56 protein-coding genes, 3 tRNA genes, 2 pseudogenes and 1 riboswitch (1 of these 62 cut by a window edge) are annotated in these 54460 nt (G+C 71.6%); of the genes and pseudogenes, 21 read left to right on the top strand and 40 right to left on the bottom strand.

The window, feature by feature from the left end; translation table 11 throughout:
- From AEQ27_RS09150 to AEQ27_RS09140, 3 genes are all read right to left on the bottom strand, one after another.
- A protein-coding gene (locus AEQ27_RS09150) for a type III polyketide synthase (RefSeq protein WP_054146362.1) crosses the window boundary here: on the bottom strand, nucleotides 1–950 show its 5' portion. 169 nt of this gene lie to the left of the window's left edge; only the first 950 of its 1119 coding nucleotides appear in the window; its start codon is at nucleotides 948–950; the stop codon falls past the left edge of the window.
- Nucleotides 951–1110: 160 nt separating this feature from the next.
- Nucleotides 1111–1184: transfer RNA gene (locus AEQ27_RS09145), tRNA-Met, on the bottom strand.
- 52 nt (nucleotides 1185–1236) lie between these two features.
- A tRNA-Thr gene (locus tag AEQ27_RS09140) sits at nucleotides 1237–1308 on the bottom strand.
- 126 nt (nucleotides 1309–1434) lie between these two features.
- On the opposite strand from AEQ27_RS09140, the gene AEQ27_RS09135 reads away from it, so the two are divergent.
- Nucleotides 1435–2001, top strand: coding sequence for a 2'-5' RNA ligase family protein (locus AEQ27_RS09135; RefSeq protein ID WP_054146361.1), 567 nt, complete (start codon nucleotides 1435–1437; stop codon nucleotides 1999–2001).
- A 36-nt stretch (nucleotides 2002–2037) separates the two neighbouring features.
- Here AEQ27_RS09135 and AEQ27_RS09130 read toward each other — a convergent pair whose 3' ends face one another.
- Nucleotides 2038–2982: an aldo/keto reductase gene (locus tag AEQ27_RS09130; protein WP_200908351.1), complete on the bottom strand. Its 945-nt coding sequence runs from the start codon at nucleotides 2980–2982 to the stop codon at nucleotides 2038–2040.
- A gap of 130 nt (nucleotides 2983–3112) precedes the next feature.
- On the opposite strand from AEQ27_RS09130, the gene AEQ27_RS09125 reads away from it, so the two are divergent.
- A complete protein-coding gene (locus AEQ27_RS09125) occupies nucleotides 3113–4837 on the top strand; it encodes a glycoside hydrolase family 13 protein (RefSeq protein WP_054146360.1) in 1725 nt (574 codons plus the stop codon).
- A gap of 79 nt (nucleotides 4838–4916) precedes the next feature.
- Here the strand turns inward: AEQ27_RS09125 and AEQ27_RS09120 are convergent, their stop codons facing one another.
- From AEQ27_RS09120 to AEQ27_RS09110, 4 genes are all read right to left on the bottom strand, one after another.
- Nucleotides 4917–6062 (bottom strand): M23 family metallopeptidase, encoded by a 1146-nt coding sequence (locus AEQ27_RS09120; RefSeq protein ID WP_152970252.1) that lies wholly within the window; start codon nucleotides 6060–6062, stop codon nucleotides 4917–4919.
- Nucleotides 6063–6337: 275 nt separating this feature from the next.
- Nucleotides 6338–6598, bottom strand: a complete 261-nt coding sequence (locus AEQ27_RS18600; RefSeq protein ID WP_304437578.1) for an inositol monophosphatase family protein — start codon at nucleotides 6596–6598, stop codon at nucleotides 6338–6340.
- The gene (locus AEQ27_RS09115) at nucleotides 6574–7149 is read right to left on the bottom strand and encodes an inositol monophosphatase family protein (protein WP_255349759.1); all 576 of its coding nucleotides are present in this window, start codon (nucleotides 7147–7149) and stop codon (nucleotides 6574–6576) included. The genes AEQ27_RS18600 and AEQ27_RS09115 overlap by 25 nt, the downstream gene beginning before the upstream one ends.
- A gap of 76 nt (nucleotides 7150–7225) precedes the next feature.
- A tRNA-Tyr gene (locus AEQ27_RS09110) sits at nucleotides 7226–7307 on the bottom strand.
- A 353-nt stretch (nucleotides 7308–7660) separates the two neighbouring features.
- Here AEQ27_RS09110 and AEQ27_RS09105 point away from each other — a divergent pair.
- Nucleotides 7661–8530: a type IV toxin-antitoxin system AbiEi family antitoxin domain-containing protein gene (locus AEQ27_RS09105; RefSeq protein ID WP_054146358.1), complete on the top strand. Its 870-nt coding sequence runs from the start codon at nucleotides 7661–7663 to the stop codon at nucleotides 8528–8530.
- Between the two features lie 227 nt (nucleotides 8531–8757).
- On the opposite strand, the gene cls is transcribed toward AEQ27_RS09105, so the two are convergent.
- The 5 genes from cls to ubiE form a co-directional block, all read right to left on the bottom strand.
- Nucleotides 8758–10224, bottom strand: a complete 1467-nt coding sequence (gene cls, locus AEQ27_RS09100; protein ID WP_054146357.1) for a cardiolipin synthase — start codon at nucleotides 10222–10224, stop codon at nucleotides 8758–8760.
- Between the two features lie 33 nt (nucleotides 10225–10257).
- The gene (locus AEQ27_RS09095) at nucleotides 10258–10746 is read right to left on the bottom strand and encodes a YajQ family cyclic di-GMP-binding protein (protein ID WP_043592964.1); all 489 of its coding nucleotides are present in this window, start codon (nucleotides 10744–10746) and stop codon (nucleotides 10258–10260) included.
- A 105-nt stretch (nucleotides 10747–10851) separates the two neighbouring features.
- Nucleotides 10852–12234, bottom strand: coding sequence for an FAD-dependent oxidoreductase (locus AEQ27_RS09090; RefSeq protein WP_054146356.1), 1383 nt, complete (start codon nucleotides 12232–12234; stop codon nucleotides 10852–10854).
- Between the two features lie 91 nt (nucleotides 12235–12325).
- Complete coding sequence (locus AEQ27_RS09085; protein WP_054146355.1) at nucleotides 12326–13465, bottom strand: polyprenyl synthetase family protein; 1140 nt, start codon at nucleotides 13463–13465, stop codon at nucleotides 12326–12328.
- On the bottom strand, nucleotides 13462–14202 hold the full coding sequence (gene ubiE / locus AEQ27_RS09080) for a bifunctional demethylmenaquinone methyltransferase/2-methoxy-6-polyprenyl-1,4-benzoquinol methylase UbiE (RefSeq protein WP_235451038.1): 741 nt from the start codon (nucleotides 14200–14202) through the stop codon (nucleotides 13462–13464). Before ubiE ends, AEQ27_RS09085 begins: the two co-directional genes overlap by 4 nt.
- A gap of 52 nt (nucleotides 14203–14254) precedes the next feature.
- On the opposite strand from ubiE, the gene AEQ27_RS09075 reads away from it, so the two are divergent.
- Together AEQ27_RS09075 and AEQ27_RS09070 are read left to right on the top strand one after the other, a co-directional pair.
- A complete protein-coding gene (locus AEQ27_RS09075; protein WP_054146354.1) occupies nucleotides 14255–15487 on the top strand; it encodes an isochorismate synthase MenF in 1233 nt (410 codons plus the stop codon).
- A complete protein-coding gene (locus AEQ27_RS09070) occupies nucleotides 15484–16917 on the top strand; it encodes an MFS transporter (protein ID WP_054146353.1) in 1434 nt (477 codons plus the stop codon). The genes AEQ27_RS09075 and AEQ27_RS09070 overlap by 4 nt, the downstream gene beginning before the upstream one ends.
- A 24-nt stretch (nucleotides 16918–16941) precedes the next feature.
- On the opposite strand, the gene AEQ27_RS09065 is transcribed toward AEQ27_RS09070, so the two are convergent.
- The 3 genes from AEQ27_RS09065 to AEQ27_RS09055 are packed head-to-tail and all read right to left on the bottom strand — an operon-like array spanning nucleotide 16942 to nucleotide 19961.
- A complete protein-coding gene (locus AEQ27_RS09065) occupies nucleotides 16942–17793 on the bottom strand; it encodes a PPK2 family polyphosphate kinase (RefSeq protein WP_054146352.1) in 852 nt (283 codons plus the stop codon).
- A 53-nt stretch (nucleotides 17794–17846) separates the two neighbouring features.
- Nucleotides 17847–19601, bottom strand: a complete 1755-nt coding sequence (gene menD / locus AEQ27_RS09060; RefSeq protein WP_054146351.1) for a 2-succinyl-5-enolpyruvyl-6-hydroxy-3-cyclohexene-1-carboxylic-acid synthase — start codon at nucleotides 19599–19601, stop codon at nucleotides 17847–17849.
- The gene (locus tag AEQ27_RS09055) at nucleotides 19602–19961 is read right to left on the bottom strand and encodes a PLD nuclease N-terminal domain-containing protein (protein WP_054146350.1); all 360 of its coding nucleotides are present in this window, start codon (nucleotides 19959–19961) and stop codon (nucleotides 19602–19604) included.
- Between the two features lie 177 nt (nucleotides 19962–20138).
- Here AEQ27_RS09055 and AEQ27_RS09050 point away from each other — a divergent pair, with 177 nt between their 5' ends.
- Nucleotides 20139–20429 (top strand): DUF4229 domain-containing protein, encoded by a 291-nt coding sequence (locus tag AEQ27_RS09050; RefSeq protein WP_054146349.1) that lies wholly within the window; start codon nucleotides 20139–20141, stop codon nucleotides 20427–20429.
- Between the two features lie 63 nt (nucleotides 20430–20492).
- Here the strand turns inward: AEQ27_RS09050 and AEQ27_RS09045 are convergent, their stop codons facing one another.
- The 4 genes from AEQ27_RS09045 to AEQ27_RS09030 all read right to left on the bottom strand — a co-directional run bounded on the left by AEQ27_RS09045 (nucleotide 20493) and on the right by AEQ27_RS09030 (nucleotide 24113).
- Nucleotides 20493–21449 carry a 1,4-dihydroxy-2-naphthoate polyprenyltransferase gene (locus AEQ27_RS09045; RefSeq protein ID WP_082383391.1) on the bottom strand — a complete coding sequence of 319 codons (957 nt, stop codon included), beginning with the start codon at nucleotides 21447–21449 and terminating at the stop codon, nucleotides 20493–20495.
- Nucleotides 21450–21477: 28 nt separating this feature from the next.
- A complete protein-coding gene (locus AEQ27_RS09040; protein ID WP_054146347.1) occupies nucleotides 21478–22638 on the bottom strand; it encodes an AMP-binding protein in 1161 nt (386 codons plus the stop codon).
- Between the two features lie 88 nt (nucleotides 22639–22726).
- A complete protein-coding gene (locus tag AEQ27_RS09035; protein WP_054146346.1) occupies nucleotides 22727–23635 on the bottom strand; it encodes a 1,4-dihydroxy-2-naphthoyl-CoA synthase in 909 nt (302 codons plus the stop codon).
- Nucleotides 23636–23678: 43 nt separating this feature from the next.
- The gene (locus AEQ27_RS09030; protein ID WP_054146345.1) at nucleotides 23679–24113 is read right to left on the bottom strand and encodes a hypothetical protein; all 435 of its coding nucleotides are present in this window, start codon (nucleotides 24111–24113) and stop codon (nucleotides 23679–23681) included.
- 42 nt (nucleotides 24114–24155) lie between these two features.
- Between AEQ27_RS09030 and AEQ27_RS09025 the strand changes: the two genes are divergently transcribed.
- Entirely contained in the window at nucleotides 24156–25172 is a 1017-nt protein-coding gene (locus AEQ27_RS09025) for an o-succinylbenzoate synthase (protein WP_054146344.1), read from the top strand.
- A gap of 45 nt (nucleotides 25173–25217) precedes the next feature.
- On the opposite strand, the gene ccsB is transcribed toward AEQ27_RS09025, so the two are convergent.
- From ccsB to AEQ27_RS09000, 5 genes are all read right to left on the bottom strand, one after another.
- Nucleotides 25218–25931: a c-type cytochrome biogenesis protein CcsB gene (gene ccsB, locus AEQ27_RS09020; RefSeq protein ID WP_082383390.1), complete on the bottom strand. Its 714-nt coding sequence runs from the start codon at nucleotides 25929–25931 to the stop codon at nucleotides 25218–25220.
- Nucleotides 25932–26223: 292 nt separating this feature from the next.
- Nucleotides 26224–28074: a cytochrome c biogenesis protein ResB gene (locus tag AEQ27_RS09015; protein WP_082383389.1), complete on the bottom strand. Its 1851-nt coding sequence runs from the start codon at nucleotides 28072–28074 to the stop codon at nucleotides 26224–26226.
- Nucleotides 28058–28822, bottom strand: coding sequence for a cytochrome c biogenesis CcdA family protein (locus tag AEQ27_RS09010; RefSeq protein WP_054146343.1), 765 nt, complete (start codon nucleotides 28820–28822; stop codon nucleotides 28058–28060). Before AEQ27_RS09010 ends, AEQ27_RS09015 begins: the two co-directional genes overlap by 17 nt.
- A complete protein-coding gene (locus AEQ27_RS09005) occupies nucleotides 28823–29449 on the bottom strand; it encodes a TlpA disulfide reductase family protein (protein WP_054146342.1) in 627 nt (208 codons plus the stop codon).
- The gene (locus AEQ27_RS09000; RefSeq protein ID WP_054146341.1) at nucleotides 29446–30093 is read right to left on the bottom strand and encodes a histidine phosphatase family protein; all 648 of its coding nucleotides are present in this window, start codon (nucleotides 30091–30093) and stop codon (nucleotides 29446–29448) included. Before AEQ27_RS09000 ends, AEQ27_RS09005 begins: the two co-directional genes overlap by 4 nt.
- Nucleotides 30094–30213: 120 nt before the next feature.
- On the opposite strand from AEQ27_RS09000, the gene aspS reads away from it, so the two are divergent.
- A complete protein-coding gene (gene aspS / locus AEQ27_RS08995) occupies nucleotides 30214–31548 on the top strand; it encodes an aspartate--tRNA(Asn) ligase (RefSeq protein WP_054146340.1) in 1335 nt (444 codons plus the stop codon).
- A gap of 65 nt (nucleotides 31549–31613) precedes the next feature.
- Here the strand turns inward: aspS and AEQ27_RS08990 are convergent, their stop codons facing one another.
- The 6 genes from AEQ27_RS08990 to AEQ27_RS08970 all read right to left on the bottom strand — a co-directional run bounded on the left by AEQ27_RS08990 (nucleotide 31614) and on the right by AEQ27_RS08970 (nucleotide 34310).
- On the bottom strand, nucleotides 31614–31961 hold the full coding sequence (locus AEQ27_RS08990) for a hypothetical protein (protein ID WP_054146339.1): 348 nt from the start codon (nucleotides 31959–31961) through the stop codon (nucleotides 31614–31616).
- 77 nt (nucleotides 31962–32038) lie between these two features.
- The gene (locus tag AEQ27_RS08985) at nucleotides 32039–32806 is read right to left on the bottom strand and encodes a hypothetical protein (protein ID WP_152970250.1); all 768 of its coding nucleotides are present in this window, start codon (nucleotides 32804–32806) and stop codon (nucleotides 32039–32041) included.
- A gap of 97 nt (nucleotides 32807–32903) precedes the next feature.
- Complete coding sequence (locus AEQ27_RS08980; protein ID WP_054146337.1) at nucleotides 32904–33170, bottom strand: glutaredoxin family protein; 267 nt, start codon at nucleotides 33168–33170, stop codon at nucleotides 32904–32906.
- An 89-nt stretch (nucleotides 33171–33259) separates the two neighbouring features.
- Entirely contained in the window at nucleotides 33260–33358 is a 99-nt protein-coding gene (locus AEQ27_RS16560; RefSeq protein WP_003792170.1) for a 30S ribosomal protein bS22, read from the bottom strand.
- Between the two features lie 106 nt (nucleotides 33359–33464).
- Nucleotides 33465–33659 carry a helix-turn-helix domain-containing protein gene (locus tag AEQ27_RS08975; RefSeq protein WP_043593002.1) on the bottom strand — a complete coding sequence of 65 codons (195 nt, stop codon included), beginning with the start codon at nucleotides 33657–33659 and terminating at the stop codon, nucleotides 33465–33467.
- Nucleotides 33660–33773: 114 nt separating this feature from the next.
- Nucleotides 33774–34310 carry a helix-turn-helix transcriptional regulator gene (locus AEQ27_RS08970; protein ID WP_082383388.1) on the bottom strand — a complete coding sequence of 179 codons (537 nt, stop codon included), beginning with the start codon at nucleotides 34308–34310 and terminating at the stop codon, nucleotides 33774–33776.
- Nucleotides 34311–34346: 36 nt separating this feature from the next.
- Here AEQ27_RS08970 and AEQ27_RS08965 point away from each other — a divergent pair, with 36 nt between their 5' ends.
- Nucleotides 34347–35795 (top strand): TrkH family potassium uptake protein, encoded by a 1449-nt coding sequence (locus AEQ27_RS08965; RefSeq protein WP_369813619.1) that lies wholly within the window; start codon nucleotides 34347–34349, stop codon nucleotides 35793–35795.
- The gene (locus tag AEQ27_RS08960; protein ID WP_054146335.1) at nucleotides 35788–36459 is read left to right on the top strand and encodes a TrkA family potassium uptake protein; all 672 of its coding nucleotides are present in this window, start codon (nucleotides 35788–35790) and stop codon (nucleotides 36457–36459) included. Before AEQ27_RS08965 ends, AEQ27_RS08960 begins: the two co-directional genes overlap by 8 nt.
- A gap of 6 nt (nucleotides 36460–36465) precedes the next feature.
- Here AEQ27_RS08960 and proC read toward each other — a convergent pair whose 3' ends face one another.
- On the bottom strand, nucleotides 36466–37317 hold the full coding sequence (gene proC / locus AEQ27_RS08955) for a pyrroline-5-carboxylate reductase (protein WP_054146334.1): 852 nt from the start codon (nucleotides 37315–37317) through the stop codon (nucleotides 36466–36468).
- A gap of 47 nt (nucleotides 37318–37364) precedes the next feature.
- Between proC and AEQ27_RS08950 the strand changes: the two genes are divergently transcribed.
- Nucleotides 37365–38327 carry a cation diffusion facilitator family transporter gene (locus AEQ27_RS08950; RefSeq protein ID WP_054146333.1) on the top strand — a complete coding sequence of 321 codons (963 nt, stop codon included), beginning with the start codon at nucleotides 37365–37367 and terminating at the stop codon, nucleotides 38325–38327.
- An 84-nt stretch (nucleotides 38328–38411) separates the two neighbouring features.
- Here the strand turns inward: AEQ27_RS08950 and AEQ27_RS08945 are convergent, their stop codons facing one another.
- Nucleotides 38412–38843: a nucleoside deaminase gene (locus AEQ27_RS08945; protein ID WP_054146375.1), complete on the bottom strand. Its 432-nt coding sequence runs from the start codon at nucleotides 38841–38843 to the stop codon at nucleotides 38412–38414.
- 93 nt (nucleotides 38844–38936) lie between these two features.
- Here AEQ27_RS08945 and upp point away from each other — a divergent pair, with 93 nt between their 5' ends.
- The 5 genes from upp to AEQ27_RS08920 all read left to right on the top strand — a co-directional run bounded on the left by upp (nucleotide 38937) and on the right by AEQ27_RS08920 (nucleotide 44457).
- A complete protein-coding gene (upp, locus tag AEQ27_RS08940) occupies nucleotides 38937–39569 on the top strand; it encodes a uracil phosphoribosyltransferase (RefSeq protein ID WP_054146332.1) in 633 nt (210 codons plus the stop codon).
- A gap of 498 nt (nucleotides 39570–40067) precedes the next feature.
- The gene (locus AEQ27_RS08935; protein WP_082383387.1) at nucleotides 40068–40844 is read left to right on the top strand and encodes a winged helix-turn-helix domain-containing protein; all 777 of its coding nucleotides are present in this window, start codon (nucleotides 40068–40070) and stop codon (nucleotides 40842–40844) included.
- 333 nt (nucleotides 40845–41177) lie between these two features.
- Nucleotides 41178–41630 (top strand): MarR family winged helix-turn-helix transcriptional regulator, encoded by a 453-nt coding sequence (locus AEQ27_RS08930; RefSeq protein WP_054146331.1) that lies wholly within the window; start codon nucleotides 41178–41180, stop codon nucleotides 41628–41630.
- The gene (locus AEQ27_RS08925; protein ID WP_054146330.1) at nucleotides 41627–43000 is read left to right on the top strand and encodes a deoxyribodipyrimidine photo-lyase; all 1374 of its coding nucleotides are present in this window, start codon (nucleotides 41627–41629) and stop codon (nucleotides 42998–43000) included. Before AEQ27_RS08930 ends, AEQ27_RS08925 begins: the two co-directional genes overlap by 4 nt.
- Nucleotides 43001–43026: 26 nt before the next feature.
- Entirely contained in the window at nucleotides 43027–44457 is a 1431-nt protein-coding gene (locus tag AEQ27_RS08920; RefSeq protein WP_161805511.1) for a serine hydrolase, read from the top strand.
- A 37-nt stretch (nucleotides 44458–44494) separates the two neighbouring features.
- Here the strand turns inward: AEQ27_RS08920 and AEQ27_RS08915 are convergent, their stop codons facing one another.
- Both AEQ27_RS08915 and AEQ27_RS08910 read right to left on the bottom strand, forming a co-directional pair.
- Nucleotides 44495–45427 (bottom strand): carbohydrate kinase family protein, encoded by a 933-nt coding sequence (locus tag AEQ27_RS08915; protein ID WP_161805510.1) that lies wholly within the window; start codon nucleotides 45425–45427, stop codon nucleotides 44495–44497.
- Between the two features lie 121 nt (nucleotides 45428–45548).
- On the bottom strand, nucleotides 45549–45998 hold the full coding sequence (locus tag AEQ27_RS08910) for a DoxX family protein (protein WP_054146327.1): 450 nt from the start codon (nucleotides 45996–45998) through the stop codon (nucleotides 45549–45551).
- Nucleotides 45999–46277: 279 nt separating this feature from the next.
- Here AEQ27_RS08910 and AEQ27_RS08905 point away from each other — a divergent pair, with 279 nt between their 5' ends.
- The gene (locus AEQ27_RS08905) at nucleotides 46278–47063 is read left to right on the top strand and encodes an NAD(P)-dependent oxidoreductase (RefSeq protein ID WP_054146326.1); all 786 of its coding nucleotides are present in this window, start codon (nucleotides 46278–46280) and stop codon (nucleotides 47061–47063) included.
- 52 nt (nucleotides 47064–47115) lie between these two features.
- Nucleotides 47116–47559 carry a GNAT family N-acetyltransferase gene (locus AEQ27_RS08900; RefSeq protein WP_054146325.1) on the top strand — a complete coding sequence of 148 codons (444 nt, stop codon included), beginning with the start codon at nucleotides 47116–47118 and terminating at the stop codon, nucleotides 47557–47559.
- A gap of 62 nt (nucleotides 47560–47621) precedes the next feature.
- Here AEQ27_RS08900 and AEQ27_RS08895 read toward each other — a convergent pair whose 3' ends face one another.
- The gene (locus AEQ27_RS08895) at nucleotides 47622–48092 is read right to left on the bottom strand and encodes an Lrp/AsnC family transcriptional regulator (protein ID WP_054146324.1); all 471 of its coding nucleotides are present in this window, start codon (nucleotides 48090–48092) and stop codon (nucleotides 47622–47624) included.
- Between the two features lie 168 nt (nucleotides 48093–48260).
- Here AEQ27_RS08895 and ald point away from each other — a divergent pair, with 168 nt between their 5' ends.
- From ald to AEQ27_RS08880, 3 genes are all read left to right on the top strand, one after another.
- Nucleotides 48261–49370 carry an alanine dehydrogenase gene (gene ald / locus AEQ27_RS08890; RefSeq protein ID WP_054146323.1) on the top strand — a complete coding sequence of 370 codons (1110 nt, stop codon included), beginning with the start codon at nucleotides 48261–48263 and terminating at the stop codon, nucleotides 49368–49370.
- A 136-nt stretch (nucleotides 49371–49506) separates the two neighbouring features.
- Nucleotides 49507–50070: a TetR family transcriptional regulator gene (locus tag AEQ27_RS08885; RefSeq protein WP_054146322.1), complete on the top strand. Its 564-nt coding sequence runs from the start codon at nucleotides 49507–49509 to the stop codon at nucleotides 50068–50070.
- A 78-nt stretch (nucleotides 50071–50148) separates the two neighbouring features.
- Nucleotides 50149–50946, top strand: a complete 798-nt coding sequence (locus AEQ27_RS08880; RefSeq protein WP_054146321.1) for a dienelactone hydrolase family protein — start codon at nucleotides 50149–50151, stop codon at nucleotides 50944–50946.
- Nucleotides 50947–51327: 381 nt separating this feature from the next.
- On the opposite strand, the gene ribH is transcribed toward AEQ27_RS08880, so the two are convergent.
- The 4 genes and pseudogenes from ribH to AEQ27_RS08860 form a co-directional block, all read right to left on the bottom strand.
- Entirely contained in the window at nucleotides 51328–51828 is a 501-nt protein-coding gene (gene ribH, locus AEQ27_RS08875) for a 6,7-dimethyl-8-ribityllumazine synthase (RefSeq protein ID WP_054146320.1), read from the bottom strand.
- Between the two features lie 47 nt (nucleotides 51829–51875).
- Nucleotides 51876–52538: pseudogene (gene ribB, locus AEQ27_RS18325) on the bottom strand (3,4-dihydroxy-2-butanone-4-phosphate synthase); the annotation flags it as partial.
- Between the two features lie 137 nt (nucleotides 52539–52675).
- Nucleotides 52676–53276: pseudogene (locus AEQ27_RS18320) on the bottom strand (riboflavin synthase); the annotation flags it as partial.
- Between the two features lie 182 nt (nucleotides 53277–53458).
- A riboswitch (FMN riboswitch) is annotated at nucleotides 53459–53594 on the bottom strand.
- Between the two features lie 90 nt (nucleotides 53595–53684).
- Complete coding sequence (locus tag AEQ27_RS08860; protein WP_054146319.1) at nucleotides 53685–54377, bottom strand: pentapeptide repeat-containing protein; 693 nt, start codon at nucleotides 54375–54377, stop codon at nucleotides 53685–53687.
- Nucleotides 54378–54460 lie beyond the last annotated feature (83 nt).

Raw genomic sequence — 54460 nt, 5'->3', positions numbered from 1 at the left:
GAAGGGGCCAGGTGGGCGTCCGTCAACCCGAGCTGCTGCTGCACCCGGTCGAGGATGCTGCGCCCGCCCGGATGGACGGCCCAGAGGTCGACGTCGCCGACGCCGACGCCGCCGGCCTCGAAGAGCGGTGCCAGGGCCGAGTCGATGTGCAGCTCGATGATCTGCGGCACGTAGCTGCTGAGCACCATGTCGAAGCCCAGGTCGCCGATGGTCCACGCCATGTCGGTCTCGCCGACCGGGGTGAGCACCGTCTCGAGCACGTCGAGGTCGAGCACGACGGAGCCCGACGGCGCCGGACGGGCGGTCACCACCGCGGCGGCGGCACCGTCGGCGAACACCGACGAGGCGACGATCGAGTCGGGGTCGTCGGAACTGCGCAGGTGCAGCGTGCAGAGTTCGGCGCAGACGACGAGCACGACCGCCTCCGGGTCGGCGAGGCAGAAGTCCCGTGCCGCGGCGAGGGCCGGGAAGGCGCCGTAGCAGCCCATGAAGCCCAGGTGGTGGCGACGCGTCGACGGCGACAGCCCGAGGCCCCGCACGAGCAGGTAGTCGGGCCCGGGGGCGAAGAAGCCGGTGCACGAGACGCTGATCACGTGCGTGACGTCGTCGGGACCGAGGTCGGGCGCCCCCGCGAGGGCGGCACGAGCGGCGTCGAGGAAGAGCTCGGGCGACCGGTCCACGTAGACCTGGTTGCGCGCGCCGGTGCCGGGTCGGAGGATCTCGTTCGACGCGGCGTCGTAGAACGTCGACTCGCCCTCGCGCGGCTGCCGGTCGAGCTCGTCGACGACGGTGTGCCGGGTCTCGATGGCCGAGGCGCCGAACGCGGCGCCGACGATGCGCTGCCCGAGGCGGCCGAGGCCGGGCTGGGTGGCGAAGATCTCGCGAACGTCGTCTTGTCGGATGACGGTCGGGGGCACCGCGGTGCCGATGCTGCGGATGCTCACGGCCATGCCTCATCGTAGGCCTGGCGCCTGGGCGCGGCGCACCGGCCTCGCCCCCGGGCGGGCCGGGGCCGATCGACGGGTCGCGACGACCTGCACGCATCGACGGGCCCCGATCGACGGGCACCGACGACGAAGGCCCGAACTCGTGAGAGATCCGGGCCTGCGGTAGCGAGGGCGGGACTTGAACCCGCGACACCACGATTATGAGCCGTGTGCTCTAACCAACTGAGCTACCCCGCCGCAAGCTGCGGGCCCTGCCGGCATCACACCGGGACGGGACCGAGACAGCCAGAGCCCCGAGTCAGGATTGAACTGACGACCCCTTCCTTACCATGGAAGTGCTCTACCACTGAGCTATCGGGGCGTGACCACCAGGCGAGCGACCCAGGCCGCTGCCGATTGGCACCAGACAAGGGTAGCAGAGCGAACGGGGTGCTGACGCCACGTGCCGACCCGGCCCGGCGAAGCGTGTCCGGGGCAGGATCGACGGGTGCACAGCCTCGAACTCCTGCTCGACCCGACCTCCGACGAGGCCGTCCGTGACGAATGGAGCGTGTTGTCCGCGGCGGGTCTGCCGTCGCAGGGCGACCACGCGGGGACGTCGAACGCGCCCCACGTCACCCTGGTGGCACGACCCGGCCTCGACCCGGCAGCCGACCCGCGCCTCCTGCCCCTGTCGGCGGCGCTGCCGCTGCCGGCCGAGCTCGGCGGGCTGCTGCTCTTCGGCGCTCCTCCACGTGGGCTCGTGCTGGTGCGGCCGGTGGTCGTGACCGGCGAGCTGCTGGACCTCCACGCGCGCGTGCACGAGAGCCTGGGAGGCGCGGGGGACGTCCCGCACACCACCCCCGGTCGGTGGACCCCCCACGTCACGCTCGCGTCGCGCCTGACTCCCGACCAGGTGGCCCGGGCCGTCGACGCCCTCGCCGACGCCGACGCCCCGTCGACCCGGCCGGTCTTGCTGTCGCAGCTGAGACGCTGGGACCCGAGCACGGGGACGGTCGTGCCGCTGGGGCCCGCCCCCGAGGGCGCGGGCGTGTCGGACGTCGCCGGCCGCTGAGGCCGTGCCGTGGGTCGGACGAGCGTCAGTCGAGCGTCAGTCGAGCGGACGCGAGACGGCCTCGAGCGACGCCAGATCGCCCTCGGTCAGCTCGACCCGGGCGGCGTCGAGCAGGCCCTCGAGCTGTCGGGGGGTGCGGGCGCTGCCGAGGGCGCCGATGACGTTGTCGCGTGACGCCAGCCAGGCCACGGCCACGGCGCCCGGTTGGACGTCGAGCCGCTCGGCGATCTCGACGACGACCTCGAGGGTGCCCTGGTTCTGCGGGGTGATGTAGCTGAGGGCCCGGCTGCCCCGAGGGGAGTCCCCGCGACCGGCCTCGTGCCGGTACTTGCCCGTCAGGAACCCGCTCGCCAGGGACGAATGCGGCAGCACGGCGAGGTCGTAGTGGTCGACGATCGCCGCGACGTCGCTCTCGTACTCGGCGCGACGCACCAGGTTGTACGCGACCTGGACCAACCGGAACGGGTGCAGTCCGTCGCGGTCGGCGATCGCGAGGGCCTGACGGAGGCGCGCTCCGGTGTAGTTGGACGCCCCGGCGCAGAGGATCTTGCCCTCGTCGACGAGCTCGCTGAGCGCGCCCACGGTCTCGTCGAGCGGCGTCTCGTCGTCGTCGAAGTGCGTGAAGTAGAAGTCGACGTGGTCGGTGCGCAGACGGCGCAGCGACGCCTCGACCGCCGCGCGGATGCTGGCGCGTGAGAGGCCGGGGGCGTCGGGGTGCTGCCCGCACTTGGTGCTCAGCACGACCCGGTCGCGGTTGCCCGGTCGGGCGAGCCAGCGACCGATGATCGCCTCGGACTCGCCCCCGGAGTTGCCCGGCAGCCACGCCGAGTAGACGTCGGCCGTGTCGACGACGCGACCGCCGTCGTCGGCGAAGAGGTCGAGCACCTCGAGGGCGGTGGGGGCGCCGACCGTCCAACCGAAGACGTTGGTCCCGAGCGCGAGCGGGAACGGCCGGGTGCCGGCGGGCAGGTCGGCCGTCACGAGGTCGGTCGCAGGGTTCAGGATCGTGCCAATCGTGTCGCGGGTGCTCGTGCCCGGGAGCTCGCGCCCCGGGTGCTCTGACCACGACCGTAGCCGATGCCGCGTCGGGGGCCTGCCGTATCGTGGCCGCATGTCCACACGAGAACCGGCCGAGACCGACACGCTGACCCCGACCGCCCCGCTCGAGGGCACCGCGACGACCGCCGACCAGGGCCACGAATGGTGGCGCACCGCCGTCATCTACCAGGTCTACCCGCGGTCGTTCGCCGACGGCGACGGCGACGGCGTCGGAGACCTCCCCGGCATCACGTCGCGCCTCGACGCCCTCGGCGAGCTCGGCGTCGACGCGGTCTGGCTGTCGCCGTTCTACACCTCGCCGCAGCGCGACGCGGGCTACGACGTGGCCGACTACCGTGACGTCGACCCGCTGTTCGGCACCCTCGACGACTTCGACGCCCTCCGCGCCCGGGCCACCGAGCTGGGCCTGCGCGTGATCGTCGACGTCGTGCCGAACCACACCTCGAGCGACCACGCGTGGTTCCGCGAGGCCCTCGCCTCGGCTCCGGGTTCGGCCGCCCGCGGCCGCTACCTGTTCCGTGACGGTCGCGGCCCCGACGGCGACCTTCCGCCGAACAACTGGCAGTCGATCTTCGGCGGCCCGGCCTGGTCCCGCGTGACCGAGGCCGACGGCCGACCGGGTCAGTGGTACCTGCACCTGTTCGACTCGTCGCAACCCGACCTCGACTGGACGAACCGCCGCGTGCGCGACGAGTTCGTCGACGTGCTGCGTTTCTGGCTCGACCGCGGCGTCGACGGATTCCGGGTCGACGTCGCACACGGCATGGTCAAGGCCGAGGGCCTGCCCGACTACACGCCTCCCGCCGACTCCGGCAGCATGGGCGGCGGTCAGGGCGACTCCGCTCCCCCGCCGTACTGGGGCCAGGAGGGCGTGCACGAGATCTACCGCGAGTGGCACACGGTCCTCGCCGAGTACCCGGGCGACCGGGTGCTCGTCGCCGAGGCCTGGGTCGAACCGCTCTCGCGTCTCGCCGACTGGGTGCGCCCCGACGAGATGCACCAGGCCTTCAACTTCGCCTACCTCGAGACCGGATGGTCGGCCCCGGCCGTCCGTGAGGTCGTCGACGCGTCGATCCAGACGTTCTCGAGCGTCGGGGCCCCGAGCACCTGGGTGCTGAGCAACCACGACGTCGTCCGGCACGCCAGCCGGCTCGCCCTCTCGGCCGAGAACCCGCAGGGGTACGGCATCGGACCGAAGAGCGAGGGGCTTCCCGTCCCCGAGCTCGGGCTGGCCAGGGCCCGAGCCGCGTCGGCGCTCATGCTGGCCCTCCCCGGCAGCGCCTACGTCTACCAGGGTGAAGAACTCGGCCTGCCCGAGGCGATCGACCTGCCCGACGACTCCCGACAGGACCCCACGTGGTTCCGCACGGACGGGGAGCGCTACGGCCGGGACGGCTGCCGCGTGCCGCTGCCCTGGTCCGCGACCGAGCCGGCCTTCGGCTTCAACGCGACCGGCGCCTCCTGGTTGCCCCAGCCCGCCGACTGGTCGACGTACGCCCGCGACGAGCAGCGGGGCGTGGCCGGCTCGACGCTCGAGCTCTACACGCGGGCACTGCGCCTCCGGGCCGACCACGAGCTCGGTGCGGGCACCCTGACCTGGCTCGACGGCTTCGGGCCCGACGTGGTCGCGTTCCGCAGCCAGGGCGTCACCGTCGTGACCAACATGGGCGACGTCCCCGTCGAGTTGCCCGTGGCCGAGGTGCTGCTGGCCACCATGGTCGTCGACGGGCCGGCCCTGCCGCCCAATGCGACGGTCTGGCTCGCGACCACGTCGTAGGCACGCGACAACCGAAGAGCCCCACCTGGCACCAGGTGGGGCTCTTCTCGTGCTCACCGCGGTCGCGGGGGCGCGGGGGTCAGTTCGTGTTGGCCTGGAGCCAGGGATACGGGTCGACGGGCACGCCGCCGATCACGATCTCGAAGTGCAGGTGGGCCCCGGTGCTGTTGCCCGTGCTGCCGACCTTGCCGATGATGGTGCCGACCGTGACGGTCTCGCCCTCGCGGACCTCGACCGAACCGGTCTGCATGTGCGCGTAGACGCTGGTGACCTTCTGGCCGTTGACGACGTGGTCGATCCACACGTTGTTGCCCAGGGCACCGGAGGGACCGTCGACCTTGCTGACGACGCCGTCGGCGATCGACTGGATCGGCGAGCCGGCACCGGGGACGAAGTCGAGACCCTGGTGGAATGTCGAGCAGAAGCCGCAGTTGGCGACCTGACGGGCACCGAAACCGCTGCTGATCGGCACACCTGTCTGGAACGGCCACTGCACCGTGCCGTTGACGTCGTTGGAGAACGTGCTGGCACTCGTCGAGGCGTACTCGGAGACGGCCTTCATCTCGGTGACCGAGTAGCCGTCCCGCGAGATGCCGGCCGTACCGTCTGCCGAGGGCGCTGCTGCCGTGTAGCTCTGCGAGTCGGCGGCCTTCTTGGCGGCCGTCTGCGTGGGGGTGTCGACGAAGAAGGCGTTGGCGGGCACCGAGGTGGCCACGAGCATCGACCCGGCGAAGAGCATCGCTCCGACGACGGTGACCCGCTTGGTGTTGCGACGGAACGTCGCCCCGGCCGTGCGGGGTGCGCGGACGGGTGCCTCGCGGCGAGCGGCGGGGCGCTGTGTGCGGGCCGCCTTGGTGCGTCCGGCGGCAGCAGGACGGGTGCCGGACTCGGCGGCGAGCCGCGCGGCACGCCTCGGCGAGACGGGCTCGGTCGCCGCTGTCGGGGCCGTCGGCGTCGGGGCCTCGGCCACGTGCTCGACGACGGCGGCCGGAGGAGTCGGCGCGGCAGGGACCTCCGCCGCTGCGGCGCTCGTCGTCACGGCGACCTGGGCGGCGCGGCGCTCGGCCTCGCGGGCTTCACGACGGGTGAGGTAGACGGGGGCGTCGGCCACGGCGGGGACGGTCGGAGCGACGCTCAGCGAACCGGTGCCCGTGAGGTCGTCGGTGGCGCGACGCGACGGGGTTCCGTCGCCGTCGGGCTCGGCGATCTGCTGGTACTTCGTCACGTGTGATGGGTCCTCGGGGTGATCGGGATCGGACGGTGGGTGCACCGTCGTCTTCACGGCCGTCACTGGTGATCGTGGCACGGTCTCGATGCGGACCTTCGGAGGAGGCCGCCGAGGAGTGCATCACGCGATGATCACGGATCAGTAACGACCTCACCAGGGTAGCCGGTCGGTGAACGAATGGCTACCCGTGTTCGGGTGTCAATGTGGATATGTACAGTTGAAACACAGTATGACAACGTGCGACGACGTGTGCGCGACGAGGGTGTTCCCCGTCAGATGCCGGCCTCGACGACGAGGGTGGCGAGGGCGCGGGCGATGCTGGGGGCCGCCACGAAGGTCAGCGATTCGCTGGGGGCCTCGCCGACCTCTCCGCGGACGCCGGCGCCTGCCTCAGCGGCCACGAGCGCACCCGCCGCGTGATCCCCGGGCTTGAGCCCCCGCTCGACGTAGGCGTCGACCCGCCCCGCCGCGACGGCGCAGAGGTCGAGCGAGGCCGCCCCCAGGCGCCTCAGGTCACGGACGCGCCCGACCATCCGGACCAACGCCTCCGCGTGCTCGACACGGCGGGCGGCGGCGCAGGGGAACCCCGCCGCCCGGCGGGGCAGCCCGCGGGCGCCGGGGGGGCGCCCCCGAGACGATGCCCGCCCAACCCCGCCCCGCCGCCGGCGGGCGCGGGGAGGGTCTCGCCCGGCGGCGGGTGGGCGCCGACCGCCGCGAGGGCGCGCCAGGTGAGCGGATCGGGGCCGCCCTCGACCACGGCGATGCTCACGGCCCACTGCGGGATGCCGTAGAGGAAGTTGACGGTGCCGTCGATGGGGTCGACGACCCAGGTGAGACCCGTGGTCGAATCGTCGGCTTCGCCCTCTTCACCGAAGAAGCCGTCGCCGGGACGCAGCTCGGCCAGACGACCCCGGACGAATGCCTCGACCTCCCGGTCGGTGTGCGTCACGACGTCGACGGCACTGCTCTTGGTCTCGGCGACCTCGACCCCCTCGGATCGACGGCGGGCTGCCAGTTCGGCGGCCTCGTGCGCGACGACGGCGGCGATCTCGAGCAACTCGGCGGGGGTCGGGGTGATGGACACGGGTCCTCCTGGGGGTGAGGCGCCCGGTAACGCAAGAACGGACTCGACGAGCGAGTCCGTTCTTGTGGGGCAACCGTGGCAAGTGAGGGATTCGAACCCCCGAAGGCTACGCCGGCTGATTTACAGTCAGATCCCTTTGGCCGCTTGGGTAACTTGCCATGCACGCCCAGCCCGTGTGATCACCGACCGGAGGCGCCAGACAAATATACAGCCTCCCGAGCCCCCTTACGACCACTCCCCCGTCACGCCCCGCTCCGCCCCGGCCCGCTGTGCAAATCGCGACAACATGCCGCCGACACGCCGATGTCCGGTGGTGCGACGAGCCGTTCGGCGACTGGATGGTCGGGTTCGGCACCCCGTGAGCGGCTCGGGAGGTCGGGATCGGCCCGCATCCACCTGCGAGCGCGCAGACGCCGTCGCTCGTCTCCCCCACAGCAGTCTCGACCTGCTCGTCATCCACATCCCCCGGCGCCCGGCCTTCCGGGGGCGCCGTCACGACCAAGCTGCTCACATGACCCCCCTCGTCGCGGCCACCGTACGGCGCCTGGGCTCCCTGGCCCACCGGCGGGAACTGCTCGCGACCGGGCTGACCCGACGCCAGGTGGAGTCGTCGTGGCGCGCCGGCGAGATCCTTCGCATCCGGCACGGGCTGTACGCGCTCGTCGACCTCCCGGTCGACGTCATCCGGGCGGCACGGGTAGGAGGCGCGTTGGCGGGAGCCTCGTCTCTCGCGCATCGAGGCGCCTGGGTTCCCCCGAGCCCGCGCCTGGTCGTCTCCGTTCCGCACAACGCCCGCGATCTCCGGGACCCGGACGACGCCGGGGAACGACTCGACCCGGACCGGGACGACGTGCTCGTCCTGCGAGACCTGTCGCGGTTCGATCGCCGCGCGGAACGACTGATGGCCTCGCCGGGCCGGGCGGCGGCCCAGGTCCCGCTCCACGAGCCACCGGAGCATGCCGCAGCCATCGTCGACTCCGCCCTCAGGCTGTTGCCGATGCAGCGACCCGGCCTCGACGAGGTCTCACGCCTCCTGGCGACGCGACGCTCGGCCCGGGGGCTCGTCACCATGATCGATCCCCGAGCCGAGTCCGGGACCGAATCGATCGCGCGCCTCCTTCTCGCTCGTGACGGCATCCGGGCCGAGCCGCAGGTGTGGGTCGACGACCACACGCGCGTCGACCTGCTGATCGACGGCTGGCTCGTGCTCGAGTGCGTGAGCAAGGAACACCATTCCTCGCCGAGTGTCTACAACCGCGACCGTGAACGGATCGTGCACATCACCGGCCTCGGCTTCGTCGTCCTCGAGGTCACGTACCCGCAGGTGCTCTTCGACTGGCCCTCTGTTCGCCAGGCCGTCCGCATGACCCTCGGGCGTTAGCCGGGGCGGCATCTCTCACGTCGGCCGGCCCGCATCTCCCGTCGGTGGCGCGCCGGGCGCAGCAGCGTCGAGACACCCCTGCGGGCCGAACCCGACCTCGCCCGCTCACCGGGGCGGACCGAACCCGACAATCACTGGCCTCGCGCCGCGTCGCACCACGTTCTGTCGGCGTGTCCCGACGGAGTTGTCGCGATTTGCACACGTGGGTCAGGGGCGGAGCGGGGCGGTCACTGGACGGCGGAGGTGAGGCGGGCGACGTTGTCGAGGACCTTCGAGCGGAAGGGGCGCGCGAGCCACTCGTCGAGGAACAGTTCGCGGCTCGAGTCGCGGTACGTCTGCTCGACCTCACGCAACCGGCTGACGAACTCACGTCCTCGCACCATGATCGAGATCTCGAGGTTGAGGCTGAAGGACCGCATGTCCATGTTGCTCGAGCCGATGACGGCGACCTCGTCGTCGATCGAGAAGTGCTTGGCGTGCAACACCGTCGGCGAGCGGTAGAGGAAGATGCGGACCCCCGACCGCAGCAGGGCCTCGTAGTAGGAGCGCTGCGCGTGGTACACCACCGGCTGGTCGCCGATCTCGCTGACGAAGAGCTGCACCTCGAGCCCCCGCTGGGCTGCCGTCGTGACGGCGTAGAGCATCGACTCGTCGGGCACGAAGTAGGGACTCGTGATGATGATGCGCTCCTGCGCGCTGTAGAGCAGCGAGTTGAACAGCCGCAGGTTGTTCTCGCCGTCGAAACCCGGCCCGCTCGGCACCACCTGGCAGTCGATCGTCTCGAGCCGGTCGGCCGTGTGCACGGGGTCGGTCTCGCGGAGGAGCAGCTCGTCGGTCTCGCTGTACCAGTCGGTGACGAACAGGGCGTTGATGCCCGCGACGATGGGGCCCTCGAATCGGACCATGAAGTCCTTCCACTCGAGGCCGCGTCGCTTGTTCTTGCGTTTCTGGTAGCTCTTCTCGACCATGTTCTGCGAGCCCGTGAAGGCCACGCGGCCGTCGATGACGAGCAGCTTGCGGTGGTTGCGCAGATCGGGTCGCTGGTATTTGCCCCGCAACGGCAGCACGGGCAGCATGAGCTGCCACTGCACGCCCATCGCGTCCAGCCGTCGTCGCGCCTTGCGGTAACCCGGGTACCCCCGACTGGCGATGTGGTCCATCAGCACTCGGACCGTGACGCCCCGTCGACGGGCGTTCTCGAGCGCGAGGAAGAACGGCTCCGTCGTGCGGTCGAGGCTCGTGATGTAGAACTCGGCGTGGACGTAGCGGTGGGCCTCGTCGATCGCCTCGACCATGGCCGCCATGGACTCGTCGTAGTCGGTGTGCATCTCGCCGGTGTTGCCGCCGACCAGGGGCATGGCACCGAGCGTGCGGTTGAGTTCGACCACCGAGTCGAGCCAGGCCGGCCACGGGTGGTCGCGCTTGACGCGCTCCATGCCCTCGGTCGTCTCGATGATGTACTTGTTGATCTCGCTCTGCTTCTCACGACGCCGCGCGGGCAACTTGGTGCTGCCGATCAAGAGGAAGAGGACGAACCCGACGTACGGGATCAGGAAGATCGCGAGCAACCACGCGGTGGCCGTCTGCGGCCGCCGGTTGATCGGCACGTAGACGATCGCGAACACCCGGATCGCGATGTCGAGCACGATGCCCAGCACGGCGATCGTCGGCGCCACCCAGGCGGGTTCGACCATGGACGGGACCTCGGAGCCGTGTGCCGCGGGTGACTAGCGGAAGTTGACGAACTGCAGGTCGACGTCGAGGTCGGCCTTCTTCAACAGCGCCATGGTGGCCTGGAGGTCATCACGACTCTTGGACTGCACGCGCAGCTCGTCGCCCTGGATCTGGCTCTTCACGCTCTTGGGGGCCTCGTCGCGGATGATCTTGCCGATCTTCTTCGCCGCGTCCTGCTCGATGCCCTGCTTGAGGGACGCCTCGATGCGGTACTCCTTGCCGCTGGCGAAGGGCTCACCGACGTCGAGGTGCTTGAGGCTGATGCTGCGCTTGATGAACTTCGACTCGAGCACGTCGAGCACGGCCTTGACGCGCTCTTCGGTGGCGGCCTTCAGCAGCAGTTTCTCGCCGCTCCAGTCGACCGAGGCGCCGACGCCCTTGAAGTCGTACCGCTGCTCGATCTCTTTCTGGGCCTGGTGGAGGGCGTTGTCGGCCTCCATCTTGTCGACCTTGCTGACCACGTCGAAGGAACTGTCTGCCATGGGGACCACCTTACCGACGACCACCGAGGTCGGTGACGACCGCGCGCCTCCTCGGTTCCCCCGTCGAGGGGAGCCGAGGAGGCGCGGTGCGGGCGACCGGGGAGGTCAGGCCGGCGTGGACTCCGCTTCGACGGCGCGCGAGACGCGCACCATCTCGTCACGCTCGACGACCTTGACCCGGGCACGCTCGTGCTCGTGCGAACCGCCGAGAGCGATCTCGTGCTCGTCGAGCCGGTGCCAGCCCTCGAGGTCGGTGTACTCGACGCCTCGCTGCTCGAGCAGGGCCGGGATGGCCTCGTCGGACGGGTCGACCGGTTGCCACCAGCTGGCCTGGTCGTTGATGAGGTGCTTGACGGTCTCCATCGCGTCGGACTTCGTGTGACCGATGAGGCCGACGGGGCCGCGCTTGATCCACCCGGTGGCGTAGACGCCGGGGACGATCTGGTTGTCGTCGTCCATCACCTGGCCCTCGTGGTTCGGGATCACGCCGCGGCGCTCGTCGAAGGGGATGCCGTCGAGGGGCGAGCCGAAGTAGCCGACCGCGCGGTAGACGGCCTGGATCGGCACGTCGCGCAGTTCGCCCGTGCCCTCGACGCCGCCCTGGCCGTCGGGCCGGGTGCGCTCGTACCGGAAGGCCGCGACACGACCGTCGGCGTCGCCGACGACCTCGACGGGCTTGGCGTAGAAGTGCAGGTGCAGGCGACGCGACGCCGTGCCGACCTCGCGCTGCCGCCACTGGTTCAGCACCTTGTCGATGACGAAGACCTGCTTGTTGGTCGCGATGGCCGTCTTCGACGCCTCGTCGTGGTCGAAGTCCTCGTCGTAGACGATCATGTCGACGTCGCGCACCTCGCCGAGCTCGCGCAGCTCGAGCGGCGTGAACTTGACCTGTGCGGGGCCCCGGCGACCGAAGACGTGCACGTCGGTGATCGACGACTGCTTGAGACCCGCGTAGACGTTGTCGGGGATCTCGGTGGGCAGCAGGTCGTCGGCGTGCTTCGCCAGGATGCGCGACACGTCGAGGGCGACGTTGCCGACGCCGACGACGGCGACCGACGTCGCGTCGAGCGGCCAGGTGCGGGGGAAGTCGGGGTGACCGTCGAACCAGCTGACGAAGTCGGCCGCGCCGTAGCTGCCCTCGAGGTCGATGCCGGGGATGTCGAGGTCGGCGTCCTTGATGGCACCGGTCGAGAAGATGACGGCGTTGTAGTGCTTGCGCAGGTCGTCGAGCCCGATGTCGACGCCGTAGCGGACGTTGCCGAAGACCCGGATGTCACCGCTGTCGAGGACGTCGCGCAGGGCGTTGACGATGCCCTTGATGCGGGGGTGGTCGGGGGCCACGCCGTAGCGCACGAGACCGTAGGGGGCCGGCAGCTGCTCGAAGAGGTCGATCGAGACGTCGAAGGCCTTCTCGGCCTTCGCGAGGATGTCGGCGGCGTAGATGCCGGCCGGTCCGGCGCCGACGATGGCCAGTCGCAAGGTGGTCACGGGTTCTCCCTAGATCTGGGGTGGCTCGGCGGGGCCGGCCGGTTGGACGGTGGTGCTCGAGGGCGGGACGGGCGGGGGGGCGCGGGGCCGGTCAGGCGGGGCGCTCGACCACGCGGGCGGCGAAGCGGGGGGGCGCCTTCTTGACGGGCCCGTCGGGCAACGGCGCGAGGGCGTCGAGGGCCTCGCGGGCCCAGCGGTGGGCCTCGACCCGGGTGCGTTCGGTGACCTCGTGCTCGCGGACCCGTCGGACCAGGTCGGCGAACTCGTCGTCGAGGTGGGCCGTCGCGTCGGCGAGCGGTGCGGACGAGCCGCCCTCGGCGGTCGGCTCGACGCTCGACCGCTGCGCCGCCGCCCGCGTGGCGTCGACGATGCGGTCGATCTCGGACAGGAGGGACGACGCCTCGAGGTCGGTCTGCGCCTGCTGACGCAGGGACAGCACCGGCCGCGTGACGACACCCGCCCGCAGGGCGGTGCCGGCCTTCTTGCCGGTCTCGGCGGGCTGGTCGGACAGGTCGATGACGTCGTCGATCAGCTGGAAGGCGATGCCGATCTTCTCGCCGAACTCGGCGACGGGTGCGAGGTACTCACGCGGTGCCCCGCTGAACATGACGCCGGCACGCGCGGCGGTCGAGATGAGCGACCCCGTCTTGTCGGCGAGCACGTCGATGTAGTGGGCGATCGGGTCGTCGCCCTCGCGCGGACCGACCGTCTCGTGGAGCTGCCCGAGGCAGAGCCGTTCGAAGGTCTCGGCCTGCAGCAGGATGGCCTCTTGGCCGAGCCCCGAGACGATCGTGCTGGCGCGGGCGAACAGCAGGTCGCCGGCGAGGATCGCGACGTTGTTGCCCCACACGGTCTGGGCGCTGGGGACGCCACGACGCATCTGCGCCTCGTCCATGACGTCGTCGTGGTAGAGCGAGGCGAGGTGGGTGATCTCGGTGGCCTGGGCCGAGGCGACGATGCCGGGCGTCGCGCCGTCGCCCAACTGGGCGATGAGCAGGGTCAGCGTCGGTCGGACGCGCTTGCCGCCCGCGGCGAGCAGGTACCGCGTCGTGGCGTCGGCGATGTCGTCGGCGAAGGCGATCTCTCGCAGCAACCCTTCTTCGACGAGCTCGAGGCCGTCGTCGACGGCGGCGACGAAGCGACGCTCGGTCGGCGTCGCGAAGAGCTTCTCGCCGAGACCGAGCGATCGACCCAGCGAGTTGCGCTGCGCGGGAGGTGCACCGGCGTTCACGACGAGGCCCGCTTCGACCGCGAGGAGGCGCGCGCGGCAGCCGAGGCCGGCTTGCGTCCGCGGTGCAGGGCGACGATGCCGAAGCTGAGGTCGCGGTGGGCGACGCGGGTGAACCCGGCGCCGCGGAGCCACTGGCTGAGGACCTGCTGCTCGGGCCACTGCTCGATGGACTCGGCGAGGTACGAGTAGGCCGGACCGTTGCTGCTGGTGAGCTTGGCGACGAGGGGCATGCCGTACCTGAGGTAGGCACGGTACGCGGCACGCAGCAGACCGAACGGCGGGGTGGAGAACTCGCAGACGACGAGGCGGCCGCCGGGCTTGAGCACGCGGTTCATCTCGGCGAGTGCGACCTTGGGCCGGTTGACGTTGCGCAGCCCGAACGAGATGGTGACGGCGTCGAAGGTGTCGTCGTCGAAGGGCAGCGACTCGGCGTTGCCCTCGACGAACTCGAGCTCGGGGTGGCGTTCGCGGCCGACCTCGACCATGCCCTTGGAGAAGTCGAGGGCGACGACCTCGGCACCCCGCTGGGCGATGGCCGCCGAACTGGTGCCCGTGCCCGCCGCGATGTCGAGGACCTTGTCGGCCGGACCGGCACCGATCGCCTTGACCGTGGCGATGCGCCACAGGACGGCGTTGCCCGCCGAGAGCACGTCGTTCGTGCGGTCGTAATGGCGCGCGACGCCGTCGAACATCGAGGCGACCTCGTCGGGTTGCTTGTTCATGTCGGCCTTGGTCACGATGGTGGATCCTACCGTCAAGCACTGGGGGTGTCCCGAGTAGGGTCGACGAGTGAAGTCCCCCGCGTCCCGCGTTCCGTCACTCGCCGTCCGCACCACGCGCATCGACCACGTCAGCCCGTTGCTCGACGTCGTCGACCGGGCGCGTCCGCTGGTCTTCGTCCGCGGCGGGGCGGGCATGGCGGGCGTCGGCGAGGCCCTCCGTCTCGAGTTCTCCGGGCCCGGTCGCATGACCGAGGCCGCCGATGCCTGGCGCGCCGTGGCGGCCGCCGCCACGGTCCACGACGAGGTCGGCGTGCCCGGCACCGGGTTGGTCGCGTTCGGCTCGTTCGCGTTCGACGACGAGTCCGCCGAGACGAGCGTGCTGATCGTCCCGAGCATCGTCATCGGACGGCGCGACGGGGTCGCCTGGATCACGCGGGTGGACGGGGCCGAGCTGCCGGCGGGGAAGCCGGTCGGCGCCTCCGTCCGCCTCTCGCTGGTCGACGGCGCCCTGGGTGCCGACGGTTACGGGCAGGCCGTGGCGCGGGGCGTCGACGCCATCGGCGACGGCCGCGTCAGCAAGGTCGTGCTCGCCCGCGACCTCGTGGGCACGTTGCCACCCGAGGCCGACCTGCGCCTCGTCGCCGCCACCCTGCTCCCCGCCTACCCCGACCGCTACGCGTTCGCCGCCGACGGGCTGATCGGGGCCAGTCCCGAGACGCTCGTCAAGTCCGAGCGCGGCGAGGTGTCGGCCCGGGTGCTCGCCGGCAGCGCGGCTCGCGGCGTCGACGCGACGACCGACGAGCAGGCCGCCCTCTCGCTGGCGACGTCACCGAAGGACCTCGACGAGCACGCCTTCGCCCTGCGCAGCCTGCTGCTCTCGCTCGGGCCGCACGCCCGCGACGTCGTGACCGGCGAGCAGCCCTTCACCCTGCGCCTCCCGAATCTCTGGCACCTCGCGAGCGACGTCCGCGGCCGCCTCACCGACGGCTCGAGCTCGCTCGACCTGATCGCCTCGCTGCACCCGACGGCGGCCGTCGCCGGCACCCCGACGCAGGAGGCGCTGGCCCTGATCCGAGAGCTCGAACCGTTCGACCGTGGTCGCTACGCCGGCCCGGTCGGCTGGGTCGGTGCCGACGGCGACGGCGAGTGGGCCATCGCCCTCCGCTGCGCCCAGGTCGATCGGGACGGATCGGTGCGGGCGTTCGCGGGGGCCGGCGTCGTCGCCGAGTCCGTGCCCGAGCGCGAGGTCGCCGAGACGGCCATGAAGTTCCGCCCCGTGGTCGACGCGTTCAGCCGATGACCGGGTCCGTTCCCGCGCCCGGGTCCGCGCCCACGCCGGTGACGACGTGGTCGCGTCCGGTCGCCCTCGTCGTGGCGGCCGCGTTCTTCATGGAGAACCTCGACGCCACCATCCTGTCGACGGCCACCGCGACGATCGCGAGCGACTTCGCGGTCCAGCCCGCCCAACTCGGGCTCGCCGTGACCGGCTACCTCGTCGCCGTGGCGGCGTTCATCCCGCTGGGAGCCTGGCTCGCCGAACGCTGGGGCGCCCGTCGCGTGTTCCTCGCGGCGGTCGTGCTGTTCGTCCTCGCCTCGGTGGCCTGTGCCGCGAGCACCGACCTGGTCGCCCTCACGGCGTCCCGGGTCGTGCAGGGTCTCGCGGGCAGCATGATGGTGCCCATCGGCCGGCTGATCGTCCTGCGCAGCACCGAGAAGTCCGAGCTGATCCGGGCCATCGCCTATCTCACCTGGCCCGCACTCGTCGCGCCGGTCGTCGCGCCGCTGCTCGGCGGGCTCCTGACCGAGCACCTCGGTTGGCAGTGGGTGTTCCTGGTCAACGTCCCGGTCGGCCTCGCGCTGCTCGTCGTCGCCTGGCGGGTCGTCCCCTCCCCCGAGGTCGGCGACCGCCGACCGCTCGACCTGGTGGGCCTGGCGCTCGTGGCCGGCTCGATCGTGGCGCTGGTCCTGGCCTTCGAGCTGCTCGGCGAACCCACGACGCTCCTGCCCGGCGTGCTGCTGGTCGTCGCCGCGGTCGTGCTCGGTCTCGTCGCCGTGCGGTGGTTCCGCCGGGCGGCGCACCCGCTGCTCGACCTCGCGGCGTTCCGCATCGGGTCGTTCCGCGTGACCAACCTCAGCGGATCGCTCTACCGGGCCGTCGTGAACGGCATCCCTTTCGTCGTCCCGTTGCTGCTGCAGGACGGCTTCGGCTGGTCGCCCGTCGAGGCGGGCCTCATGCTCATGTGGGTGTTCGTCGGCAACCTGGCCGTGAAGCCGTTCACGACACCCCTGTTGCAGAGGTTCCGCGTCGTCCCGATCATCGTCGTCGCGACGGTGGCCCTCGCGGCGACCTTCGTCGCGGCCGCGCTCGTCGGTCCCGAGACCTCGCCGGTGGTCGTGGCCGGGGTGCTGCTGCTCAGCGGCGTCTTCCGTTCCGTCGGCTTCACGGCCTACAACACCCTGCAGTTCGCCGACGTCCCGGCCGAGATGATCGGCCCGGCCAACGCCATCGCGTCCATCACGAGTCAGCTCGCCGTCGGACTCGGCGTCGCCGCGACGGCGCTGGCCGTCCGCGTGGCCGACCTCGCGGCCTCGACCGACGGCCCGGCACCCGCGGCATCCGGTTACCAGGCCGCGTTGATCGTCCTGGCCGTGCTGGCCCTGCTCAGCCTGATCGAGGGGCTGCGGCTGCCCAAGGGGACGGGCGACGCGCTGCGGACCCGCGCCTCCTAGGCTCGTCCCGTCGCCGGGTGCTGGCTACGAGGTGGCGAGCTTGGTCCTCTCGAGCTCGACGTCGAACTGCGCGACGGGCCAGTCGAGTCCGCGCGACGCGAGGGCGTCGGTCAACAGCTTCTGCACGGCGATCCGGGCGTACCACTTGCGGTCGGCCGGCACGACGAACCACGGGGCGGTCTCGGTCGAGGTGCGACGGATCGCCGTCTCGTACGCGTCCTGGTAGTCGTTCCACACGAGGCGCTCTTCCAGGTCGCCGGGGTTGTACTTCCAGTGCTTGTCGGGGCGGTCGAGCCGGTCGGCGAGGCGTTCCTTCTGCTCGTCGGACGAGATGTGCAGCATCACCTTGACCAGGGTGGTGCCGTTCGCGACGAGCTCGTCCTCGAAGGCGACGATGTCGGCGTACCGCTGCTCGATGTCTTCGGGCGGGGCCAGGCGACGCACCTTGCCGATCAGGACGTCCTCGTAGTGCGACCGGTCGAAGACCCCGATCATGCCGGGGCCCGGCAGCTCGCGCCGCACCCGCCAGAGGAAGTCGTGCGCGAGCTCGTCGGGGGTCGGCGCCTTGAACGCGTGGTGCGCGACGCCCTGGGGGTCGACGGCTCCCACGACGTGCCGGACGATGCCGCCCTTGCCTGCGGTGTCCATCGCCTGCAGGACGAGCAACACGTTGCCGGTGCTGCCCCCGCTCCGGCTCTGGGCGAACAGCTTCTCCTGGAGCTCGCCCAGGGTCTCGCGGCCCGCCTCGAGCGCCTGCTGCGCGTACGCCTTGTCACCGGCGAAGCCGGGCGTCGACGACGTGTCGACGTCGGCGAGCACGAAGCCCTCTCCGGCTCGGAGGGACTGGGGGGGCGGGGTCGTCCACGGCTTGGCCATGCCCTCGACCCTACGGCCGAGCGCCCCGGTCCGGGCCGCCGTGGGGCGGACGGTCAGCGAGAGAGGGGCACCTCGATCAGCACCGGGCCGTCGTACCGGGCCACGAGAGCCTGATCGAGTTCGGCCCGCGTGGCCGCCTCGACGTACTGCCAGCCGTAGGCGAGGGCGAGGGCCGAGAGGGCGACCTCGTGCGGGGTGAACTGCACACGGGTCATCGCCTCGGGCGACGCCGTGGCCGCGACCTCGAGCCCGTCGAAGATGGTGCCGCCACCGTCGTTGCCGACGACCACCTGCAGCCGGGGCCTCGTCTCGCCGAGGCCGAGGAGCATCGAACCGACGTCGTGCAGCAACGTCAGGTCGCCGACGAGCACCCGGGTGGTGCCGGCGGTGGGGGCGTCCCGCCGGCTGGCGAGCGCGATGCCCGTGGCGGTGGCGATCGTGCCGTCGATGCCGGCCAGCCCCCGGTTGGCGTGCACGGGGATCTTCTTGCCGGGCACGACCTGGTCGAGCTCGCGGATCAGTCGCGACGCCCCCAGCACGAGGCGGTCGTGCGGCCAGCTGACGCGCCAGAGGGCCTCGGCCAGGGCTCGACGCGTGACCGGCCGACGCAGCAACTGGACCTCGCGCCGCAGGAACTCGGCCTGCTCGGCCGCCTCGCTGCGATCGGACGCACCCTCGACCGTGGGGGCGCCGGCGTCGTCGGCGTCCGGCCGGGCAGCCTCGGCCTCGGCCTCGGCCTCGAGAAGCCGACGGCCGGTGTGCACCCAGCGCCCCACCCACGCACGATGGACGGCGTCGTCGATCGAACCGGACCCCGAGGAGGCGCGGGTCACCTCGACGGCCTCGACCACGCGGGCCGAGCGACTCGGGTCGTAGGCCTCGGCCCCCGCCGCGCGGACGACGACGACCTCGACCCCGTCGCGGGTGAGCAGCGACGGGATCTGACGACTGAGGGTCGGGTGACCGAAGACCACCACCCGTCGGACGCGACCGCCGAAGTCGGCGTCGTCGAGGAGGGCACGGTACGACGAGACCAGGTGCGGCCCGAAGCGGGCCCCGCTCGAGACCTCGGCCACGAGCGGTGCGCCCAGTGCCCGGGCGACGGCCTCGGCCTGGGGGCCGGCGGCGTGACCGGCGACGACCAGCGTCGCGGGGTCGACGTCCACCTCGAGGGCGACCGGTGCCGCGGCGGGCGCGATCTCGACCGGCTCGGGGTGGGCGACGGGCAGCGACTGCTCGCCGGACGACAGGGGCTCGCGGAACGCGACGTTCAGCTGGACCGGACCGCGCGACCGCCCGAGGGCGCCGTGGGAGTCGCCGCCGAGGGCCTCGGCGACTGCCTCGCGGGCGAGGGTGCGGACGGCTTCGTGGTCGACCGGGCCGGAGCGCGGTGCCTCGACGTCGCGCACCCAGCCGACGGCGCTCGCGAACAGACCCGGTTGCACGGTGGTCTGGTTCGAGCCGATCCCGCGCATCTCGAGGGGACGGTCGGCGCTCAGCACGATCATCGGCACTCCCGAGTGGTGCGCCTCGAGGACGGCGGGGTGGAGGTTCGCCACGGCCGTGCCCGATGTGGTGACGACGACGCTCGGGACGCCCGTCTCGGCGGCGAGCCCCAGCGCGAGGAAGCCACCCGAGCGCTCGTCGATGCGGACGTGGACCGACAGCCGGCCGGCCGTCTCGAACTCGGCGGCGGCGAGGGCCAGGGCCTGGCTGCGGGAGCCGGGGCTGAGCACGACGTCACGGACACCGGCGTCGGCGAGGGACGCGAGGAGCGACAGGGCGTACTCGGTCGACGGGCTGGTCACTTACTGCTTGCCGGTCTTGTCGTCGTTGTCGAGGTCGAGCAGCTCTTGCTCGAGTCGACGGATGCGCTCGTCGGTCGTCTCGCGGTCGAGATCGCTCGTCGTGCGCCAGGACGTCCCCGAGAACTCGGGATCGTCGTCGGGCGCGACGGTGCGCACGGCGGCGGGGCGACCGCTCTTGCGGGCCCGCCCGAGCACGAACCACAACACGGCCCCGATGACGGGGGGGAGGACGATGACGACGGCCCAGAGCGGCTTGTTCAGCGCCCGGAACCGTGAGGCGTCGGCGAACAGGCAGTCGATGAGCGCGAAGATGACGAATGCCGCCGCGGCGACGATGCCCACGATGAAGAGCCTGACCATGGACCGAGCCTAGTTCTCGATCCGGTGCAACGCCTGATGGTCGGTCGGCCGTTGCGGAGCTGTGACGTACGACTCCCGGCGGTGCTGCGCCGCGCCCCCCCGGCCCTGCGGGGCGGGTCCGTACGGGCCGTCCGGCGCGCGGCGGGTGCACACCTCGCGGACCGTAGACTCCTCGTCGTGAACCCCTGGCTCAAGTACTCGATCGTCCGCCTCGGCCTGTTCGCCGTCGTGCTGGGCCTCCTGCTGGTGCTGAGGTTCGACCCCTTCTGGGCCACGCTGATCGCGGCGGTCGTCGGCTTCTGCGTCTCGTACCTGTTCTTCGCCCCGCTGCGCCGCAAGGGCGCCCTCGACCTCGCCGCCCGCCGGTCGCGACCGGCGAAGCTCGACGCCGCCTCGGTCGCCGAGGACGGGGCGATCGCCGACGACGCCGACGCCGATCGCGCGCGCCGCACCGACGACCAGGCCTGACCCTCCCGGGCCGAACGCCCGGGGCAGACCCCTGGACGAGCAGCCCCTGAGAGGAGCAGACCCCTAGAAGAAGAGCGCCGCCGACAGGGCGAGAGCCCAGACCAATGCAGTCAACGACGACAGCTGCAGGGCGAGGATGAGCTCGCGAGGGGTCTTGCCCGTGACGCCGATGACCGCGGCGGGCACCGCGACGATGAGCGTGAAGTAGACGTAGGGCGCGTGCAGGTACAGGAACGCGAAGTACACGAGGATGAAGAACGGCAGCAGCAGGAAGAGCGCGTAGAGCGCTCGCGCCACCGGGTCGCCGACGACCACCGCGAGGGTGCGCTTGCCGGCGGCGGTGTCTTGCGGGATGTCGCGCACGTTGTTGATCATCAGGACCGCGCAGGCGAACAGCCCGGCGGCGACGCCCGCCACCCAGGCGTCGAACGGGAACTCCCGCAGCTGCACGAACGTCGTGCCCACGGTCGCGACGAGTCCGAAGAACACGAAGACGAAGAGCTCGCCCAGGGCGTTGTAGCCGTAGGGCCGTTTGCCGCCCGTGTAGAACCACGCGGCGACGACCGCCGCGGCCCCGACCGCGAGCAGCCACCAGATCTGGGTGATGACGACGACGACGACACCGGCGACGGCCGCGAGGGCGAAGAACGCCAGCGCCACCTTCAGCACGGTCTTCGGGCGCACGCTGCCCGAGCCGGTCAGGCGCGAGGGCCCGACCCGGAAGTCGTCGGTGCCGCGGATGCCGTCCGAGTAGTCGTTCGAATAGTTGACGCCGACTTGGAGGAACACCGCGACGGCGAGGCAGAGCAGCGCCAGGGTGAGGTCCCAGCCGCCGTTCGCCCGGGCGACGCCGGTCCCGAGGGCGACCGGGGCGATGCCCAGCGGCAGGGTGCGTAGGCGCGCACCGCCGATCCAGTCGCCGGCCGTCACGCGACGGACCGGCTGCTTGCCGGGCCGCCCGCCGGGTCGGCCACCGGGGCGGCCGCTGCGCTTGGGGGTCGAGGTCTTCGTCTTCGCCACGGGGTCGAGTCTAGTTCGCAGCCGGCTATCAGCTTGCCGCGAGGTCGGCGACCAGGCGGGTCAGGGCCACCCGGTCCGGCTTGCCGCTCGCGAGCAGGGGCACCGTGTCGACCCGGACGATGCGGTCGGGTGCCGCGGCACGACCGACGACGGCCGCCACCGCAGACCGCAGGGCCGCGAGGCCGTCGGCCGACGTCGGTGCAGGAGGCGCGGCGTCGGTGACCACGACGGGCACCTCGCCCCACCGGGCGTGTGCCGCGCGCACGACCACGGCGTCGGCGAGCCCCGGCTGCTCGCGCACGACCCGCTCGACCACGCCGAGCGACACCTTCTCACCGCCCGAGACGATCACGTCGTCGAGCCGGCCGCTGACGGTCAGCACCCCGTCGGACGACACCGCGCCCGCGTCGCCCGTGCGGTACCACCGCAGGCCGTCGCGCACGACGAAGGCCGCGGCCGTGCGCTCGGGATCGTCGAGGTACCCCTCGGCCAGCGACGGCCCGGCCAGCTCGACCTGGCCGTCGACGACCTCGACGCGGGTGCGGCCCACGGGCACGCCGTCGTACACGCACCCGCCGCTGGTCTCACTCGACCCGTAGGTGCGCACGACGGTGACGCCGAGGCGGCGGGCCCGCTCGACGAGGGGGGCGGGGGTCGCCTGCCCACCGACCAGCAGGGCGTCGAAGCGGCGCATCACGTCGGCGACGGCGGGGGCGGCCTCGGCGACGTCGGGCGCCCCCGCGAGCGGGGCCGGGACGAGGGGCGAGGACCGGACGGGGTGGTCGAGCCGCCCGGCGGCGGCGACGAAGGCACCGACGTCGAAGTGCCCCGGCGCGAGCAGGGCCGGCTCGGTACCGGCGGCGAGCGAGCGGACCAGCACGTTCAGGCCCGCGACGTAGTGCGCCGGCAGGGCGAGCACCCACTGCCCCGGCCCGGCCAGAGCGCCGTCGGCCGCGGCGGCACCGGCGAGCGCGGCGACAGGGGACAGCGCCACGCGCCCCGGGCGGCCGCCCGAGCCACTGGTCTCGACGCCCAGTGACACCGCCTGCGGCACGACACCGGGCAGGTCGACGGGCACGCGGTCGTCGGTCCGGGGGGCGACGGCGGGACCGCCCTCGAGCGCGACCCGGAGCGCGTCGAGCACGGCACCGGGGTCACGGGCGTCGACGGCGAGCAGGGGGCGGGTCACGCGCCGCGCCTCCGGACGGACCGTCGGGGGCGACCCGAGCGGGCGCCCGGACCCGTCGGACTCGCGGACGCAGACGCAGACGCAGACATCAGTACTGCCAGGGGAAGGGCGACCAGTCGGGCGCGCGCTTCTCGAGGAACGAGTCGCGCCCCTCGACGGCCTCGTCGGTGCCGTAGGCCAGACGGGTCGCCTCGCCCGCGAAGACCTGCTGGCCGACGATGCCGTCGTCGGTCGCGTTGAAGGCGAACTTGAGCATGCGGATGGCGGTCGGGGACTTCGTCAGGATGGTGCGGGCCATGGCGAGCGCCTCGCGTTCGAGGTCGGCGTGCGGCACGACGCGGTTCACGGCCCCCATCTCGTAGGCGCGATCGGCGCTGTACTCTTCGGCGAGGAAGAACACCTCGCGTGCGAACTTCTGCCCGATCTGCTTGGCGAAGTAGGCGCTGCCGTACCCCGCGTCGAACGAGCCCACGTCGGCGTCGGTCTGCTTGAACCTGCCGTGTTCCCGGCTCGCGACGGTCAGGTCGCAGACCACGTGCAGGGAGTGCCCACCCCCGGCGGCCCATCCGGGCACCACGGCGATGACGACCTTGGGCATGAACCGGATCAACCGCTGCACCTCGAGGATGTGCAGCCGTCCCGCCGACGCCGGGTCGGGCACGTTCGCCTGGTCGCCCTCGGCCTTGTAGCCGTCCCGACCACGGATGCGCTGGTCCCCGCCGCTGCAGAACGCCCAGCCGCCGTCCTTCGGGCTGGGACCGTTGCCGGTGAGCAGGACGACCCCGATGCGGCTGTTCATGCGGGCGTCGTCGAGCACCCGGTAGAGCTCGTCGACCGTGTGCGGCCGGAACGCGTTGCGCACCTCGGGACGGTCGAAGGCCACGCGGGCCACGCGGCCGTCGACGCTGTGGTGGTAGGTGACGTCGGTCAGGAAGTCGAAGCCCCCGACGCTGCGCCACTCGGTCGGATCGAACAGGTCGGACACCTCGGAAGCCATGTCGCCAGCCTACCGACGGGGTCCGACCTCGCCACGACCGGGGTCAGACCGTCGAGACGAACCGCCCGATCAGCCAGACGAGCACGAACGGGTTCGACAGCGAGCTGAGGATCACGGCGGCCACCCCCCACCAGCGACCACGGCGCATGACGACGGCCATCAGGCCGACGACCCCGACGACGATCGAGGCCAACAGGGTGACGAGGGCGAGGACGGCGGCCGGGCTCACGGCGTCCGCGGCGAGGAGGCCCAGGGCCAGTCCGTCGAGGGCGAGCAGCACGATCGCCAGCACGAACGTGACGACGCCCAGCCGTCGGCTGCGCGGGGGCCGGTCGACCTCGTCGTGACCGGGGCCGTCGAAGACCTGGAGGTCGTCGGGCTCCGACGCGTCGCGGCCGCTGCCGTCACTCCCCCGGGCGGCACGCTCGTCGGGTGACCACTCCGGTTCTCGGGCGGGTACGGGTTCGCGGTCGACCATGACGCACGACCTTACCGGGGTCGCCGGTGCGACACTGAGCGGATGCCGACCGTCGACCGTGAGCCGTCCACCACTCCCCCGCTGCCTCCCCTGGCCGACCTGGTCGAGGACGCCCACGTCGTCCGCCTCCCGCTCCGCACGCGCTTCCGCGGGCTCGACGAGCGCGAGGCCCTGGTGGTCGAGGGCCCGTCGGGCTGGACCGAGTTCAGCCCCTTCCTCGAGTACGGGCCCGCCGAGTCGGCCGCCTGGCTCGCGGCCACGATCGACTTCGGCTGGGGCCGACTCCCCGACGTGCGTGCCCGTCGGGTGCCGGTCAACGCCACCCTGCCGGCGGTCGCCGCCGACCGGGTGCCCGACGTGCTCGCCCGCTACCGCGGCTGCCGGACGGTCAAGGTCAAGGTCGCCGAGCGCGGGCAGACGCTCGCGGACGACATCGCCCGTGTCGCCGCGGCCCGGGACTGGGTCGGCCCCGAGGGCCGCGTCCGCGTCGACGCCAACGGGGGCTGGTCGGTCGAATCGGCCGAGGAGGCGCTGGTCGGCCTGGCACCGTACGCCCTGGAATACGCGGAACAACCCTGCGCCACGGTGCCCGAGCTCGCCGAGCTGCGACGCCGCGTCTCGGGGCTGGGGGTGCTCGTCGCGGCCGACGAGAGCGTCCGGAAGGCCGACGACCCGCTGGCCGTCGCCCGGGCCGGCGCCGCGGACCTCCTCGTGATCAAGGCCCAACCGCTCGGCGGCGTCACCGCCGCACTCCGGATCGTCGCCGCGGCCGGATTGCCCGTCGTCGTCTCGAGCGCCCTCGACACGTCGGTCGGGCTCAGCATGGGCGCGCACCTCGCCGCTGCCGTGACGGACCTCCGCCACGACTGCGGCCTCGGCACGGCCGCCCTGCTCGGGGCCGACGTGACGCGCGATCCGCTGCTGCCCGTCGACGGGGCGATCGACGTACGCCGTGTCGACGTCGACGTCGACCTGCTCCGCCGTCACGCGGTGGACGACGACCGACGCGGGATGTGGCTGGAGCGGCTTCGCGCCTCCTACGCCGTGCTCACCGACTGACGTCGGTTCACGCGGCTCGCCGGGCGGCACCGAAGAGCCGGTCGGTCAGAGACCCGAGTAGGCGTGCAGGCCCTTGAAGAAGACGTTGACGACCGAGAAGTTGAACATGACGGCGGCGAACCCGATGATCGACAACCACGACGAGCGGGCCCCACGCCACCCGCGGGTCGCCCGCGCGTGGATGTACCCGGCGTAGAGCACCCAGATGATGAAGGTCCAGACCTCTTTGGTGTCCCAGCCCCAGTAGCGACCCCAGGCCCGCTCGGCCCAGATGGCGCCGGCGATGAGGGTGAAGGTCCAGAGGACGAAGCCGACGAGGGCGATGCGGTAGGCCAGGTCTTCGAGGCGTTCGGCACCGGGGAGGGTGTCGAGGAAGCGCAGACCGGCGAGCTTGGACTGCTCACGTCTCGTCTGTACGAGCTGCGCGGCCGAGAGCCCGGCGGCGATGGCGAAGAACGCCGTGCCCAGGATGGCCACGAAGACGTGGATCACCAACCACGCCGACTGGAGCGCCGGCGGCAGCGGCGAGACCGCCACGTAGTAGTTGACGGTGCCGATGGCGAGCAGCACCAGGTTGAGGCCCATGACGTACGCGCCGAGGAACCGCAGGTTGACCACCAGTTGCACGGCCAGGTAGACGCCGACGATGATCGCGGTGCCGGTGAGCGAGAACTCGAACATGTTGGCCCACGGCACGCGACCGGCGGCGAGACCGCGCAGCACGACCGAGGCGACGTGAACGACGACCCCGAGCAGCATCCTCGCGATGGCGACGCGCGCGAAGCTCGAGGCCGGGGCGGGCGCCCGGGGGGGGCCCCGCCCCCCGCCCCGCCCGACGGTCGGTCAAGGACGACCGTGCTGCCACCCGATGCCGAGCGCGAGACGGACGCCGTCGCGAGGGCTTCGGCCTTGGCGGCACGGGCCGCCGCCTGCTGGGCGTCACCGGACCGCTTCGCCAGGTCGAGGGCGAAGGCCACGAACGAGATCGTGTAGATGGCCATCGCCGAGTACACGGCGACGAGCGAGTAGTAGGCGAGGTCGGCGGTCACCATCAGATCTTACGTCCGCGTCCGCCAGCAGCGGGGCCGGGTTTCTCGACGTCGTGACGGGCCGGGTCGTCGGCCACCTCGCGGGCGACGTCGGCCGGGACGCCCAGACCGCCGAGGTGCGTCTTGGCGATGTCGCCGACGGCGCGTCCGAGCGTGGGGTCCTCGCCGCGGGCGAGCCCGGCGTACTCGAGCCGGACGCCGTCGTCGGTCTCGGTCGCCTTGACCCAGACCCGGCGGCGCGGCACGAACAGCGCGGTCAGCAGACCGGCGAACGAGAGCCCGGCGAAGAGCAGCACCCAGACCTGCGACGGGTCGTGGTGGATGTCGAACGAGGCGAACCGTTTGACGCCGTCGAAGGTGATCGTGCCCAGACCGTCGGGGATCGTCGCGGTCTCGCCCGGGGTCAGCTGCACGGCCTTCTCTCGCGCGTCGTCGTCGGTGCCGGCCAACGGGGTGAGACCGTCGGTGTCGAGCGTGTAGACCGACGTCGGCACGCCCGCGTCGAGCCCGAGGTCGCCCGAGTAGACGTTCAGGCTGAGCACGGGGTTCGTGGTGTCCGGATCGGTGGACGTCAGGGCCCCCGTGCCGTTGTCCGCCGCCGTGGGGTAGAAGAACCCGATCATGCCGAGCTGGTCGGGCAGGGCGTCGGGCACCTTGATGACGCCGAGCGAGGTCAGGTTCGTGTCCTGCGGCAGGAACGGCACCGTGTCGCGGAAGGCGACGTTGCCCTCGCCGTCGCGCACCGTCACGTCGACCGCGTAGCCGTTGCCCAGCAGGTAGACGTTCGAGCCGCCGATCGACAGGGGCGAGTTGACCTTGATCTGCGTCTTCTCGGCGTCGCCGCCCCGCGCCTGGGCGGTGACGTCGGCGGTGAAGTCGGTGGCCATGCCGGCGGCACCCGCGGTGTCGGGCGCGTACTCCGTCGAGAACTCGTCGAGCGCGATCGAGAACGGCGAGAGCTGTGTCTCGTCGAACCATCGTCCCGGGTTGAAGGAGTCGTACGAGCCGAGCACGTTCGAGAACGTCTGCCCCTCGACGACGACGCGCTGGCCCGAGTACCCGAAACCGCCGCCGACCCCGACGGTCAGCAGCACCCCGACGAGGGCCGAGTGGAAGACCAGGTTGCCGGTCTCGCGCAGGTAACCGCGCTCGGCGCTGACCGAGTCGCCGAAGACCTGTGTGCGGTAGCCGGAGCGCTTCAGCTGGGCACGGGCCGCGTCGACGGCACGGGCGGCCGTGATCGCGTCGTCACCCGCGCCTCCTGCGGTCTCGAGGGTGATCGACCGGTAGCCGGCCAGGCGCGACAGCCGCGCGGGGGTCTTCGGCGGGCGGGCCCGCAGCGCCTCGAAGTGGTGCCGCGTGCGCGGGATGATGCAGCCGATCAACGAGATGAAGAGCAACAGGTAGACGGCCGAGAACCAGGGCGACGAGTAGGTGTCGAAGACGCCGAGCTTGTCGAGCACGGGGAACAGGTCGGGGTGGTCGGTGCGGTACTGGACGACGCCGTTGGGGTCGGAGGTGCGCTGCGGCACGAGCGAGCCGGGGATCGCCGCGACGGCGAGCAGCATCAGCAGGAAGAGCGCGGTCTTCATGCTGGTCAGCTGCCGCCAGAAGAAGCGCAGGTAGCCCAGGGGGCCGAGCTTGGGCTGCGTGATGCCCGCACCGTCGGACGGCCCCGGGCGGACCGAGTCGATGTGGTCGCTCGGGCGCGACGGGTCGCCGCCGACGTCGGTCGCGTCGGCGTCGGTCAGCTCGGTGTCGGTCACCCCGGTGTCGGTGCCGGTGTCGGTGCCGGCGGCGGCCGAGGAGGCGCGGGTCGCGTCGCCCCCGTCGCGGTCAGACGATCGTGCCATAGGTCGCGATCACCGCCCCGACGTGCGACATGAGGCTGGACCAGAGGCCCGTGACCATGAGCAGACCGATGAGCACGAGCAGTGACCCTCCGACGATGTTGACGACGCGGATGTGCCGCTTGACGAACGAGATGGACCGGGAGGCCCAGCCGAAGCCGAGCGCGACGAGCAGGAACGGCACGCCGAGGCCGATGCAGTAGAAGGCCCCGAGCAGGACGCCCTGCCAGGCCGAGCCCGAACCCAGGGCGAGCACCTGTACCGCGGCCAGGGTCGGGCCGATGCACGGCGTCCACCCGATCCCGAAGACGATGCCGAGCAGCGGCGCCCCGGCGAGGCCCGTCTTCGGGAGGAACCCGGGCTTCAGGGTGCGCTGCAGGAACGTGAACTGTCCGATGAAGACGAGGCCGAGCAGGATCACCACGACGCCCATGACGCGCGTGACGACCTCGCGCCACTGGATCAGCCAGAACCCCGCCGAGGCGAAGGCGAGCGGGGTGCCGACGAAGACGACCGAGAAGCCGAGGATGAACGGGACGCCGCCGAGCACGAGCCGGCGGCGGTCGCGGCGCTTGGCCCCTGCCTCGGGCGCCCCGGTGGTCAGACCGCCGACGTAACCGAGGTACCCCGGCACGAGAGGCAGCACGCAGGGTGACAGGAACGAGATGAGCCCCGCCAGCAAGGCCACCGGCAGGCCGACCGCGAGCTGACCGCCCACGACCGCGTCGAAGAAGGGATTGCCCTGGTACACCTAGGACGTCTCGGCGAGGGTGTCGGAGATCAGGGTGTCGAGGATGCTCGGCCCGTCGAGACCGCCGAGGATGCGCGCCGCGATGCGGCCCTGCTTGTCGAGGACGATCGTGGTCGGGACGGCGTTGGGCGCGATCGTGCCCGCGAGGGCGAGTTGGACGGCCCCGTCGTTGGCGTCGACGACCGACGGGTAGGTGACGTCGAAGGTGCGCGCGAAGGCCAGGGAGGTGTCGGCCTGGTCACGCACGTTGACGCCGAGGAACTCGACGCCCTTGTCGGCGTACGACTGGTTGAGCTTCTCGAGTTCGGGCGCCTCGAGGCGGCAGGGCGGGCACGCGGCGTACCAGAAGTTGAGGACGACGACCTCGCCCTCGTGGTCGGACCGTGAGACGGTCTCGCCGGCGTCGGTCTCGGCGGTGAACGCGACCGGGTCGGTGCGGTCCTCGGGCGCGATCTCGGTGACGGTGCCGTTGCCCGAGATGTAGTTCTCGGTCGTGCCGTTGCCGTACTGCGTCGCGAGGTCGTCGGCCGTGGACGAGCACCCCGTGGCGGCGAGGGCGACCACGCCGGCCAGGGCGAGGCCGCGGGTCACGAGACGGGCACGGGTCGGGCGGATGGTCTGGCTCACACTGCTCCCAGGTCGACGGCGGACTGGTTCAAGTGTGCAGCGGGTTCCTGGTAGCCGACCTCGACGAAGCCCCCCTCGCGGCGCTCGAGCGTGGTGATGCTCGAGAGCGTGCAGCGGCGGCGGCGCGGATCGTGGAACAGGCGGGCGCCGGTGACGCTCCGGTGGACCATCCAGATGGGCAGCTGGTGGCTGACGAGCACGACGTCGCCCTCGTCGACGCTCGACCAGGCCTCGTCGATCGCCGAGAGCATGCGGGCGGCGATGCTGACGTAGGCCTCGCCCCAGCTGGGCTTCAGGGGGTTGACGATCCACGGCCACTCGGCCGGCACCTTGAGCTGCTTGGCGATGCTGAAGTCGCTGCGGCGCCCCTCGTACTTGTTGCTCGGCTCGACCAGCCGCTCGTCGACCTGCGTCTCGAGCCCGAAGGCCGACGACCACGGCACCGCACTCTCGCGGGTGCGCTGCAGCGGTGAGGCGAAGACGGCTCGGACGGGAACGCCCTGCTCGTGGAAGGCGTCGGCCGAGGCGGCCGCCATGCGGTGGCCGAGATCGCTCAGGCCGAACCCGTCGAGGCGGCCGTAGAGCACGTGCTCGGGGTTGTGCACCTCACCGTGCCGGACGAGGTGGATCTGCTGCGCGGGCATGCGGACGAGTCTAGGTCGGGACCGCCTGCACACCTCCCACACGGGAACCCCCAAGCTCGCCGGTGCCCGGGCGGACCGTCCGGCGGGCCGTGGGAGGCGGTGACTGTAAACTCGGGCCTCGTGATCGAACGCACCCTCATCAAAGACCTGTCCGCGTTGCCCGACGGACCCGTGACCGTGACCGGCTGGGTCGAGACCGTGCGTGACCAGAAGAAGGTGCAGTTCGTCGTCCTCCGCGACGAGTCCGGCGCCCTCCAGCTGGTCCGCCCCCGCACGGCCGCGGACGTTCTCGAGGCCGCCGGCGAGACCGACGACGTCGCCGACGCCATCTCGTCGCTGTCGCAGGGCAGCTTCGTCACCGTCACGGGCGAACTCAAGCACGACGAGCGCGTCAAGCTCGGCGGCATCGAGGTCAAGGTCGAGACGCTCGTCATCGACTCGCTGGCCGACCCCGAGACCCCGATCGCCGCCGACAGCAGCATCGACAAGCGCCTCGACTGGCGCTTCCTCGACCTGCGTGTCCCCCGCAACGCCCTGATCTTCCGCGTGCAGACGACCTTCGAACACGCCCTGCGCACCTGGTGGATCGAGCGTGACTACGTCGAGATCCACACCCCGAAGCTCATGGCGACCCCGAGCGAGTCGAACGCCGAGCTGTTCAAGGTCGACTACTTCGACGGTGTCGCCTACCTGGCGCAGAGCCCGCAGTTCTTCAAGCAGATGGCCCAGTCGGCCGGCTTCGGCAAGATCTTCGAGATCGCCCCGGTGTTCCGCGCCGACCCGTCGTTCACGTCGCGTCACGCGACCGAGTTCACGGGCGTCGACGCCGAGATCAGCTACGTCGAGAGCCACGAGGACGTCATGCAGATGCAGGAGCAGCTGCTGGCCTTCGCCTTCCAGGCCGTGGCCGACAAGCACGGCGCCGAGATCAAGGAGCTGTTCGACGTCGACGTCGTGGTGCCCACCGTGCCGTTCCCGCGCATCCCCCTCGCCGAGGCCAAGCGCATCGTTGCCGAGCGCGGCTACGAGGTGCCCCGCGCCGACGCCGACATGGACCCCGAGGGCGAGCGCCGGATCGCCGAGTACGTCGCGGAGCAGTTCGGCCACGACTTCGTGTACCTGACGGACTACGACGCCTCGATCCGCCCGTTCTATCACATGCGTCATGACGACGACCCGCAGCTCACCAAGAGCTACGACCTGATCTACCGCGGCACCGAGATCACCACGGGTGCGCAGCGCGAGCACCGCATCGAGGTGCTCGAGCAGCAGATCCGCGAGAAGGGCATGAAGCCCGAAGAGCTCTCGAGCTACCTCGACTTCTTCCGCTACGGCGCCCCCTCGCACGGTGGCTTCGGCATGGGCCTCGCCCGCGTGTTGATGCTCATGCTGCACCAGGCCAACCTGCGCGAGGTGACCTTCCTCTTCCGCGGCCCCACGCGCCTCCAGCCGTAGGCCCGCCGCACGAATCGGTTGATGGGCGGTCCGGTCTCGATTGAGACCGGACCGCCCCCTTTTCTTTAGTCCTGGATTGTGCGGCGAATGGGACCGACGGCGACGGCCCTCGAACAAGCGACGAGGGCGAAGAGACCCAGCACCACCAGAGCCGCGACGGTCGGCACGGGCGACGACGTCGATTCAGTCAATGAGACGGCTGTGATCGTGACGAGAAGGCCCAGACCGAAAACGACCGCCGCCGGGACTTCCTTCGCTCGCGTCCGCCACCACCCGCTGCCACTGGCGACTACTCGCGGCAAGCCGCCGATCAGCACCAAGAACACGAGTAGCACCACCGTTTGATCGAACCGCCTCAGCACGCCCGTGGCGTGCAACTCAAGCCCCCCGGCCATCATGACGATGGCGAGCAACAGCCCTCCACGAGTCGGAGGGGCATAGCTGACTGTCACTGACCGACGAGGAACAACACGATCATTTCCTCGTTGATTCATTGACGGCAATTCTCGATGACGGGCCAAGTGACCAGGCTTGGCAACGTCGTGCGCCTGATACCCACGCACCGCCCCTGGGCCACCGCCGAATTCGCAGTCTGCACCATCGCCGCCGTCGCGATTCCGCAGGCCCATCCGACAGGCCCACACGCTGCGGCGATGAGTGCTGCCACAAGACCTGAATTGGTCAGCTGCCTCGTCTCGTTCCGGCTGTACATGACGGTGCAGAACTGAAAGTTGCACTCGAGTCGCGCCATGATCGTCACGGGGAACGTCGTTGGCACATCGTCCAAGCGCTGCCGGACAATGTTGCCGACTATCTCGTAGGACGAACGAAGATCTCGCCCGTCCGCGTCGATGGCCACGGGTGGTGCGAGCGAGTTGATGGCAGATCCGTTGTCGTCCAAGATCCGCACGCCTCCCCGTTCGTCGAGTTCGAGACGAGCCGGACGCCCGTCGATCAGGACCTCGAAACCAAAGTCGACTAGCTCTTGCTCGCTCAGAACACGGATGTACTGCCCGTCCGCGCCTGCCTCCGCGTTGCTCACACCTTGACGCGTTCGGCGCGAGGACGACAACCCTCGCGGGTTTTCGCCCGACACGAAAGAAACCACGTGCCCCTGGCTCTCAACGGACATGACGACCCCTGCTTCGTCGGGCTGATCAGCAGCAAATGCCCCACTCCCTGTTCCGGCGATCGACGTCATCACCAGCATGAGCACTACAGCAATCGACGGCCTGGTCGTCCTGTTCTTCCAGATCATGTCCTCTTCCAATCTGTGCATCTTTGCACTCAGGAAGAGCGTGCCATCTGAAACGGTTGATTGGAAGAAGAAATATTGGGCATGCGAATCATGCGAATCATGCGAAAGAAGCGCGGAGCGCCGTCCGCAGGCGCTCCGGCTCGACCCGCCAGATGGTGTGCACGCGACCGTCGATCAACACGACGGGGATCTCTTCCGCGTACTCGGCGGTGAGCTCGGCGTCGTCGAGGATGTTCTTCTCGTCGACGGGAAGAGCGGCATCGGCGAACTCGGCCTCGGCCAGCACGTCGTGCAGCGTGGACCGGGCGTCGTCGCACAGGTGGCAGCCCGGCTTGGTCAGGAGGGTGATTCGCGGTTCGGCCATGCCCTCAAGGGTAGCGAGGGCCGAATGCCCCCGGGCACGACGAAGGCCCCCGGCGACCGGTGGTCGGCGGGGGCCTTCGTGTCGAGCGACTACTTCTTGTTGCGACGCTGGTGACGAGTCTTGCGGAGCAGCTTGCGGTGCTTCTTCTTCGCCATGCGCTTGCGACGCTTCTTGATGACAGAACCCATAGAGGACCTCACTGATTTCTGGATTGGACCGACCGGGTCCGAAACAGAACCGCGGAAAAATGCCTCGGGTCAGTCTACTAGGACGGCCCGAGAAAGTCGAAGCGGCCTAGCCGACGTCGGCGATGCCGATGCGCAACACGGCCGCGACGGCCGATTCCGGCACGCGGAAAGACCGCCCGAAGCGGATCGCCGGGAGCTCGCCCGAGTGGACCATGCGGTAGACGGTCATCTTCGACACGCGCATCATGTCGGCCACCTCGGCGACCGTGAGGAACCGCACATCCGACAGATCCTGCGACATGACCCTGCCTCGACTCGGGCCCCGGGGCGGGGCTGTGGAGCAGACGGGTGTTTCCCGTGTGCCTGGGGGCAACTCTAGGGGCGCGTGTGACTCGGTGTAAAGGTCGGTCGGACGCTACTGCCCGGTGCGTCCAAGGCGCTTGCGCACGGGATCGATGACGCGCTCGTCGAGGGCACCGAGCGCGCTCTGCGCGTCGTGCAGGGCCGAGGAGGCGCGGTACTGCGCCCCGGCCGCGTAGCGACCCAGCGTGCTCCCGACGTCCCCGGCGTCGGGCAGGTTCTCGGCCGCCCTTCGGAGCGGGGCGGGCACGGTGGCCCCGGCCCAGGCCGCGAACGGCGTGCTGGCCAGGGCCTCGGAGGTCAACGAGTCGGCGCTGACGAAGGGGATCAACCAGTCCTCGACGACCTCGAGCGGCCCCGGCTCGAGCGAGTAGTAGCGGTGCTGTCCCTCTTCGCGGACCCGCACGAGACCGGCCTCGCGCAGCACCCGCAGGTGCTTCGAGACCGTCGGCTGGCTGACGCCGAGCGACGTGACCATCTCGCCCACGCTGATGTCGGCGTTGGCGGAGTCGGTCGACAGCGACGCGTCGAGCAGCACCTTCAGGAGGTCTCGGCGGGTGGCGTCGGCGATCACGGCGAAGATGTCCGGCATGCGACCAGCGTAGTGACCCGGGATAGCATGACCGTCGTGACTCGCGCCCCCGTCGCCGGTCGACGCCGCCCCTCGGACCCCGGCCGCTCGCCCTGGCGCAGACTCAGCGACGCGATCGACGACATCGGTCGCAAGTCGCCCGCGCGCTTCGCCATCCTGATCTTCACCGGCCTGATCGTCGTCTTCACGCTGCTGTTCTCGCTGCCGATCTCGTCCGCCGACCGGACGATCACCCCGCTGGCCGACTCCGTCTTCACGGCCGTCTCGGTCATCTGCGTGACCGGCCTCGCGACTGTCGACATGGCCACCCACTGGTCCCTGTTCGGCCACGTCGTCATCTTCGTCGGCGTGCAGATCGGTGCGATCGGTGTGCTCACGTTGGCCTCGATCATGGGTCTCGTCGTCTCGCGGAAGCTCGGCCTCCGCGCCCGACTGATGGCCGCCGGCGACCAGAACCCGCTGCGCGTGCACGCCGGCCCGGTGCCCGAGGGTCAGGCGGTGCGTCTCGGCGAGATCGGTGGCCTGCTGACGACGGTGGCGCTCAGCTCGTTCGTGATCCAGCTCGTGATCGCCGTGCTGATGATCCCCCGCATGCTGATCGACGGCATCCCCGTCGGCGACGCCGTGCTCGACAGCTTCTACTACTCGGCCATGGCCTTCACGAACACGGGGTTCACGCCGAACGCCGAGGGACTCGCCGCGTTCGAGAACGACTACTGGTTCCTCAGCCTGATCATGGTCGGGGTGTTCCTCGGCAGCATCGGGTTCCCGGTGATCTACGCCCTTGCCCGCAACCCTCGCAACCCCCGTCGCTGGTCGGTCCACGTGAAGCTGACCCTCGTCACGACCGCGATCCTGATCGTGTTCGGCATGGTGCTCTACATCGTCCTCGAGTTCGACAACCCGAAGACGTTCGGCGGCATCGCGGCCGGACCGACGGTGTTCCAGTCGCTCTTCCTCAGCATGATGACGAGGTCGGGCGGCTTCTCGACGATCCAGATCTCCGACCTGAACGGCTCGTCCCTGCTCGTCACCGACATGCTCATGTTCATCGGCGGCGGCTCGGCCTCGACGGCCGGCGGCATCAAGGTCACGACGCTCGCCGTCCTGTTCCTCGCCGCGTTCGCCGAGGCGCGCGGTCAGCGGTCGATGGAGGCCTTCGGCCGTCGCATCCCCAGCGACGTCCTGCGCCTGGCCGTCAGCGTCGTGTTGTGGGGCGCGACGATCGTGGCGGTGTCGAGCATCCTGATCATGCACATCACCAAGGAGCCGCTCGACCACGTGTTGTTCGAGACCATCTCGGCCTTCGCGACGTCAGGCCTCAGCACGGGGCTGACCGACCGGCTCCCGGACTCGGCGAAGTACATCCTGGCGGTCACGATGTGGATGGGCCGCGTTGGTACAGTGACACTCTCCGTCGCCCTGGCCGCCAGCCAACGACGCCAGCTGTTCATCCGAGCCGAGGAGCGACCGATCGTTGGTTGACAAGATCAAGCACGACGCCCCGGTGCTCGTCATCGGCCTCGGCCGCTTCGGCGCCGCCACCGCCGGGCAGCTCGAACGGCAGGACCGCGACGTGCTCGCCGTCGACACCGACGCCGGGCTCGTGCAGAAGTGGGCCGACCGCGTGACGCACGCGGTGCAGGCCGACGCCCGGAGCATCGACGCACTCAAGCAGATCGGTGCGCAGGACTTCTCGATCGCCGTGGTCGCGGTCGGCTCGTCCATCGAGGCCAGCGTGCTCATCACGGCCAACCTGGTCGACCTCAAGGTGCCGCAGATCTGGGCGAAGGCGATCAGCCAGTCGCACGGCAAGATCCTCGCCCGCATCGGTGCCAACCACGTGATCTATCCCGAGCGCGAGGCCGGCGAGCGCGTCGCGCACCTCGTCTCGGGTCGCATGCTCGACTACATCGAGTTCGACGACGCCTTCGCCATCGTCAAGATGTACCCGCCGAAGCCCGTCCGCGGTGCCTCGCTGGCCGCGTCGAACATCCGGAAGAAGTACGGCATCACCATCGTCGGGGTTAAGAGCCCCGGGGGCGCGTTCGTCGAGGCCACCCCCGACACGGTCATCAGCAACCACGACCTGATCATCGTGTCGGGTGACAGCCGCGCGATCGAACGTTTCGCCGCCCTCGAGGGCTGACCGCGGCTAGCGACCTTCGGCGATCTCGCGGTTGCGGGCGAGGGCGGCCTGTGTGGCCCGCTCGAACAGCTCGAGCAGACCGCCGTCGGCGAGTTCGGCGACGGCGCGCTCGGTCGTGCCGCCCGGGCTGGTGACCCGACGACGCAGCTCGGCGGGCGCGGTGTCGGTCGGCAGGACGTCACTCGTCGCGAGCAGCTCGCTCGCACCGCGGAACGTGCCCTGCACCATGGTGGCGGCCTGCGCGCGGGTGAAGCCCAAGGCGACCGCCGCCTCCTGCAGTTGCTCGATCAGGTAGAAGACGTAGGCGGGTCCCGAACCCGAGATCGTGCTGAGCGCGTCGATCTGCGACTCGGGGACGACGACGACGTCGCCGACCACCGCGAAGAGCGACCGGGCCAGGTCGAGGTCGGCGTCGGTCGAGCGCGAGCCGGCGCTGAGCCCGGTCACCCCGAGGCCGACGTGCGACGGGGTGTTCGGCATGGAGCGCAGCACCGAGACCGACTCGGGCAGGGCGGCCTCCATCGTGGCGGTCGTGACGCCGGCGGCGAGGCTCACCACGACGGCGCCCGCGTCGAGCGCCGGACCGATCTCGTGCAGGAGGTCGACCACCATGTGCGGTTTCACGCCGATCAGGACGAGCCGCGCACCGACGACCGCCGAGGAGTTGGCGCTCGGGTCGGTCTCGGTCGCGAGCGAGGTGACGGCGCCGTGCCGCAGCGCCCGGGCCTTGACCTCGGTGCGGTTCGTCACCCGCACGCCCCCGTCGACCGACACCTCGGGGCGCAACAGGCCCTGCAGGATCGCGCCGCCCATCGAGCCGGCTCCGAGAATCGCTGTGGTGGGGAGGGTGGTGACCATCCGGCCATCCTAGGATCGACCAGGACCACACGAGGGGATCGGAACCGATGAGCAGTCACGGCGGCAACAAGGCGATCATCGCCGCACTCAGCGCGAACCTGGGCATCGCGGTGACGAAGTTCATCGCCTGGGCCTTCTCGGGATCGTCGTCGATGCTCGCCGAGGGCGTCCACTCGCTGGCCGACTCGGGCAACCAGGTGTTGCTGTTGCTGGGCGGCCGCAAGTCCAAGAAGGCGGCCGACGCCGAGCACCCGTTCGGCTACGGCCGGGAGCGTTACGTCTACGCCTTCGTCGTGTCGATCATCCTGTTCAGCGTCGGCGGTGTCTTCTCGCTCTACGAGGGCGTCGAGAAGCTGCGCGAGCCGCACCCGCTCGAGGTGCCCTGGCTGCCGGTGCTCGTGCTCGCGATCTCGCTCGCCCTCGAGGGGTTCTCGCTGCGCACGGCGATCCGCGAGTCCCGACCGAGCAAGGGCCAGCAGAGCTGGGTCTCGTTCGTGCGCCGCGCCAAGGCCCCCGAGCTGCCGGTCGTGCTGCTCGAGGACGCCGCCGCCCTGCTGGGCCTGTCGTTCGCCATGGTCGGCGTCGTGCTGACCTGGATCACCGGTGACGGCGTGTTCGACGCGATCGGCACCCTCGCGATCGGCGTGCTCCTCGTCGCCGTCGCGATCGTCCTCGGCATCGAGACGAAGAGCCTGCTCGTCGGCGAGGGCGCCTCGGCCGACGACGTCGCGAAGATCCGCGCGGCCGTCACCGGCGGCCCCGAGGTCGAGTCGATCATCCACATGAAGACGCTCTACCTCGGCCCCGACGAGCTGCTCGTCGGCGTCAAGGTCGCGATGCCCGGCCGCACCGTGCTGGCCGACGTCGCCAGCGCGATCAACGCCGTCGAGTCGCGCATCCGCGAGGCCGTGCCGATCGCCCGCGTCATCTACGTCGAACCCGACGTCTGGGTGAAGCCGGGCCAGGTCGACCCGCCGACCGACGCGATCGTCATCCGCGCCGCCGACTGACCCGAGGAGGCGCGGGTCGGCCACGCGCGCCGGCCCGGTCCCGCGGTGCTCGGTCCGGCGTCGCTCGGTCCGGCGTCGCTCGGTTCAGCGTCGCTCGGCGAAGAACGCGTCGAGCTGCGCCCGGCACTCCGCCTCGCGCACGCCGGCGTAGACCTCGGCGCGGTGCGGCAGCCTGCGGTCGCGGACGATGTCGTAGACGCTGCCCGCGCCTCCTGCCTTGTCGTCCCAGGCGCCGTAGACGAGCCGCGGGACCCGCGCGGCGAGCAGTGCCCCGGCACACATGGGGCACGGTTCGAGGGTGACCACGAGCGTCGTGCCGGTGAGGTGCCAGTCGCCCGTGTGCGCGGCGGCGGCCCGCAGCGCGATCACCTCGGCGTGGGCCGTCGGGTCCTGGCGCAGTTCGCGTTCGTTGCGGCCCGTCGCGATCACCACACCGTCGGCGTCGACCACCACGGCACCGACCGGCACGTCGGCCGAGACGCGACAGGCGGCGGCCTCGGCGAGGGCGAGCGACATCCAGTCGTCGAACTCGGGCGGGACGGCGATCACGGGGCCTCTGCGGGGTCGGGACGGCTCGCGGAACCGGTCGACTCCGCTACCGTTGAGCCTATGCGAGTGCACGTAGCGGACCACCCCCTGATCACCCACAAGCTGACCGTGCTCCGCGACAAGAGCACACCCTCCCCCACCTTCCGGGCGCTGACCGAAGAGCTCGTCACGCTGCTGGCCTACGAGGCCACGCGCGACGTCCGCACGAGCCCCGTCGACATCGAGACCCCGGTCGGCCCGACCACGGGTCTCGAGATCAGCCAGCCGCGACCGCTCGTCGTGCCGATCCTGCGCGCCGGCCTCGGCATGCTCGAGGGCATGACCAAGCTCGTGCCCACGGCCGAGGTGGGCTTCCTCGGCATGGTGCGCGACGAAGAGACCCTGCAGCCCACGACGTACGCCGAGCGTCTGCCCGACGACCTGTCGAACCGCCAGTGCTTCGTGCTCGACCCGATGCTCGCGACCGGTGGCTCGCTGATCGCCGCCATCGACTACCTGCTCGACCGCGGCGCCGTCGACGTCACGGCGGTCTGCATCCTGGCCGCACCCGAGGGCCTCGCCGCCGTCGAGAAGGCGATGGAGGGCCGCGACGTCCACGTCGTGCTCGGCGCCGTCGACGAGAGGCTCAACGAGCAGGGCTACATCGTGCCGGGCCTCGGCGATGCGGGTGACCGCCTGTACGGGCTCGCCTGACGCACGCCATCTCGACGACCCGGGCCGCGCCTCCTGACCGCAGGAGGCGCGGCTCGGCGTTTCCGGGCCGCCCACGCCGTCGGAACGCGAACGTCGCTTGACATCGGGACGCGGGGTGTAACAAGATCGACCCCATGACTAACAGTGTGCTCGCCCCGACCTCTCGTGAGGCCCTCGGGAGCACCGGCATGATGATGCCGATGCACGCTGTCACGTGTCGAATGTGTGCCTGATCCGGTCACACACCTCGCCGAGTCGAAGCTGCTGACACCGCCAGCTGAGCTCGTGGCCCCACCCGGTCACTGAGCCACCGACTCCAGGATGCTCCGCGTCGCCACCCTCGACGCGCATCCCGAACGGTGCATCGCACCGACTGCTCGTGACGTTCGGCACCATCGCCGGCGGGATCGAGCACCGACACACATCGAGCAGTCCCTCCGCATCCCGGCGACCCGTCGGCCGAGGGACCGCCGCCGTCACGCAAGGACCCCGCCTGTCATGTCCCTCATCCTCGACCGCCCCGTCACCGCCACCCGCACCGTCTCGCCCGCCCGCTCCGCCGCGCCGACTCCACTCCGCGAGATCGCGCCCGCCCGCTCGGCCGCCCCGACCGCCGCGCCCGTCGCCTCGATCCCCGCGGCTCCCGCGGCACCTCGCCCTCGCGCCGTGCCCGAAGGCACCGAGGCCCGCGGCTTCGTCCTCTACGTCGGACTCGACGAGCTGAAGGCCGCCGCCGACGGCACCTCGCTCGGCGACGTCGTCTCGCAGATCAAAGAGCTCGTCGGTCGGATCGCCCCGTCGGCCGAGACGCACGCCGCCGTGGCGCTCGCTCCCGAGGGGGCGGGCGGCCGCGACGTCGACGTGGTCCGGCTGGCCCTGCAGGACCCGGCCGCCCTGGCGAAGCGCCGGCAGGGCACCGAGGACGACGAGCCCGGCGCCCGTGGCGGCGTCGTCGTCGACATCTCGCGCAAGCGCCTGCTGCTGGACGGCGACGTGGCCCCCCTGACGTACAAGGAGTTCGAGCTGCTGCAGTACCTCGTCCTGCGCGAGGGCCGCACCATCGAACGAGCCGAGCTCATCTCGAGCCTCTGGGCCGACGGCGACGACGAGGTGCCGAACGAACGCACCATCGACGTCCACGTCCGCCGGCTGCGGTCGAAGCTCGGCGCCTTCGAGGACATCGTCCGCACCGTCCGCGGTGTCGGTTACCGCTTCGACCGCCACGCGGACGTCTCGATCCGCCACGCGTCGACACCGTCGCCGGACGTGTTCTGAGCCCGGCTCGCATCACACGACGGCCGCGGTGCCGGGTCGGTCCGAGTTCCCAGGAATTCATCGGGTTCACCCCTGGACCACCGTTACCGATCCGTTATAGATTGTGTCTCGCCGACGTCGTTTGCTGTGGCGACCGAGGCGGAATGTGATTGCAGGACACTCCTGGTGCAAGGGAAGAGGGCCGGTCGCCATCGGGCGACCGGCCCTCTGTCGTGTGCCCGGGCGACCCATCTCGTGTCCCGACGGCACGGTGCCCGCGTCGCGTCCCCACCCGTGTCGGCCCGAGGACGGTGGCCTTTCGTAGACTCGTCCTCGACGAACGTGAGGTACGACATGAGCGAGACATCGATGGCCGTGGGGGCCTGGGAAGCCCTGTTCCGGGCCCAGGTCAGCGTCATGCGTGAACTGACCGAGTGCTTTCCGACCAGCGAGATCTCGTTCAACGAGTACGACGTGCTGTTCAACCTGTCGAACCAGCCCGATCGGCGGGCTCGCCTCCGCGGCCGGCCCCGTCACCCCCTGCTCACACAGCCGAGCATCAGCCGCCTGGTCGACCGACTCGCCTCGAAGGGCATCGTCGAGAAGACCTCCGACCCCGGCGACGGGCGAGGCATCATCGTGACCATGACGGACGAGGGCTACGACCTCTACCGACGCACGGCGATCAGCCACGCCGAGGCGATCCGCCGGCGGGTGGGCGGTGCGCTCGACGACGACGAGCTGGCCTCCCTGGCCGAGCTCTGCACCAAGCTGCGCCTCGGCACGCCGGTCGGGGCGGACGCATGACGTCGCCCTCGATCGTCTGGTTGCGCGACGACCTGCGCCTCGCCGACACCCCCGCCCTCGTGGCCGCCGTCGAGAGGGGTGAGCCGGTCGTCGTCCTCTTCCTGCTCGACGACGAGACCGACGGCATCCGCCCCCTGGGCGGCGCCTCGCGCTGGTGGCTGCACCACAGCCTGGCCGCCCTCGCCGACTCGCTCCAGGCCATCGGCGGCCGACTGACCCTGCGCCGGGGCCCTCAGGCGCGCGAACTCCCCCGCCTCGTCGACGAGGTCGGCGCCGGCGCCGTCTTCTGGAACCGCCGGTACGGCCTCGCCGCCCGCGACGCGGATGCCGAGCTCAAGTCGTCCCTGCGCGAGCGCGGGCTCGACGTGCGCAGCTTCCAGGCGAACCTCATGTTCGAACCGTGGACGATCCAGACCGGGCAGGGCCAACCGTTCAAGGTCTTCACGCCGTTCTGGCGCGCGTGCCTCGACCGGCCCGAGCCGCGCCACCCCGAGGCGGCCCCCGACGAACTGCACGGGCCCCGCACGACGCCCGACAGCGACGACCTCGACTCGTGGGCCCTCCTGCCCACGGCACCCGACTGGGCCGGTGGACTCCGCGACTCCTGGACCCCGGGCGAGGCCTCCGCCCTCGACACGCTCGAACGCTTCGCCACGGGACACCTGGCCGACTACGGCCTGCGCGACGAACCGGCTCAAGAGGCGACGAGCCACCTCTCGCCCCACCTCCGGTTCGGCGAGGTCAGCCCGTTCCAGGTCTGGCACCGCATGCGGGGCGACCTCTCGCCCGATGCCCGCGAGCAGGCCTCGGGCTTCCTCCGCGAACTCGTCTGGCGCGAGTTCAACCACACGGTCCTCTTCGCGAACCCGCACCTCGCCACGAAGAACTACCGACCCGAGTTCGACGAGTTCCCGTGGCACGAACTGGAGCCTGGCGAACTCGAGGCGTGGCAGCAGGGCACGACCGGCATCCCGCTGGTGGACGCCGGCATGCGCGAGCTGTGGACCACCGGGTACATGCACAACCGGGTGCGCATGGTCACGGCCAGCTTCCTCGTCAAGAACCTGCTGGCCGACTGGCGGGTCGGCGAGCAATGGTTCTGGGACACCCTGGTCGACGCGGACGAGGCGAACAACCCCGCCAACTGGCAGTGGACGGCCGGCTCGGGCGCCGACGCGGCCCCGTACTTCCGGGTGTTCAACCCCGTGCTGCAGGCCGACAAGTTCGACAAGCAGCGCGACTACGTGCGCCGCTGGGTTCCCGAGGTCGACGACGACTCGTACCCCGAGCCCATGGTCGACCTCAAGGCCTCGCGCCGGGCCGCGCTCGACGCCTACGAGGCGATGCGCCGCACCACCCGCACCGAATGACCCCGCCCCCCGAGAGGACCACCTCCGTGACGACGTCATCACACCCCGCCCGCACCAGCCCACCCGCGGGGATCGACGCCGTGTTCGCCGCGCGTCCGCCCGAGCGTCGCGGTCCGAGCGCCGTCTGGGCGACCTTCGACCGCACGGGCCTCGTGCACGACCGCTCGTACGGCGAGATCGCCCCCGGCACCGCACCCGGCGTCGACACGGCGTACCGCATCGCCTCGTGCACGAAGAGCTTCACCGCGACGGCCCTGCTCGCCCAGCGCGACGCCGGGCTCGTGTCGCTCGACGCACCGATCACCGACTTCGTGCCGGCGTTCGGCGAGGTGGCCCTCCCGACGGCCGACTCCCCCGTGCCGACCTTGCGCATGCTCCTGACCATGTCGGCCGGCTTCCCCACCGACGATCCGTGGGGCGACCGGCAAGAATCCCTCCCCGACGACGAACTCGACGCCCTGCTGCGGGCCGGGCTGAGCTTCGACAGCGTGCCGGGCACGACCTTCGCCTACTCCAACCTCGGCTTCGCCCTCGTGGGCCGGGCGATCGCGGCCGTCGCCGGCAGGCCCTACCGCGAGGTCGTCGAGTCGACCGTCCTCGAGCCGCTCGGTCTGGCGAGCACCGGGTTCGAGGTGACCGTGTCGGCCACCGGAGGCGTCGCGATCGGCCACCGCCGCGCCTCCGACGGGGGTGACGCCCTGCCGTTCTCGGGCCCGGGCGCGTTCTCGCCGATCGGCGGGTTGTTCAGCACCGTGACCGACCTCACGCGCTGGGCGCGCTGGCTCGGCTCGGCGTTCGACCCCGAGGGCCGGGGCGACCTCGACGGCATCCTCTCGCGCGCCTCCCGACGCGAGATGCAGCAGGTGCAGCGGTTCGTCCCCGCCCGGGCCGGTCACCCCGGCGGCTACGGGTTCGGCCTGTTCGTCGAGCACTACCCCGACCACGGCCCCGTGGTGTCGCACAGCGGGGGCTACCCCGGGTTCTCGGCCCACATGCGTTGGCAGACCGCGACCGGCCTCGGCGCCATCGGGTTCGAGAACGCGACCTACTCGAAGGTCTCCGAGCCGATCGGGCTCGCACTCGACGGCATGATGGCCGACCGCGCCGACGCCCGGGTCGTCGTCCGCCCGTGGCCCGAGACGTCGAGCGCGCGGGACGCGGTCGAGGCCGTGGTCCGCGGCGGGACGGTGCCCGACGGGTTGTTCAGCGAGAACGTCGAACTGGACCTCCCGCTCGACCGACGCCGCGCCTCCTGGGCAGCTCTCGTCGAGTCGGTGGGGGGCTGGGACGACTCCGGCGACGGTGATCCGCTCCCGGCCGACGAGTCGTCGGCACCGTCGCACCTGGTCTGGCGTCGACGCGGTGCCCGCGGTGTCGTCCGGTTCGAGATCCGGCTCACCCCCGAGCGCCCGCCCCGGGTCCAGACCGTGCTGGTGAGCGCCGAGAGTCCGCGCTGACCCAGGGCTCGTCCAGCGCTCGACCGGTCCGACGTCGTCAGGCGGGCGGCCGCCCTCCGGCCACCCCGGCGGCCCGGGCGGCGGCGCGGGCCCCGCTGCGTCCCGCGACCCCCAGGCTGCGCGACGTCGCCCACGTGGCGATGAACCCGGCCGAGAACGCGTCGACCAGACCCACCGAGTCGACCCAGCGCGAGACGACCCCGTCGACCACGACCGGCGGCTGCCCCCGCGAGACCACGACGGCTCCCCCGTCGTCGGCGACGAGAGCGACCACGCCGACGTGTTCGGCGAGGGCCGCCGCCGCGGCGATCGGCTCGTCCAGCCCGGTCAGCTCGCGAGCCGTCTCGTCCGACGGGAAGAAGAGATCGGCCCCGTGGACGGCCGCGAGGAAGGCGGACACCCCGAACCGGCGGACGATCGAGGCGCTGCCCGGGGCGACCGAGACGAGCGCTCCGGCCTCCCGAGCCCGGCCCACCAGGCGTCGGAGGGCGACGGGGCTGCGGGACTGGGCGACCGTGTAGCCCGTGAAGTGCACGAGACCGGCCCCGGCGACGAGGTCGTCCGGGACGTCGTCCGGACCCAGCGAGGCACCTGCGCCCCGATCGGTGAACATGGTGCGCGACGAGCCGTCGACCGTGATGACGACCGTCCCCGTCGGGTCGTGCGCGTCGTAGGCCAGGCGGGCCACGACCCCGGCGGTGGCGAGCAGCTGCGAATGGCGTTGCAGGTCGGCCGTGCCCACCCGCCCGACGAACGAGACGTCGACCCCCAGGGACCCGAGCCACGCCGCCGTGTTCGCCGCCGATCCCCCGGCCCGGTGCCGGATGGTGGCCACCGTCTCGGTTCCGGGGTCGCCGCCCGTCCGGGGGCTGACGATGATGTCGTCGAGGACGTCCCCGAAGACGAGCACGGGCGACCCGGTGCGGGGTCGGTCGCCCGAAGGGCGGAGGCGGTCGGTGGCGAGGGTCATCGGCATCCACCCGACCACGGATCGGGGGCGGGGACGGGACGAGGAGGCGCAAATCACCCTCGAGGGCACGTCACGTTCACCCGTCCCGGCCCCGCCGACCGGCCGCGCCGGGATTCGTCGGTCAGACGGTGACGGGCTGCGAGGCCGGGGCCTCGCGACGGGCACGCCGTCCTCGGACGACCAGGGCGTCGAGGGCGAGGCGGCCCGGCCCGGTGAGCACGATCGCGATCGAGGCGACCGCGAGGACGAGGACGTACTCGAAGCCGCCGGTCGTCGAGTAGAAGCCGTTCGGCAGGTGGACGGCGACCAAGGCGACGACCGCCGTGACCGCCAGGAGGGCGGCGGCGACGCGGGTGGCGAAGCCGACGACGAGCGCGACACCGGCGGCCAGTTCGGTGACGGCCGCGACCGGGGCGGCCACCTCGGCGAGCGGGATGCCCATGCCGCCGAAGGCACCCTGTGTCGCGGCGAGGCCGTCGACGGCGAGCTTCTGCCACCCGTGCGCGACGAAGACGACCCCGAGGACGACGCGGACCAGGAAGAGTCCGAGGGACGAGGGAACTGACGACATGGAGGTGCCTTTCGGTCGGGGACGGGGTCGTGGCACGTCGTCGGGCCCTCCGTCACGGTATGAGGTGACGCGTCACCGACCCGGGCCGTGGAGCGCCCTGCCAGGCCTTCGCCAGAACCCTGCCAGGCTCGGGTGGGGCATCCGGGGGACGCGGGGACGCCTCGCGAGGGCCGTTCGGTGGACGCCTGACGTGCCCCGAGGGACGGTGTCGGTGGTCTCGGGCAGGATCGGAGCGGATGACGAGACGGGCCGACGGCCCCACGACGAGAGGCGGCACGCATGGCGACCATCGCGATCACGGGGGGCTCGGGGCGCATCGCCACCTGGGTCCGCCCCCTGCTGCTCGAGGCCGGCCACGACCTACGGTTGCTCGACGTGGTCGCGCCGCCCGACGACCTCCGGGCACGCGAGACGTTCGAACACGTCGGCGTGACCGATCTCGAGTCCCTCACCGTCTCGCTCGGCGGAGCCGACCTGGTCGTCCACCTCGCGTCCCACGCCAGCGAGCGCACGTGGCACGAGATCCGCGACCTCAACGTCGAGAGCGCGTACGTCGTGCACGAGGCCGCCCGTCGCGCCGGTGTCGCCCGCCTGCTCGCGGCCAGTTCGGTGCACGCCGTCGGTTTCGAACCCGGCTCGAGTGCCGCCGACCACGACGTCCCCGCCCCTCGCCCCGACTCGTTCTACGGCGTCAGCAAGGTGCTGCTCGAGGCCGTCGGCAGCCTGTACGCCGACCGTTTCGGCCCGACCGTCGTGTCGGCGCGCATCATGACGGCCGAAGTCGAGCCGCCCGACGCCCGCAGCCTCGGCACGTGGCTGTCGCCGGCCGACGCGACCCGGTTGATCCTGGCCACCCTCACGACGGCCCCGGCCGGGCACCACGTCGTCTGGGGCGTCAGCCGGAACACCCGTCGCGTCGTGTCGCTCGCCGCGGGCGAGGCCATCGGCTACCACCCCGAGGACGACGCCGAGGCGTTCGCCGACCGCTTCGCGGGTCAGGTGCAGCCACCCGACGCACCCGTCGGCGGCGCCTTCACGACCATGCCGCTGGGTGAGGCGTGGTGACCGGCCCGGCGGCGGCATCCGGGCACGCCCGCGAGGCCGATAGCGTGGCTCCGTGAACCCCACCCTGCACTCGTCGTCCGTCGCAGAGGTCGACCCCGTCGTCCTCTACGAGATCCTCCGCCTCCGGGTCGACGTCTTCGTCGTCGAACAGGAGTGCCCCTACCCCGAGCTCGACGGGCGCGACCTCGAACCGACCGCGCGCCTCCTCTGGTTCACCGACGACGATGCCCGCGTCCTGGCGACGCTCCGCGTGCTGCACGACGGCGACGACCGTCGCATCGGCCGGGTGGCGACGGCGGCGGCGGCTCGCGGTCGTGGGCTCGCAGCCGACCTGATGCGAGCGGCCGTCACCGCGTGCGAGGGCCGACTGATCCGACTCGACGCCCAGGCCCACCTCTCGGGCTGGTACGCACGGTTCGGCTTCGTGGTCGACGGTGACGAGTTCCTCGAGGACGGCATCCCCCACCTGCCGATGACGCTCGTCGCCTCGCGCTGAGGTCGGCCCCGCCCGCCGGCGCGTCGTCGACCAGCCGACCAGCCGGTCAGCGGGTCAGACGGTCAGACGGTCGGGCCGGGGTGGTGGTGCTCGAAGACCAGGCTGGTGCGGGTCGAGGCGACGGCCGGGTGCGCCGAGAGGTGGTCGAGCACGAACTCGCGCACGTCGTTCGTGTCGCGGACCGCCAGGTGGATGATGAAGTCCTCGGACCCGCCCAGGAAGAACAGCTGCACCACCTGCGGCAGGGCCCGGATCTCGGCCGAGAAGGCGGCGATGCGCTGCCGGGCCGAGGCGAGGATCGTCACGCTGATCAGCGCCTGCAGGTCGAGTCCGAGGGCCGAGAGGTCGACGTCGGCCCCGAAGCCGGCGACGACGCCGCGCTCGACGAGCGACCGGAGGCGCGCGAGACACGTCGACGGAGCGATCCCCACCTGCGCGGCCAGGGTGGCGTTCGGGGTGCGGCTGTTCGCGACCAACAGGCGCACGAGCTGCCGGTCGATCTCGTCGAGCCGAACGTCGTTCGTCGCAGCCATGTCCAGTCGCCCCCTCGTCGTCGATCGTGCGGCGACAAGGGCCCCGCACAGAATCTCGTGCGGAGAGCTTGGCACGCATCGGCACGAAACAGCACACTGACCTCAGTTCGGCGAACAGAGGCGTGCACCGGCCGCCCGTCGTCGAGGCCACTCCCGAGAGGACGAACCATGCGCGTCGGCATCCCCACCGAGATCAAGAACAACGAGAACCGCGTCGCCGCGACCCCGGCCGGCGTCCACGAGTTCTCGCGCCGCGGACACGACGTGATCGTGCAGGCGGGTGCCGGGCGGGGTTCGGGGTTCTCCGACGACGAGTTCGTCGCCGCGGGCGCGACGGTCGTGGACGACGCGGCCACCGTCTGGGGTGAGTCCGACCTGCTCATGAAGGTCAAGGAGCCGATCGCGGCCGAGTACCCGCTGATGCGGGCCGACCAGACCCTCTTCACCTACCTGCACCTCGCGGCGTCGCCCGAGTGCACCGAGGCCGTCCTCGCCTCCGGCACGACCGCGATCGCGTACGAGACGGTCCAGCGGGACGACCGCAGCCTGCCGCTGCTCTCGCCGATGAGCGAGGTCGCCGGCCGCCTGTCCACGATGGTCGGGGCCTACCACCTCATGAAGCCGATCGGCGGCACGGGCGTGCTGCTCGGTGGCGTCCCCGGCACCCCGAAGGCGAAGGTGGTCGTGATCGGCGGCGGCGTCGCCGGCGAGCACGCCGCCGCGAACGCCCTCGGCCTCGGCGCGGACGTGACCGTGATCGACGTGTCGCTGCCGCGTCTCCGTGCCCTCGAGGTGCAGTTCGGCGGCCGGGTGCAGACCCGCGCCTCGACGGCGTACGAGATCGGCGCCCAGGTCGCGGCGGCCGACCTGGTGATCGGCTCCGTGCTGATCCCCGGCGCCCAGGCCCCCAAGCTCGTCACCGACGACATGGTCGCGTCGATGCGTCCCGGGTCGGTGCTCGTCGACATCGCCATCGACCAGGGCGGCTGCTTCGAGGGATCGCACGCGACCACGCACGACGACCCGACCTTCGCCGTGCACGACAGCGTCTACTACTGCGTCGCCAACATGCCCGGGGCCGTCCCCCAGACCTCGACCCGGGCCCTGACCAACGCGACCATGCCCTACGCGCTGGCCCTGGCCGACCGGGGGTGGCGGGACGCGATCGCCGTCGACGCGTCGCTGGCGCGGGGCGTCAACGCGGTCGCCGGGCGCATCACCAACGCCGGCGTCGCGACCGCGGCCGGCGTCGACCTGGCGGATGCCCGCACCCTCTGACCGTCCGACGAACCGACAGCGCCCGACGGCGCCCGACGGCGCCCGTCGGGACAACGAGCGAACCGTTCGGTCCGGTCAGCGAAGACCTCGGTCCGAACCGGGTGGTCCGGTGGGGTCCAGCCCCTATGCTCTGGGCATGGCACGACGACCCACCCCTCCGCGGGAACGGCTGCTCGAGGCAGCGAGGACCGAGTTCGCGGCCCGCGGCCTCGCCGGGGCCCGCGTCGACACGATCGCGCGCGACGCCGAGGCGAGCAAAGAGCGCCTCTACGCCCACTTCTCGACCAAGCGTGACCTCTTCGACGCCGCGCTCGGCGAGAGCATCGGTCGCTGGGTCGCGGTCGTCCCCTTCGACGCCCACGACCTGCCGGGGTGGGCGAGCGCCCTCTACGACCACCTGGCCTCGAACCCCGACGACGCCCGACTGCTGCTCTGGGGTCAGATCGAGGGCGTCGCACTGCCGAGCCCCGGCGTGCTCGACCACGGCCAGCTCGAGGCGCGCCGCGACTCGGTGCGCGCGGCGCAAGACGCCGGCGACATCTCGTCCGGCTGGGACGCCGACGAGTTGCTGACCATGGTCTTCGGCGTCGTGCTGGCCTGGTTCGTCACGCCCGAGGCCACCAACATGCACACCGGCCCCCAACAGAGGCGGTGCGACGTCGTGCGACAGGCCGTGGCACGGATCGTCGACCCGGGCTGAGACCAGGCCCGAGTTTTGGGCGAGACCGCGGCCGAGACCGGTCGGCGCCGTCCGACCGGTCGGGAGTAGCGTCCCCGTGTGACCACGACCGAACCCGCTCCCGCCCTCTCCCCCGACCTGCAGCGCGTCCTCGACAGCGTGCCCGACCCGGGCGGCGTCGCGACGTCGGACGAGGTCTACGCGGCGACCGACGTCGATCTCGAGGGGTTCCTCGCGAAGCCGGCCCGCGCCTCCTCGTCCGAGCTCGTGCCCGGCGTCCTCGTGCTGCACGACTGGATGGGCGTCATCGACCACGTCGAGGTGCGCGCGCAGATGCTCGCACGACTCGGCTACGTCGCCCTCGCCGGCGACGTCTACGGGCAGGGCGTCCGACCCTCGCCGCAGGACGCCGCGGCCGAGGCGGGCAAGTACTACGGCGACGTCGCGCTCTTCCGGTCGCGGCTGCTCGCGAACCTCGAGCGACTGCGGGCCGAACCCGGCGTCGACCCGTCGCGGATCGCCGTGATGGGCTACTGCTTCGGCGGCTCGGGGGCCCTCGAGCTGGCTCGCGCGGGCGCCGACGTCGCCGGCGTCGTGTCGTTCCACGGTGGGCTCGGCACGGGCATGCCCGCCGAGAAGGGCGCCGTGACCGCCCCGCTGCTCGTCATGACGGGCGCGGCCGATCCGGTCGTCCCCGACGAGGCGGTCGTCGCGTTCGAGGACGAGATGCGCGCCGCCGAGGCACCCGACTGGCAGGTGCTGAGCTACAGCGGCGTCATGCACGCCTTCGCCGTGCCCGGCACCGACGCACCCGACCACGGTGCGCAGTACGACGCCCGCGCGGACCGCCGCTCGTGGCAGCAGCTCGAGGCCTTCCTGGCCGAGGTCTTCGCCTAGCCGGTCGGAGCCTCCCCGCGCCCGCCCGGGGCCCCCACCCGCCCGGGTCAGTTGCCTGTGCAATTCGCGACACCGGAGATCCGACACGCCGCTCAACTCTCGAGATGAGCGGCGTGTCGTCGTCCCATGGTCGGGTTCGGCCAAGAGCTTTCAACGCGGTCGGGTTCGGCACGGTCGGGTTGCCGGAGAGGTCGCGAACCGCCCGGCAGGAGGCGCGGGTCGCGGAGCCGGGGAGGCGCGGGACGAGGAGGCACGGGTCGCGGACCCGGGGAGGCGCGGGGCGAGGAGGCGCGGGTCGCGGACCCGGGGAGGCGCGGGACGAGGAGGCGCGGGTCGCAGAGCCGGGGAGGCGCGGGTCGAGGGACCGGCGCAGCGCAGGTCCTAGAAGCCGATGACGCGGCCCGAGCCGGCTCGGGCGATGTCGCGCAGCTGGACGGCCGTCGCGACGGCGGCGTGTGCCGCCTCGGCGCCCTTGTCCTCCCTCGAGCCGGGAAGGCCGGCGCGGTCGAGGCCCTGCTGCTCGTCGTCGAGCGTGAGCACGCCGAACCCGACGGGCTTGCCCGTGTCGAGGGTCACCCGCAGCAGGCCCGAGGTCGCGGCGTCGGACACGTACTCGAAGTGCGGCGTGCCGCCACGGATGATCACTCCGAGGGCGACGACCGCGTCGGCCCCGGCCTCGAGCGCGGCCTTCGCGACGACGGGCAGTTCGAAACTGCCGGGCACGCGCACGACCGTGGCCGTGGCGCCGAGGCGTTCGACGGTGGCCAACGCTCCGGCCAGCAGTCCGTCGGTGATCGTCTCGTGCCAGGTGCCGGCGACGATCGTCACGCGGACTCCCGTGCCGTCGACGTCGAGTTCGGTGGGGGCTCCTGCTCCGCTCATGCGGGGTCTCCTTCGGGGGTCGTGTTCGTGTGCGTGTTCGTGGTCGTGGTCGTGGTCGTGGTCGTGGTCGTGGTGTCGATGATCGGGGAACCGGGCACGGGGGCGGGATCGTCGAGGTCGCGGTCACCCAACCAGGTGACGAGGTCGGCGATCGTCACGACCGGCACTCCCTCGCGGCCACCGAAGTCGAGCAGTTCGTGCAGGCGCATCATCTCGCCGTCGTCGCCCACGATCTCGCTGATCACGGCGACGGGTCGCAGCCCCGCGGCCTTCATCAGGTCGACGGAGGCCTCGGTGTGGCCGTCGCGCTCACGCACTCCGCCGTCGCGGGCCCGCAGCGGCAGGACGTGCCCGGGGCGGTGCAGGTCGTCGCGCACGCTGGTGGGCGACGCGAGCGTGCGCAGGGTCGTCGCCCGGTCGGAGGCGCTGATGCCCGTCGTCACACCGGCCGCCGCGTCGACGCTCACCGTGTAGGCCGTGCCGCGGGCGTCCTCGTTGTGGGCGACCATCGGCGGCAGGTCGAGTCGGTCGGCGATCTCGTTCGTCATCGGCGCGCAGACGAAACCCGACGACACCCGCACCGTCCAGGCGATCCACTCGGGCGAGGCCAACTCGGCCGACAGGACGACGTCGCCCTCGTTCTCGCGGGACTCGTCGTCGACCACCACGACGGGTCGGCCCCGACGCAGGTGTTCGAGAGCGAGCTCGATCGGCGCGAGGCGCGAGTCGACCCGCGCCTCCTCGGCGGGGGTCGACACGGTCCGGGGCGCCCCGCCACGGCCGCGTCGGGCGCGTCCAGCGCGTCGGCCCGGCCGGTCGCACCACGGGGGCCGTCGGCGTCGAGCGCGTCCAGCCGCAGCATGCGGCGCACGTGACGGGCGAGCACGTCGGTCTCGACGTTGACCCGGTCGCCGACGGCCTTGCCGCCGAGCGGCGTCACGGCGAGCGTCTCGGGGATGAGGCGGACCTCGAACCACCCCGGAACCTCGCCGGGATCGCTGATCGCGCTCACCGTGAGGCTCACGCCGTCGAGCGTCACCGAGCCCTTGTCGACGAGCAGGGGCGCGAGGTCGTCGGCGAGGTCGAAGCGGACCCGACGCCAGGCGTCGCCCTGCTCGATCTCGACGACCGTGGCCGTGCCGTCGACGTGGCCCTGCACGATGTGACCGCCGAGGCGGTCGCCGACGCGGGCGGCGCGTTCGAGGTTCACGGGCGTGCCGGGGCCGAACGCCCCGACCGTGCTCATGGCCAGCGTCTGCCCTGACGTCGGCCGTGAACGTGTCGCCCTGCTGCGCGACCACCGTCAGGCAGACGCCGCTGACCGAGATGGAGTCGCCGTGCGCGGCGTCGGTCAGCACGGCCGGGCCGTGGACCGTCAGTCGGACGCTGTCGCCCCGGTCGTCGACGCGTTCGACGCGTCCGAGTTCTTCGACGAGACCGGTGAACATCAGCGCACCGCCGTGCTCGTCGCGTCGATGGGTCGGCGCGTTCGTGCGTCGGGCCCGCGGGGCGTGGTCGCCTGCGTCGTCATGTCGTCCTCCGGTCTGCCTGGCTGTGTGCCGAGGGCTCTCCGGGGGTGCGCGACGCGAGGGTCGGCATCGGCCCGGGGTCCGCGGACGGACGACCGGGCCCGCGCTACCTCTCATCCGGACTATGACCGTCGGTACCGGAGTTCCACCGGTTCAACCGGGTCGGCACCTCTCGGTGACGACACGGGTCGCGGACTGTGACCGCCGGCTCAGATTTTCACTGACCCCGGAGCGCGTTGCTCTGTCGGCGACGATAGCACCGCCGCCTCGTGCAACCCCGACGTGTTCGGCCAGGGCGTAGCCGGGCGCAACACGGGCGGCCCGGGCTCAGCCGACCACGAGCCCGAGGTGAGCCGCCATCGTCGGGGCGAAGGTCGCCAGCTGCAGCTCGTCGATGGTCGCGCCGCGAAGCCCTTCGAAGCCGTCGATGCGCGAGAAGTCGCTGGTGCGCAGGTCGGTGTGCGACAAGGAGGCGCGGGTCACGTCGAGCGTGCCGATGCGGCAGTCGACCAGCGCGACCCGCAGGGCCTGGACGCCCCCGAGGTCGAGTTCGCCGATCGTGCACCCCTCGATCACGACGTCGGTGAGTCGCGCCCCGCGCAGGTTGAGGAAGTCGATCTTGCCGCCGACCACGTGCACCGACCGCAGCTCGGCGTCGAACAGCTCGGCCGACCCCCACCGGGGCCGCTGGACGCGGACGTCACGCCAGGTGCTGCGCGCTGCGGCCAGCTCGGGGGCGAACGAGTCGGACAGCACCGACTCGACCAGGCGCGCACCGCGCAGTCGGGCCGATCCGAGCCGGGGCGCCTCGAAGACGCACTCGGTGAACTCGGCCCCCTCGAGGTCGCGATCGGTCAGGTCGGCGTCGACGTAGCGCTCGAGCTCTCGGGTGTCGCGCGGACCCAGCAGGTCGGTGCCGAGGACGACGAGCCCCTGCGGATCGACGGGGTCGAGCCGCGGGGCGTCGGTGCCGCCCGGGGTCGCGGGGCGGGACGGCGTGGGGCGGCGCGGCGGGGTCATGCGTGCGGGGCGGCGGCGGCCTGCCAGACGCCCCCCGCCCCCTCGGGTCGGCGGCACCGCACTCCGAGCACGCCCCCAGGCCC

The organism is Frigoribacterium sp. RIT-PI-h, assembly GCF_001297205.1.
In the GTDB taxonomy this organism is placed as follows: domain Bacteria; phylum Actinomycetota; class Actinomycetes; order Actinomycetales; family Microbacteriaceae; genus Frigoribacterium.
The sequence above is the reverse complement of the archived record's forward strand: the minus strand, read 5'-3'. Positions and strand labels throughout refer to the sequence as shown.

Coding starts and splice junctions, on each gene's coding strand:
- AEQ27_RS08895 (WP_054146324.1), bottom strand. CDS start 48,092: ATGGCTGCGACGAACGACGTTCGGCTCGACGAGATCGACCGGCAGCTC.
- AEQ27_RS09070 (WP_054146353.1), top strand. CDS start 15,484: ATGACCGGGTCCGTTCCCGCGCCCGGGTCCGCGCCCACGCCGGTGACG.
- ccsB (WP_082383390.1), bottom strand. CDS start 25,931: ATGCTGCTCGGGGTCGTCGTTCACGTCGCCTCGGTCGTGCTGCGCGGT.
- upp (WP_054146332.1), top strand. CDS start 38,937: ATGCGAGTGCACGTAGCGGACCACCCCCTGATCACCCACAAGCTGACC.
- AEQ27_RS08985 (WP_152970250.1), bottom strand. CDS start 32,806: ATGATCTGGAAGAACAGGACGACCAGGCCGTCGATTGCTGTAGTGCTC.
- AEQ27_RS09095 (WP_043592964.1), bottom strand. CDS start 10,746: ATGGCAGACAGTTCCTTCGACGTGGTCAGCAAGGTCGACAAGATGGAG.
- AEQ27_RS08970 (WP_082383388.1), bottom strand. CDS start 34,310: ATGCCGGACATCTTCGCCGTGATCGCCGACGCCACCCGCCGAGACCTC.
- AEQ27_RS08910 (WP_054146327.1), bottom strand. CDS start 45,998: ATGTCGTCAGTTCCCTCGTCCCTCGGACTCTTCCTGGTCCGCGTCGTC.
- AEQ27_RS09105 (WP_054146358.1), top strand. CDS start 7,661: ATGACCCCCCTCGTCGCGGCCACCGTACGGCGCCTGGGCTCCCTGGCC.
- ribH (WP_054146320.1), bottom strand. CDS start 51,828: ATGAGCGGAGCAGGAGCCCCCACCGAACTCGACGTCGACGGCACGGGA.
- AEQ27_RS08905 (WP_054146326.1), top strand. CDS start 46,278: ATGGCGACCATCGCGATCACGGGGGGCTCGGGGCGCATCGCCACCTGG.
- AEQ27_RS09030 (WP_054146345.1), bottom strand. CDS start 24,113: ATGGTCGACCGCGAACCCGTACCCGCCCGAGAACCGGAGTGGTCACCC.
- AEQ27_RS09055 (WP_054146350.1), bottom strand. CDS start 19,961: ATGGTCAGGCTCTTCATCGTGGGCATCGTCGCCGCGGCGGCATTCGTC.
- AEQ27_RS09025 (WP_054146344.1), top strand. CDS start 24,156: ATGCCGACCGTCGACCGTGAGCCGTCCACCACTCCCCCGCTGCCTCCC.
- AEQ27_RS08860 (WP_054146319.1), bottom strand. CDS start 54,377: ATGACCCCGCCGCGCCGCCCCACGCCGTCCCGCCCCGCGACCCCGGGC.
- AEQ27_RS09015 (WP_082383389.1), bottom strand. CDS start 28,074: ATGGCACGATCGTCTGACCGCGACGGGGGCGACGCGACCCGCGCCTCC.
- AEQ27_RS18600 (WP_304437578.1), bottom strand. CDS start 6,598: ATGGTCGGGCGCGTCCGTGACCTGAGGCGCCTGGGGGCGGCCTCGCTC.
- AEQ27_RS09065 (WP_054146352.1), bottom strand. CDS start 17,793: ATGGCCAAGCCGTGGACGACCCCGCCCCCCCAGTCCCTCCGAGCCGGA.
- AEQ27_RS08925 (WP_054146330.1), top strand. CDS start 41,627: ATGACGTCGCCCTCGATCGTCTGGTTGCGCGACGACCTGCGCCTCGCC.
- AEQ27_RS08980 (WP_054146337.1), bottom strand. CDS start 33,170: ATGGCCGAACCGCGAATCACCCTCCTGACCAAGCCGGGCTGCCACCTG.
- AEQ27_RS16560 (WP_003792170.1), bottom strand. CDS start 33,358: ATGGGTTCTGTCATCAAGAAGCGTCGCAAGCGCATGGCGAAGAAGAAG.
- AEQ27_RS08935 (WP_082383387.1), top strand. CDS start 40,068: ATGTCCCTCATCCTCGACCGCCCCGTCACCGCCACCCGCACCGTCTCG.
- AEQ27_RS08930 (WP_054146331.1), top strand. CDS start 41,178: ATGAGCGAGACATCGATGGCCGTGGGGGCCTGGGAAGCCCTGTTCCGG.
- AEQ27_RS08975 (WP_043593002.1), bottom strand. CDS start 33,659: ATGTCGCAGGATCTGTCGGATGTGCGGTTCCTCACGGTCGCCGAGGTG.
- AEQ27_RS08915 (WP_161805510.1), bottom strand. CDS start 45,427: ATGACCCTCGCCACCGACCGCCTCCGCCCTTCGGGCGACCGACCCCGC.
- proC (WP_054146334.1), bottom strand. CDS start 37,317: ATGGTCACCACCCTCCCCACCACAGCGATTCTCGGAGCCGGCTCGATG.
- AEQ27_RS09035 (WP_054146346.1), bottom strand. CDS start 23,635: ATGGCTTCCGAGGTGTCCGACCTGTTCGATCCGACCGAGTGGCGCAGC.
- AEQ27_RS08885 (WP_054146322.1), top strand. CDS start 49,507: ATGGCACGACGACCCACCCCTCCGCGGGAACGGCTGCTCGAGGCAGCG.
- AEQ27_RS09125 (WP_054146360.1), top strand. CDS start 3,113: ATGTCCACACGAGAACCGGCCGAGACCGACACGCTGACCCCGACCGCC.
- AEQ27_RS08945 (WP_054146375.1), bottom strand. CDS start 38,843: ATGTCGCTCGCCCTCGCCGAGGCCGCCGCCTGTCGCGTCTCGGCCGAC.
- AEQ27_RS08950 (WP_054146333.1), top strand. CDS start 37,365: ATGAGCAGTCACGGCGGCAACAAGGCGATCATCGCCGCACTCAGCGCG.
- cls (WP_054146357.1), bottom strand. CDS start 10,224: ATGGTCGAACCCGCCTGGGTGGCGCCGACGATCGCCGTGCTGGGCATC.
- AEQ27_RS09000 (WP_054146341.1), bottom strand. CDS start 30,093: ATGCCCGCGCAGCAGATCCACCTCGTCCGGCACGGTGAGGTGCACAAC.
- ald (WP_054146323.1), top strand. CDS start 48,261: ATGCGCGTCGGCATCCCCACCGAGATCAAGAACAACGAGAACCGCGTC.